Source organism: Bradyrhizobium sp. CCGB01 (genome assembly GCF_024199795.1).
GTDB lineage: Bacteria > Pseudomonadota > Alphaproteobacteria > Rhizobiales > Xanthobacteraceae > Bradyrhizobium.
The window spans coordinates 4,998,592-5,055,924 of the sequence record NZ_JANADK010000001.1 but is presented as its reverse complement, the minus strand read 5'-3'; the positions used below and the strand labels follow the sequence as shown (position 1 = coordinate 5,055,924).

The window sequence follows — 57,333 nt, the reverse complement described above, 5'->3', positions numbered from 1 at the left end:
GCCGAAGTAGCAGACAGAAATTGTCGAACCAGGTCACGATGCCCTGGAGCTTCACTCCGTTGACCAGAAAGATCGTCAGTGGCGTTTTGGTTTTGCGAACGTGATTAAGGAAGGTGTCCTGTAGGTTTTGTGCGCGGTCTGCCGCCATTGTTTTTTTCTCGCTTTGAGTTTCTTTTTATTGCGCCGGTTGTGCCCCGCTTTTGAGAATATGGGGTCTCACCCGGTTGCCGTTCCTCATGAGATCCCCCTCGGAGGAACAGCGGGTCGATTAGAGGGCAGGACGGGTTATTAGGCAAGCCGCTTCACGCGGCAGGCCAAGCCCAATTGCCCCGAAAAACTACGGAAATCGATGATTTTCCTCGCTTATCCCTGACGTCCCGGCCGCAACGTCGCGGCGCTCAAGTCATTTCCGTTCCCATTGAAGCGGCGCCCGAGATTCTTGTGCTAATGGGCCTTCTGTATGCGAGCCGGTATGCCATTCACGCGAAAACGCTCTAGCCGACGCCGAGCGCTTTCAACTTCCGATGCAGCGCCGAGCGTTCCATGCCAACAAACTCAGCCGTGCGAGAAATATTTCCTGAAAAACGGCTGATCTGTGCAATCAAATAGTCGCGCTCGAACACTTCGCGCGCTTCGCGCAGCGGCAGGCCCATGATGTGCTCGCCGTTGTTGCTGGTCGGCATGGCCGGCACCATGGAGCCGACGTCCTGCGGCAGCATGTCGGCGGTGATGATCACCTCCGGTCCACCCGCGGCCAGAATCATGACTCTCTCAACGTTGTTGCGGAGCTGGCGTACATTGCCTGGCCAGACATGCGATTGCAGCACCGCCATCGCGTCCTGCCCGATCTGCCGCTTGGGCAGGCCGCTGCCGGCCGAGATCTGCTCCATGAAATAGTCGATCAATTCCGGAATGTCCTCGCGCCGCTCCGACAGCGCGGGCACGCGGATCGGCACCACCGAGAGCCGGTGATAGAGGTCCTCGCGGAAATGACCGGCCGCGATCTCCTCTTCGAGATTGCGCGCGGTCGAGGAGATGATGCGGACGTCGACCTGCACCTTGGAGGTGCCGCCGACGCGCTGGAACGACTGCTCGACCAGCACGCGCAAAATCTTGTTCTGGGTCTCGCGCGGCATGTCCGCGATCTCGTCGATGAACAGCGTGCCGCCATGGGCTTCCTCGAGCGCGCCGGGCTTGCGCGGCTGCTCGCCGTTGGACTGCTCGACGCCGAACAGCTCGTGCTCCATGCGCTCGGGCGTGATCGCGGCTGCGTTGATGACGACGAAGGGACCGTCGGCGCGACCCGAGGCCGTATGCAGGGTGCGCGCGGTCAGCTCCTTGCCGGCGCCGGCAGGGCCGACGATCAGGATGCGGCTGTTGGCCTTGGCCGCGCGCTCGATGGTCTGGCGCAGCTGGTTCATGCTCGGCGAGCGGCCGACGAGCGAGCTTGCGCTCGGCGCGAGCTGCTTCAGCTCCTTGACCTCGCGCTTGAGCCGCGAATTCTCCAGCGCCCTGGTCGCGACCAGGATCAGCCGGTCGGCCTTGAACGGCTTCTCGATGAAGTCGTAGGCGCCGCGCTTGATCGCGGCGACCGCGGTCTCGATGTTGCCGTGGCCGGAGATCATCACGACCGGCAGGTCGGCATTGTCCTTCTTGACCTGCTCCAGTAGCTGCAAGCCGTCGAGCTTGGAGCCCTGCAGCCAGATGTCGAGAAACACCAGATGCGGCCTGCGGTTGGCGATCTCGGCGAGCGCGGAGTCGCTATCGCGCGCGGTCCGCGTGACAAAACCCTCGTCTTCGAGAATGCCCGCGACGAGATCCCGAATATCGGCCTCATCATCGACAATCAGAATTTCACTTGCCATGGGTCGCGCCTGTCTTGTCAGCTGCCTGTTGAGGCTTCGATTTTCGGTGAATCATTGGTCTTTTCAGCCGGCTCATTGGTTTCGGCGGCCGGCTGTTTTGTTTCAGGGGTCTTGTCTGTTTCAGGGGGCCTGGCGGTTTCCGTGACCGCGTTTGCGGCCGTCGGTGCCTGCCCGGTCTCCTCGCTCTTCGGGGGAGCCCCGGAGATCGCAAAGCGCATCCGCATCCACGCGCCGCGCTGGCCCTCCCGGAAGTCGGAGGCATCCTTCAGCTCGATACGACCGCCATGGTCTTCAAGCACGCGGCCGACGATCGCGAGGCCGAGGCCGGTGCCCTTGGCGCGTGTCGTCACATAAGGCTCGAGGAGCCGCGAACGCGCGACCTTGGGCAGGCCGATGCCGTTGTCGATGACGTCGATCAGCACGTCCTCGCCCTCGCGCGAGACCACGACGTCGATGCGGCCCTTGCCGAGCTCCTCCGGCGGGACCTGCTCGATCGCCTCGGTCGCGTTCTTGACGATGTTCGTGACCGCCTGCGAGATCAGCCGCCGGTCGAACTGGGCCCGCAGCGGATCGTCCCTGAACTCGGCCTCGATATCGATCTCGGGATGGGCGACCTTCATCAGGAACACCGCCTGCCGCACGGTGTCGGCGACGTCCTCGCCCTCCATCACCGGCTTCGGCATCCGCGCGAAGCGCGAGAACTCGTCGACCATGCGGCGGATATCGTCGACCTGGCGCACAATGGTGTCGGTGCACTGCTCGAAGATCTGCTTGTCCTTGGTCTCGGTGATGTCCTTGCCGAACTTGCGGCGGATGCGTTCGGCCGAGAGCTGGATCGGCGTCAGCGGGTTCTTGATCTCGTGGGCGATGCGGCGCGCGACGTCGCCCCAGGCCGAGGTGCGCTGCGCCGAGACCAGCTCGGTGATGTCGTCGAGCGTGATGATGTAGCTGTCGTGCGGCTGGTTCTTCTCGGCGCTGACGCGGACCGACAGGTTGCGCTCGGTGCCGTCGCGCGTGATCGTGATCTGGCCCTGCACCAGGCGCTGGGTCCCTTCCCGCGCCGTCTTCATCATCTCGTCGAGCTCGGGCAGCACGTCGGACAGCGGATGGCCGAGCGTCTCCGCTTCGGAGTGCCCGATCAGCTTCTCGGCGGAGCGGTTGAGGATGCCGACGCTGCCTGACGTGTCGACGCCGATGATGCCGGCGCTCGCCGAGGACAGCACGGCCTCGATGAAGCGGCGACGGCTGTCGATGAGATCGCTGGCGTTGACGAGCTCGTCGCGCTGGCTGCGCAATTCCTGCGTCATCTTGTTGAAGGTCTCGCCCAGCTGGGCGAGATCGCCTTCGGACTGGTGCACGGGCACCTGCACGTGGAGGTCGCCGGTCGAGACCGTGTGGGCCGCGTTCATCAGCCGCCGGATCGGCGAGACCAGCGAGTTGGCGAAGTTGAGGCCGATCAGGACCGAGGCCATCAGGATGGTCAGCGCGATCACCGCGAACATCAAGGCGAAGGCGACCTGGATGCCGAGCCGGCGCGACTCGATCTGGGCGTATTCGGCGACGCTGACCTCGGTCTGCTTGAGCTGTTGAACCACATTCGGATCCAGCGGCCGCGCGACATAGAGGAAGGTGTCGCTGAAGGCGCGCAGGCGGATCACCGCGGCAACGAAGCTCGCATCGGGCAGCACCGCGATCTCGGGCTCGGATTCGTTGACGTTGCTGAGGAAGTCCGGCGCCGGCGGCGAATAGGCCAGCCGCATGCCGGTGTCGGCGGATTCCAGGATGTTGGTGTTCTTGTCGATGATCATCGCGCCCGGCAGATTGCGCGAGCCGGCGCTGGCGGTCAGCAGCTCGCGGAACGAGCGGCGGTCCTGGTCGTAGAGCGGCCGGGCGTGGGCAATGTCATTGGCCATGCCGAGAATGTCGCCGCGGATCAGCTGCGCGTGGTCCTGCATGTAGGCACGCGCGATCGTCAGCGAATTCTGGATCACCTCCTTGGTCGGGCCGGAGAACAGCCGGTCGAGGCCGCGCTCGATGGTGACGTTGGCAACCACGGCGACCAGCACCGCCGGCAGCACCGCCACGATCGAGAACAGGCTGACGATCTGGACATGGAGGCGGGCCGCCGCCCGGCCCCGCCGACGCGCCAGGATCAGCTGCCAGAGCTCGCGGACGATGATGCCGACCAGCAGCAGGATCGTGGCCGCATTGATCAGGTAGAACGAGCGCACCACCTCCGGCGTCGGCTCGATCTTCGTCAGGCCAGTCAGGACCAGAAAGGTCAGGAGCGCCGACAGCAACGCCATTGCGACGGCAAGCGGCGCCAGCCAGCGCCGTACCGACCAACGCCGGGGCTCTTCCGCTGGGGCCGTGTCAAAGTGTGCGGCCGAGGTATCTGCGCTGGTCATTCCGGCAATGGTGCTGAAAACGGGGTCCGCGGCGGGCGGATACTGATGTATTCGTACCACATTGTTGCCGAATTGCGACAATTCCGCGGCGCCCCCGCCGCGGCGGACCGGCGCATCCACAGGCCGCTGTTTTGGCAGCCCTCGCTTGCGGGAACGGATTCCGCCCCATGCGGCTTGACCGGCATGGACAGGTTCTTTCTCGCGATAATGGTGTCGGCCGTGCTGCTGCTGATCGTGGCCGCCGATCTCCTCGTCAACGGCATCGGGGTGCAAGAGCCGCCGGCGAGCGTCGCCAGCGCCGTGCCCGTCTCTGGCCGGCTGGTCAGATGAGCGCGACGCAGCGCGCCGCGGTTAAATGACAATTCATACGTTCCAACGGAACGTTTCGGCCCGATTCGGACTTTTCCTCACCGCGTCAGCCACAACGGCCAACGCGATCCGGACAGGCTCAGCTCCGCTTTGGTAGGGGGAGCTGAGCCACCGTCCGTTCGGGAAGACTAGCCCCCGCTCCGATAGACCTGGATATCGAGATCCCGGATCTTCTTCCGCAGCGTGTTGCGGTTGAGGCCGAGCAGGTCGGCGGCGCGGATCTGGTTGCCGCGGGTGGCGGCAAGCGCAGCCGTGAGCAGCGGCACCTCGATCTCCTTGAGGATGCGGTGATAAAGGCCCGGCGGCGGCACGCCGTTCGGGAAACCCTGGAAGTGCGAGGACAGATAAGCCTCCACGGCACCACCGAGATTGTCGACGCCCTGCGGGACTGTGGCGCCGGGGCTGACCGTGGGCGGCGCGAGCTCGCCGTCGATGACCGAGCCCGTGATCACGTCCTGCGGATAGAGCGCGGCGAGGCGCCGCGCGAGGTTCTCGAGCTCGCGCACGTTGCCGGGCCAGCGGTGCTGCTTCATCCGCTCCAGCGCCAGCGCGTCCAGCTTCTTCGGCGGCAGGCCGTCCTTCTCGGCCAGCGTGAAGAAGTGCCGCACGAGGTCCGGCAGGTCCTCGATGCGCTCGCGCAAGGGCGGCAGCCGCAGCGGCACGACGTTGAGGCGGAAGAACAGGTCTTCGCGGAACAGGCCCTGCTGGATCAGGACGCGCAGGTCCTTGTTGGAGGCCGCGACGATCCGCACGTCGGTCTTGATCGGGGTGCGGCCGCCAACGGTGGTGTATTCGCCCTGCTGGAGCACGCGCAGCAGGCGGGTCTGCGCCTCCATCGGCATGTCGCCGATCTCGTCGAGGAACAGCGTGCCGCCCTCGGCCTGCTCGAACCGGCCGGAGGCGCGGGTGTTGGCGCCGGTGAAGGCACCGCGCTCATGGCCGAACAGCTCGGACTCGATGAGGTCACGCGGGATCGCCGCCATGTTGACCGCGACGAACGGGCCGTTGCGGCGCTTGCCGTAATCGTGCAGCGCGCGCGCCACCAGTTCCTTGCCGGTGCCGGACTCGCCCGTGATCATCACGGTGAGGTCGGTCTGCATCAGGCGCGCCAGCACGCGGTAGATTTCCTGCATCGCCGGCGAGCGGCCGACCAGCGGGATCGCCTCCATCTCGGCGTCCTCGTCCGGCGTCGAGACCCGCTCCTTCGGCTCGGCCAGCGCACGGCCGACGATGGCGATAAGTTCCTTCAGATCGAAGGGTTTTGGCAGATATTCATACGCGCCCCGTTCAGACGCGCGGATCGCGGTCATGAAGGTGTTTTGGGCACTCATGACGATGACGGGCAAATTGGGCCGCATCTTCTTGATCCGCGGCAGCAGGTCGAAGGCGTTCTCGTCGGGCATCACCACGTCGGTGATGACAAGATCGCCCTCCCCCTGGCTGACCCAGCGCCACAGCGTTGCGGCATTGCCGGTAAGCCTGACCTCGTAGCCGGCGCGGGATAGTGCCTGATTGAGAACCGTGCGGATGGCGGTGTCGTCATCAGCAACGAGAATGCTACCTGCGGGCATCGTTAATCCTCATTTCGCCCCCTGTGACGCAGACGACGACTTCCCGGCAGAGCCGTCGCGGCTGCTTTGATCGGCATGTTTGACCGATGTGGAATACATCGGCATCAGCACGCGGAAGGTGGTCTTGCGCGGCTGAGACTCGCATTCGATGATGCCCCCGTGATCCCCGATGATCTTTGCGACCAGCGCGAGGCCCAGACCCGAGCCGGTCTGCTTGGTGGTCACGAAGGGATCGAACAGGTTGGGCAGAAGATCGTCCGGCACGCCTGGTCCGTTGTCCTTCACGCAGAATTCGAGCGGCAGGGATACACGGGATTTTTGACCGGGGACTGACAGGCGCACGCCGGGACGGAACGCGGTGGTGAGCTGGATCTCGGCGTCGGGAACGTCGATCAGCGCTTCGGCGGCGTTCTTCACGAGGTTGAGGAACACCTGGACGAGCTGATCCTGGTTCGCGAGTACCGGGGGGAGCGAGGGATCGTAATCCTCGATGAAGCGGATGTTGCGGGCAAAGCCCGACTGCGCCAGCCGCTTCACGTGATCGAGCACGGAATGGATGTTGACCGGGCCGCGCACCACGGGGCGTTCGTCGCCGAACACCTCCATGCGGTCGACCAGCGTCACGATGCGATCGGCCTCGTCGCAGATCAGCCGCGTCAGCATGCGGTCCTCGGACGAGGCCTGTTGCTCGAGCAGCTGCGCCGCGCCGCGGATGCCGGACAGCGGATTCTTGATCTCATGGGCCAGCATCGCGGCCAGCGCGATCACCGAGCGCGCGGCGCTGCGATGGGTGAGCTGGCGGTCCATCTTGTCGGCGATGGAGCGCTCCTGCAGCATCACGACGATATGGCCGGGCCGCTCCGTCAGCGGGGCGACATGCAGATCGACCTGACGGTCGCCGCCCATGCGCGGCGTGCCGAGATCGACCTTGTATTCGTTGACCGGCGAGTTCGACGAACGCACCTGGTCGATCAGCGCCAGCAAGGGGCTGCCGAACGGCACCAGCTCTTTCAGCGACTGTCGCTTCAGGAACTGGGTCGAGATATCGAAGAAGGCTTCGGTTGCGATGTTGGCGGCGACGATCTTGCCGTCCGGTCCGATCATGAGCACGGGATTGGGCAGCGCATCCAGGATCGCATCGCTGTCGGCCGGCCGGCGGTGTTCAGCGGCTGAGCTCATGCAGCAGCGCTCCATGCGAAGTCGTCGAATGCGTCTTGCAGCGACTGGTGGACCAGGCCCGGATCCTCGGAGGTGAGGATCTTCTGGCGCCACCCCTTCAGCTTCTCGAATGGCGCGCCGCTCGCATCGGCCGCGACGTCGAGCGCCCAGCCCAGATGTTTGCGCGCATGCCTGAGGCCGATACGCAGGCCGTACAGCGCGCAGACGCCCTCATAGAGCGTGCGGACATAGTGCAGCTGCGTCGCGAGCGATGGCGTGGCTTCAGCCGCTCCGCCCTTGAGGCGCCGGCCGATCTCGCCGGGCAGCCAGGGCTGGCCCTGCGCGCCGCGGCCGATCATCACGGCGTCGGCGCCGGAGGCCTCCAGCGCGGCGAGCGCCTTCTCGTAAGTGGTGATGTCGCCGTTGACGACGAGGGGAATGGAGATCGCTTCGCGCACGGCGCGGATCGCATCCCAGTCGGCCTCGCCCTTGTAGAACTGGCAGCGGGTGCGGCCATGGACCGTGACGAGCTTGATGCCGGCAGCTTCCGCGCGGCGCGCCAGCTCCGGCGCGTTGCGGCTACGGTCGTCCCAGCCGAGCCGCATCTTCAGCGTCACCGGAACCTTCACCGCCGCGATGGTCGCGTCGATCAGGCTGACGGCATGGTCGAGGTCGCGCATCAGGGCCGAGCCGGACTGGCCGCCGGTGACGTGGCGAGCCGGACAGCCCATGTTGATGTCGATGATGTCGGCGCCCTCCGCCTCGGCGATCCGGGCGCCCTCCGCCATCCAGTGTGTCTCGCAGCCGGCGAGCTGGACCACGTGCGGACCGATCCCGGTCGCTTCGCAGCGCAACCGCGACATCCTGTGGCCATTCGCGAGCTCATCGCTGGCGGTCATTTCGGACACGACCAGACCGGCGCCGAGCTCGGCGGCAAGCCGGCGGACGGGCGAGTCGGTTACCCCCGACATCGGCGCCAGGAAGACCGGGGCGGCGACTTCGATATCGCCTATTTTCAACGGCTTAGAGCCTGATACTGCCGAGCCGGTCACAGGGGTCTCGTTGCGTAGGCAGGGCCTCATCGCGCCTGCCATGACCTATCTTGCGCACAATTCTTGTGCAGTCAAGCGTCATGCCTACAGTTTAGACAGTTCTGCAAATCTTTCAAGTGCAGTGCAGCAAAATGCTGTTTCCCACAATCCGGGGAAACCCCCTTTTTTTGCGGGCCTGCCGTGCTAGAGGCATGCGGCAATCACCCCTCTCCCCGACTCTCTTCATCACCAACTGAGTATTTGAGTCCTATGGCGAAATCACAGCGCACGGCAGTCGTCCTTGTCGCGGCCGGACGCGGCCTGCGGGCAGGCGCCGGTGGTCCCAAGCAATATCGCGAGATCGGCGGCGTGCCCGTGATCTATCGCGCAATGGAAGCCTTCAGCCGCCACCCAGACGTGTTTGCCGTACAGCCCGTGGTGAACCCCGACGACAGCGCCATGTTCACGGAAGCGGTCGCAGGCCTGAAGCACGAGGCGCCGACCAACGGCGGCGCGACCCGGCAGGCCTCGGTGCTCGCCGGATTGGAAGCTCTCGCCAGGCACCAGCCGGACATCGTGCTGATCCACGACGCCGCGCGCCCCTTCGTCTCGGAAGGCGTGATCTCCCGCGCGATCGACGCGGCGAGCCGCACCGGTGCGGCGCTCCCCGTCGTCCCCGTCACCGACACGATCAAGGTCACCGGCGAGGGCGGCAATGTCGAGGACACGCCGGACCGGGCCTCCTTGCGAATCGCGCAGACGCCGCAATCCTTTCGTTTCGACGTCATCCTCGAGGCGCATCGTCGCGCGGCAAAGGACGGGCGCAGCGATTTCACCGACGATGCCGCGATTGCCGAATGGGCGGGATTGACGGTTGCAACCTTTGAAGGCGATGTTGCCAATATGAAGCTCACCACTCCCGAAGACTTCGTGCGCGAGGAAGCGCGCCTCGCCAGCCTGCTCGGCGACATCAGGACCGGCACGGGCTATGACGTGCACGCCTTCGGCGAAGGCGACCACCTCATGATCTGCGGCGTGCGCGTGCCGCACACGAAGGGTTTCCTCGCGCATTCCGACGGCGATGTCGGCCTGCATGCGCTGGTCGACGCGATCCTCGGCGCGCTCGCCGATGGCGACATCGGTTCGCACTTCCCGCCGAGCGACGCGAAATGGAAGGGCGCCTCCTCCGACCAGTTCCTGAAATACGCCATCGAGCGCGTCACCCAGCGCGGCGGCCGTATCGCCAATCTCGAGGTGACGATGATCTGCGAGCGGCCGAAGATCGGCCCGCTGCGCGACACCATGCGCGCCCGCATCGCCGAGATCTCCGGGGTCGACATCTCCCGCATCGCAGTGAAGGCGACGACCAGCGAGCGGCTCGGCTTCACCGGCCGCGAGGAAGGCATCGCGGCCACCGCGAGCGCCACCATCCGCCTGCCCTGGAGCGTGTAGGATCATGGGCGGCAGCGACGCACGCGCCCTCTCCCGCTCGCTGCTCGATCTGTGCCGGGGGCGCAAGCTGACGATCGCGACCGCGGAGTCCTGCACCGGCGGGCTCGTGGCCGGCGCGCTGACCGACATCCCCGGCTCCTCTGATGTCATCGACCGCGGCTTCGTCACCTATTCCAACGACGCCAAGCGCGCGATGCTGGGGGTCGAGGCTGGAACGCTGACCAATTTCGGTGCCGTCAGCAAGGAGACCGCGACCGCGATGGCAGTCGGTGCGCTGGAGCGCGCCGGCGTCGATCTCGCGGTTGCCATCACCGGCATCGCCGGCCCCGGCGGCGCCACGCCCGGCAAGCCCGTCGGCCTCGTGCACTTCGCCGCTGCCGCGCGCGACGGCCGCATCATCCACCGTGAGCATCGCTTCGGCGCGATCGGCCGCACCGCCGTGCGCCAGCGCTCGGTGGTCGAGGCGCTGCGCATGCTGATGGATCTTGCTCGCGGCCCGCAGGCCCAGACCAAGCCGCGCCGCGCCACCGCAGCAACACGCCTGCGTCCCCGCGTGACCCGCTCGCCGCGCCGGCACGCGGTGAAGCGCAGATCGCCGCGCTCGCCGCGAGGGTGAAGTCCCTCCGGGCTGCGAAGCTGCGCTTGCCGATGGGACGTCTCACGCCGCCAGCAGCGCGCTGGCGTGATCGAGCACGCGCTGCTTGACCGCGTCGGCGTCGGACGGCTTCACCTTCGCGCTCACGGTCAATTCCACGACGGGGGCTGCGGGATCGGCTGCAATCACCTTCGACACATTGACCGACGGCGCGGCGCGATCGTCGACGCGAGGATCTTCGCGCAGCTCCCGCAGGATCTGGGCAGCCAGCGCATTGACCGATCCGGCCCTGACCGGAAACGTCACCTTGACCTCGCCGGTGCCGGGATAGGCGCTATGATTGATGATGGCCGCGCCCCACACCTGTCCGTTCGGCAACAGGATCTGGGTGTTGTCGGGCGCGACCAGCTCGGTCATGAACAACGACAACGACTTGACCTTCCCCGCCTTGCCGCCGACCTCGACGTCGTCGCCGATGTGGAAGGGGCGGAACAGCAGCAGCATGACGCCGGCGGCGAGATTGGACAGCGTGCCCTGCAATGCCAGACCAATGGCGAGTGACGTCGCGCCCAGCACGGCGACGAGGCTTGCGGTCTGGATGCCGAACAGCTGAAGCACGGCGATGCCGACCACCGCCAGCACGCCATAGCGTGTGACGCTGGACACGAACAAGGTCACGAGCGGATCGATCCGGTGCCCGACGTTCAACACGCGCGTGACGAAACGCTGCATTGCGCCGGACAGATACCAGCCGATCGCCAGCAGCAGGATCGCGTAGATCGCGTTCAGCCCATACAGGACCAGCGACGCTTTCAGCGTGTCGAAATTGACGGTCATGAGGCCTCCCACGCGGACAATCCGTTGCAAACTCGCGGCGGCGCGAAATGATCCCGGCGCAGAACGATCGGGAACCTGCATGCATTCGACGCGAACGGTGCCGCAGGGTGGATGAGCGAAGCGTAATCCATCTCTTCTGCTTCCGCGGCTGCAGACAGGGTGGATCACGCCTTCGGCTAATCCACCCTACGAACTCTTGTGTTACCCGATGGGCAAAACACCCATCTGCCGGGTCAATCACCGCCGGCAAAAATATTCCACTTTACCGAATTTCCGATTTGTCGCATTGTCGCGCCACCTCATCCCGGTCAGAGGGGCGCATCGCGATCGTCACGAAGCGCGGGATGAGTGGTGGTGGACGCAGGCAGCACCGGCGCGAAGGCTATCGCAGGGCGGGAAACCGTGAGCGAACACCGCGCGCACACGACCGGTGCAGCTTTCGCGTACGGCAAAACCGTGTCGTCCTGACGCCCGGGGTCTGTGCGTCAAGCCTTTGCGGTGATGCGGCGGCCCGACCGGGTGCGCACATCGATCATCCGCAAGGCGACGGGGGCAATAGTGCATCGCTCCCCGGGGAGAGCTCGGCATAAGCCGTAAAACCACTGCGCAGGGAAGGCCGGTTGTTGTGGCTTCACCTGTATGCCGCTGTGCAACTTCTTCCAGCGCATCTTAACGCACAGTGGACCGCGGGTGCCAGCCGGCACCCGGTCTTCCCTGCGCCCTCTGACACCTGAGGGCGGTGCCATGAAGCAAAGCTCGGGCGAGATTCGTCGCGAGACTGCACGCCCATGTTTGCTTTTCAAAAAGCACGCAAAATTTGTCGAAATTGACCATTATGCGCAGTGCGAGAGCGCGACCAAACGTCGTCATTCCCTTCTCATCTTGCGTGCGACTATACTGGCGCAATAATGCGGCTCTACGTTGTGACCGGGAATCAACCCGGTCCGCTTTCTGGAGGGCGACGGCGTGTTCGCTCGCGACGCTGCACTGGCAATCGCCATTGCTACCTTGGCCGCCATTGATGGTGCGGCCGCCCAAACGGCCAACCAGCCGCCGGATACGATGGCGGCGCGGGTGGAGGCGTGCACGCCCTGTCACGGCAACAAGGGCGAAGGCACCAGCGACGTCTATTTCCCGCGCCTTGCCGGCAAGCCGGCCGGCTATCTCTACAACCAGCTCCTCGCCTTCCGCAGCGGCCGGCGCAAATACCCGCCGATGAATTATCTGCTGGAGTTCCTGCCTGATCCGTATCTGGAGGCGATGGCCGAATATTTCGCCAGCGAGCATCCGCCGCTGCCGCCGCCCGCGCCGAGCGAGGTCAGCAAGGAGGTCCTGGCGCAGGGCGAGCTGCTCGCGACCAGCGGTGATGCCGGCCGCAACATACCGGCGTGCGTGAGCTGTCATGGCCCGGGACTCACGGGCATGCAGCCCGGCATCCCCGGCCTGCTGGGCTTGCGCGCCGCTTACGTCAGCGCGCAGCTTGGCGGCTGGCGCTACGGCACGCGCACCGCCAAATCGCCCGACTGCATGCAGCTGGTTGCAGGCCATCTGACGGAAGCCGATGTGACCGCCGTTGCGGCCTGGCTCGCGACGCGGCCCGCGCCCGCCAACCCGGCCCCCGTGCCGAAAGGCACCTATGCGCTGCCTTTCGGCTGCGGCAGCCAGCCCAACTGACGAGGCGGATGATGGGCTCGAAACTGTCGATCACGCTTCTCGCTCTCGCCGCGCTCACCACGGCAGCGCAGGCGCAGGACAAGAGCGACATCATCGCGCGCGGCGAATATCTTGCGCGTGCCGGCGATTGCACCGCTTGCCACACCGCGCCGGAAGGCCGCCTGTTCGCCGGCGGCCGCGCCATGCCGACCCCGTTCGGTACGCTCTACACCTCCAACATCACGCCGGACCCCGATACCGGGATCGGGAAATGGAGCGCCGACGACTTCTACAAGACCATGCATAGCGGCCGCTTTCCCGACGGCGGGCTGATCTATCCGGCGATGCCGTTTGCGTCCTACACCAAGGTCACGCGCGCCGACAGCGACGCGATCTTCGCCTATCTGCGCTCGATCGCACCGGTGAGCCAGAAGAACAAGCCGCACGAGCTGCGCTTCCCCTATGACAACCGTCAGCTCATCCTGGGTTGGCGCACGCTGTACTTCCGCGAGGGCGAATTCAAGCCGGATCCGGGCAAGTCGGCGGAATGGAATCGCGGCGCTTATCTGGTCGAGGGCCTCGGCCATTGCAGCATGTGCCATTCGCCGATCAACGCGCTCGGCGGCACCTCGCAATCGGACGCCTTCAAGGGCGGCCTGATCCCGATGCAGAACTGGTACGCGCCCTCGCTCACCTCCAATCGCGAGGCTGGCCTCGGCGACTGGAGCATCAAGGACATCACCGACCTGCTCCAGACCGGCGTCTCAATGCGCGGCGTCGTTTACGGTCCAATGGCCGAGGTCGTGCACAACAGCCTGCAATATCTCAACGACGAGGACACCCGGGCGATGGCGGTGTACCTCAAGGGCATAGCGGAGCCCTCGCCTTCGCCGCCGCCGAGCTCTGCGCTGCCGACGACCGAGAGCAGCCTGCTGATCAGCCTCGGCAAGACCGTCTACGACAAGAACTGCGCGAGCTGTCACGGCCTCCAGGGTGAAGGCAAGCCGCCGCACTGGCCGCCGCTCGCCAACAACCAGTCGATCGAGATGCAGTCGGCGGTCAATCCGATCCGCATGGTGCTCAACGGCGGCTATCCGCCGGGCACCAAGGGTAACCCGATGCCCTACGGCATGCCGCCCTTCGCCGGCCTCCTCTCCGACAACGAGGTCGCCGCCGTCGTCTCCTACATCCGCACCGCCTGGGGCAATCGCGGCACGCCGGTCTCGGCCCGCGAGGCCAACGAGCTGCGCTCCGCTCCGCTGAACTGAGATCCGCCAAAGGTCCATCATGTTCAATTCCGATCCGCCGACCAGCCCAGCCGCCGCCGACCAGGCCGTCGAGGAAGTCGTTGCCGCCGGACCATCAGGTGCGATCGTGGTCGCCGGCATCGCCACGGCCTGCGTCGTCGCGATGTGGCTTGCGTTCTATCTGTTCGTCTTCCTGCCGCGCGGGTCGCTGCAATGAGCGTCGAGGACACCCACGGTAGCGCCGAGGTCGCCGCCCGCGTCGAGCGGCGCTGGGCCACCATCGCCGTGATCATCATCGTGATGATGGCGCTGCTCGCGGCCTTCGCCGGGATTCATCGCGCGACCATGCCGCAGCCGCGCGTCGAGACCACAGACCCGTCGCGGCTGCATCTCTCAGGCGAGTTCGTCGAAAGCAATCTCGGCAGCGTGCTGGAGGCCAACGGCAATGTGACGGTGCGCGCGATCGGCCAGCAATATTCCTTCACGCCGGCCTGCATCGTGGTGCCCGCGGACACGCCGATCACGCTGCGCGCTACCAGCGCCGACGTCGTGCACGGCATCCTGGTCCAGGGCACCAATATCAACACCATGCTGGTGCCGGGCTACATCTCCGAGCAGCTCATGCGCTTCACGAAGACCGGCGACTATCTGATGCCCTGCCAGGAGTTTTGCTCCTTCGGCCACGAGGGCATGTGGGGCAAGGTGAAGGTGATCGACAAGACCGAATTCGCAAACCGTGCGAAGGGTGGCGGGAGGCTGAGCTGTGTTGGCGAATAGGAAGCTCATCCTCGCGCATTTCTGGCTGGCCTTCGCCGTATTCGGCGTCGCGCTCACGCTCGGCGCCTGGCAGATGTTCATCCGCAGCCCGATCGGAACCTGGCTGTCCAATCCCGAGCTCTATTACCGTTCGCTGACCGCGCACGGCACGGTGATGGGCTACGTCTTCCCGACGCTGGTCGCGATGGGCTTCGGCTATGCCATCAGCGAGTCCGCGCTGGAGCAGCGCCTGGTCGGCGTGCGCTGGGCCTGGGCCGGCTTCTGGCTGATCGTGGCCGGCGCAATCATGGCGATGGTCCCGGTCGCGCTCGGCCGCGCCTCGGTGCTCTACACCTTCTACCCGCCGCTGATCGGCAACGTCTTCTACTACCTCGGCGTCGTGCTGGTCGTGGTCGGCTCCTGGATCTGGGTCGCGCTGATGTCGATCAATCTGCGCGTCTGGCGCAAGGCCCATCCCGGCGCGCCGGTGCCGCTGGCGATGTTCGCCAATGTCGCGGGCTCGTATCTGTGGGCCTGGACCGCGGTTGGCGCCGCGCTCGAGCTGCTGCTGCAGATCATTCCGGTTGCGGCAGGCCTGAAGGCCACGATCGATGCCGGCCTCGCCCGCGTGTTCTTCTCCTGGACGCTGCACGCCATCGTCTATTTCTGGCTGATGCCGACCTACATCGCCTATTACACCATCGTGCCGCGCGCGATCGGCGGCCGCGTCTATTCCGACAGCATGGCGCGGATTTCCTTCATCCTGTTCCTGGTGGTGGCGATGCCGATCGGCATGCACCACACCTTTGCCGACCCGCAGGTCGGCGCCGGCTTCAAGTTCATCCACTCGGCCTTCACGGCGCTGGTCGCGCTGCCGACGCTGCTCACCGTGTTCACGATCTGCGCGTCCGTCGAGATCGCGGCGCGCCTGCGCGGCGGCCGCGGGGTGTTTGGCTGGGTCAGGGCCCTGCCCTGGGACAATCCGATGATGCTGGCGCTGGCGTTTTCGTTCGTCATGCTCGGCTTCGGCGGCGCCGGCGGGCTCATCAACATGAGCTACCAGCTCGATGCGTCGATCCACAACACGCAGTGGATCACCGGCCATTTCCACCTGATCTTCGGCGGCGCCATCGTGATCATGTATTTTGCGATCGCCTACGACCTGTGGCCGCATCTGACCGGGCGCGAGCTGATCGATGTCCGCCTGATCCGCACCCAGCTCTGGCTGTGGTTCGTCGGCATGATCGTCACGACCTTCCCGTGGCACTGGGTCGGCATTCTCGGCATGCCGCGCCGCATGGCCTATTTCGACTTCGGCGATCCCGCGATCGCGCCGCAGGCGCTCTCGGTCACTTTCTCTGCGATCGGCGGCTTCATCCTGCTGGCGTCGGGCATCATGTTCATCGTCATCCTGGCGCGCGGCATGCGCGCGCCCCAGGTTGACGCCGGCCCGTACCGCTTTGCGCTGGCCGTGCACCAGCCGGCGACCGTGCCGGTCGCGCTCAACACACACGCGCTGTGGGTCGTGCTGATGATCGCGCTGACCATCACCAACTACGGCTACCCGATCTTCACCTTGGCGACGACCGAAGGAACATCGGTGCCGGCCGTCTATGTGGGGGCGCAGTGATGAGCACGCGCGACCTCTTTACCTTTCGTAACCGCCATTTCACGAATGGCGTCGGCATCACCGCTGCGATCCTGATCGTGACCACGATTGTCGGCTTCATCGTGCTGCCCTTCGCGCAGCCCTGGGTGCAGTTTGCCAATGTCTGGGATGCGATCTGCAGCGCCGCCGGCGTGCCGCAACGCGCGGCAAGCGTCACGGCACCCGAGCAAAGCAAGCGCCTGTCCGGGGTCGTGCTCACGTCGAACACGCTGTCACGTCCGAGCCAGGAGGCGATCGGCCGTGGCGCGACGCTGGCGCAGCGTTGCGCGATCTGCCACGGGCCGACCGGCGTCAGCCGCGCGGACTCGCCCAATCTCGCCGGCCAGTATGCCGCCGTGATCTACAAGGAGCTGCACGATTTCCGCACCGGCGCGCGCAGCAACGCCGTGATGTCGCCGTTCGCCGTCAATCTGACGGATCAGGAGATCACCGATCTCTCGAACTATTACGCCTATCTGCCGCGGCTTCCGGCCTATCACCCGACGCCGCAGCTGCCGAAGCCCAACATCGTCATCTACGGCGCGCCGATGCGCGGGATCGCGCCCTGCGGCTCCTGCCATGGCAGCCTCGACAACAAGACCGGCAGTCCGTGGCTCGAAGGCCAATCCGAGGCCTACATGAAGGCCCAGCTCCAGGCCTTCGCGTCCGGCGAGCGGCGCAACGACATCAGCCAGCAGATGCGCAACATCGCGCGCGCGATGACGCCGCAGGAGATCGAGCAGGCTGCGGCGTATTATGCCTCGCAGCCGCCGGATGTGGTGAAGGCGGTGGATTGAAGTCTTCGTAGCCCGGATGGAGCGAAGCGCAATCCGGGACCGCTTTGCCCGCGTAAGAGTTGCCCCGGATTTCGCTTCGCTCCATCCGGGCTACAGGTACCCTTACGACGACGCCAGCTTCGGCCGGCCGTAGATCGCATCCGCCCGCTTCTCGAACGCAATGGAGAACCGCGCGAACGCGGCGTCGAACATCGAGCCCATCAGTATCGCCAGCATGCGGCTCCTGAACTCGTAGGCGAGGAAGAAACCGACGTCACAGACGCGCTCGCCCTCCTGTTGGCCCTTGGGCTCGAACGTCCAGCGATTTTCGAGATTACTGAAGGGACCTTGCAGATATTCGACCAGGATTTTCAGATTGGCGCGGTCGAGCGTCACGCGGCTGGTGAAGGACTCCTTGACCAGCTTGAACGAGACCGTCATGTCCGCGACCAGCACCTCGGTGCCGTCGGGTTTCGCCATGCGCTGACGGACTTTGAGCGCGCTGCACAGCGGCACGAACTCCGGGTAGCGCTCGACGTCCGCGACCAGATCAAACATCTCGGATGCGCTGTGATTGACACGGCGCTTGCTGGAAAATTTGGGCATGGCGGTTCAGCGGGCGCTAGCTGCCCGCGCGGCCTTCAGTCTCGCGAAATCCTCGCCGGCGTGATGCGACGAGCGGGTGAGCGGGCTCGCCGATACCATCAGGAAGCCCTTGGTGTAGGCGACCTTCTCGTAGGACGAAAACTCGTCCGGCGGCACGTAGCGCATCACGGCGTGGTGCTTGCGGGTCGGCTGGAGATATTGCCCGATGGTCAGGAAGTCGACCTCGGCCGAGCGCAGATCGTCCATCACCTGCTGCACCTCGTGGCGCTCCTCGCCGAGGCCGACCATGATGCCGGACTTGGTGAAGATGGTGGGATCGAGCTCCTTGACCCGCTGCAACAGCCGGATCGAGTGGAAATAGCGCGCGCCTGGCCGCACCGTGAGATAGCGCGACGGCACGGTCTCGAGATTGTGGTTGAACACGTCGGGTCTCGCCGCGACCACGACCTCGAGCGCGCCCTCCTTGCGCAGGAAGTCCGGCGTCAGGATCTCGATCGTGGTCGAGGGGCATGCGACGCGGATCGCCCGGATGGTCTGGGCGAAATGCTCGGCGCCGCCATCAGCGAGGTCGTCGCGGTCGACGGAGGTGATGACGACGTGGGCCAGCCCCAGCTTGGCGACGGCCTCGGCGACGTTCCGCGGCTCGGCCGCATCCAGCGCATTGGGCAGGCCGGTCTTGACGTTGCAGAAGGCGCAGGCACGGGTGCAGGTGTCACCCATGATCATGAAGGTCGCGTGCTTTTTGTCCCAGCACTCGCCGATGTTCGGGCAGCCCGCCTCCTCGCACACCGTGTGCAGGCCGTTGGCGCGCACGATCTTTCGGGTGTCGGCATAGCCGCGGGTATTCGGCGCGCGCACGCGAATCCAGTCCGGCTTCGGCGGCGAAGCGGAATCGGGACGATTCACCTTTTCGGGGTGACGCGGGCGCAACGGGTTCGAGATAGTGTCGACAATAACGACCATGGGCTGTCCGGTCTGTTCAGGTCCTACCTAGTCGGTCTGGCTGCCTGCCGCAACCCGGCTCGCGCCGCTTCAGGGAACATGGCAGATATGGGCAATATCCTGCTCAGTTCTCAGGCGATTCTCACCTCGAATGGCTCCAGTCTCCAAAGCCTCCACACCGCGGCTCGGCAAGGCGCTGAAGCGGTCCTTTTTCGACCGCGACGTTCGCGAGGTCGCGCCCGACCTGATCGGCGCCACCATGCTCGTGGATGGCGTCGGCGGGATCATCGTCGAGGTCGAGGCCTATCATCATACCGAGCCTGCGGCGCACTCCTACAACGGCCCGACGCCGCGGAACCAGATCATGTTCGGGCCGCCCGGCTACGCCTACGTCTACCGCTCCTACGGCATCCATTGGTGCGTGAACTTCGTCTGCGAGGAGGCAGGCTCGGCGAGCGCCGTGCTGATCCGCGCGCTGGAGCCAACACATGGCCTGGCCGCGATGCGCCGTCGCCGCCATCTCCAGGACCTTCACGCACTGTGCTCGGGCCCGGGCAAGCTGACCGAAGCGCTCGACATCACCATTGCGCACAACACCCTGCCGCTCGACCGGCCCCCGATCGCGCTGCATGCGCGGACGGAAGATGTGGAGGTGGCGGCCGGAATCCGGATCGGCATCACCAAGGCGGTCGAGCTGCCCTGGCGCTATGGCGTCAAGGGCTCGAAGTTCCTGAGCAAGCCGTTTCCGAAGTGATCGTTATTCCGGGATGGTCCGAAGGACCAGACCCGGAATCTCGAGATTCTCACGTGCGCAATTGCGCAGGTCAGTTCGATGCTGCGCATCGCTCCGGAATGACAGCGAGATCACGACGCCTGCTTCAGCCGCTCCAGCGCCTCGAGCAGCTTGGCCTTGCGAGCCAGTGCCGCCTCACGCTTTTCGCGCTCCTCCTCGACGACCTCTTCGGCCGCATTGGCGACGAACTTCTCGTTCGCGAGCTTGGACTCGGCGCGCTTGATGTCGGCATCGGCCTTGCCGATCTCCTTGTCGAGGCGAGTGCGCTCCGCTGCCACGTCGATCACGCCCTTCAGCGGTAGCGCGGCCACCTCGCCGCGCACCAGGAGCTGGACCGCACCGTCAGGCGCGCGATCGGCGAACGAGATGTCGGACAGCCGTGCCATGCGCTTGATGATTTCGGTCCAGCGCGGCGCGCGTTCCCTGGTCTCGGCCGAGGCGCCTGCGAGCACCAGCGCCGTCAGCGTCGCCGGCGCGATGTTCATCTCGGCGCGCACCGAGCGGATCTGCGTCACGAGGTCGATTACCCAGCCGATCTCGGCTTCCGCCTTGGGATCAGTGAAGTCGGCATGGTCGAAGATCGGCATGATCAATGCCGGCGAGATCAGCGGATCGGTCGGCCCGGCCGCCGCAGCGAGCATCGCGAGCTGCTCGGGCGTCGGCGCGGCCGGCTTCAGCGGCCATTGCGCCAGCGCGAGCAGGCCCTCGCGCTTGGCCGTGACCTCCCACAGCTCTTCGGTGATGAAGGGCATGAAAGGGTGCAGCAGCTTCAGGATCTCGTCGCGCGCCCAGGCGATCATAGCGCGGGTTTCGTCCTTGGCGGGGCTATCAGGACCGAGCAGCACGGGCTTTGCGAGCTCGACATACCAGTCGCAATAGACGTTCCAGACGAAGCGATAGATGGCGCCTGCCGCATCGTTGAAGCGATAGGCTTCGATTGCTTCGGTCACCTCGCGCGTGGTGTGCGCGCTCTCATGCGCGATCCAGCGGTTCAGCGTCTCCTTGGCCTTCGCCGGTTCGAAACCGTCGGGCACGGCGCAATGGTTCATCTCCGCGAAGCGCGAGGCATTCCAGAGCTTTGTCGCGAAGTTGCGGTAGCCCTCGACGCGGCTGGTGGCGAGCTTGATGTCGCGTCCCTGCGCCGCCATCGCGGCCAGCGTGAAGCGCAGCGCGTCCGCGCCGTATTCGTCGATCAGGTTGAGGGGATCGATGACGTTGCCCTTCGACTTCGACATCTTGGCACCCTTCTCGTCGCGGACGAGCGCGTGGATGTAGATCGTCGAGAACGGCACCTCCTTCATGAAGTGCATGCCCATCATCATCATCCGGGCGACCCAGAAGAAGATGATGTCGAAGCCGGTCACCAGTGCGTTGGTCGGGTAATAGCGCTGCACCTCGGGCGCGTCTTCGGGCCAGCCGAGCGTCGAGAACGGCCACAGCGCCGAGGAGAACCAGGTGTCGAGCACGTCCTCGTCGCGGGTGATGAAGCCTTCGCGCTTGTTGCGGTCGAGCGCCATCTCGCGGCCCTGCTCGGCCGTGATGACCTCCTGCTCGACGTAATAGCCGAGCGCGTGGCTGACGGCCTCCTCCTCGGTCTCGGCGACGAACACCTTGCCGTCAGGACCGTACCAGGCCGGGATCTGATGACCCCACCACAGCTGGCGCGAGATGCACCAGGGCTGGATGTTCTCCATCCACTCGAAATAGGTCTTTTCCCAGTTCTTCGGCACGAACGTCGTTTCGCCCGAACGCACCGCCGCGATCGCGGGCTTGGCCATCGTCTTGGCGTCGACGTACCACTGGTCGGTCAGATACGGCTCGATCACGGTGCCGGAGCGATCGCCATGCGGCACCATGTTGGTGTGCGGCTCGATCCGCTCGACGAAGCCGAAGGATTCTAGCCGCTCGACGAGGCGCTTGCGCGCGGCGAAGCGGTCGACCTTGTTGAACTCCTCGGCAAACTGCGAGGCGCCTTCCGGCAGGTCGCGCAGGTAATCCTCGTTGTCGAGGAGATCGAGACAGCCTTCCCTGTCGAGCACGCTGATGCGGCGCAGGCCATGGCGATTGCCGACCTCGAAATCGTTGAAGTCGTGCGCCGGCGTCACCTTCACCGCGCCCGAGCCCTTCTCCGGATCGGAATATTCGTCGGCGACGATCTTAATCTTGCGGCCGACCAGCGGCAGGATCACGTTCTTGCCGACCAGCTTCCGATAGCGCTCGTCATCGGGATGCACGGCAACGCCGGTATCGCCGAGCATGGTCTCGGGCCGCGTGGTGGCGACGACGATGAAGCTCGAGGAATCCTCGGGGCTGAAAATCTTGCCCTCGATCGGATAGCGCAGATACCAGAGGTGACCCTTGACCTCGGTCTGCTGCACTTCGAGGTCGGAGATCGCGGTCAGCAGCTTGGTGTCCCAGTTCACCAGCCGCTTGTCCTTGTAGATCAGGCCGTCGCGATGCAGCTCGACGAACACCTTGATGACGGCCTTGGACAGGCCCTCGTCCATGGTGAAGCGTTCACGCGACCAGTCGCAGGAGGCGCCGAGGCGCTTGAGCTGGTTGATGATGGTGTCGCCGCTCTCGGCCTTCCACTGCCAGACCCGCTCCAGAAACTTCTCGCGGCCCATCTCGCGGCGGCCGGGCTGCTGGCGCTCCATCAGCTGCCGCTCGACCACCATCTGGGTGGCGATGCCGGCATGGTCGGTGCCGGGCTGCCACAGCACATCGCGGCCGCGCATGCGTTCGAACCGGCACAGGATGTCCTGCAGCGTGTTGTTGAGGGCGTGGCCCATGTGCAGCGAGCCCGTCACGTTCGGCGGCGGGATCACGATGGTAAAGGGCACAGCGTCGCGGCGGTCGGGGCGGCCGGCCTTGAACGCAAGGCTGTCCTCCCACACGACGGACATGCGGGCTTCGATATCGGCGGGCTGGTAATTTTTCTCGATCATGGGCTGCTAGAAAGCCGCGCACGGGGGGCAAGTCAACGGGAAAGCCCGGCGGCGAACGGGCTTCCCGGCCCGGCCGGAGGGCCGAGCATCCCGCCCAAGCGGGGCTTAATGAGGGCTCTGGCTGGGGTTCTACCTGCCGCCGCGCGAGACCCGCTCGATTTCGGCCTTCACGATGCGTTCAACGAGGCCCGGCAAATTGTCGTCGAGCCAGGATTTCAGCATTGGACGCAGCATCTCCTTGACCAGATCCTCCAGCGTTCGCGCATTGCTGCTGAGCACCGTGTGGGCCAGGGAGTTGAAGGCGGATTCGACCGCCGAGACCGTCGATTGCGCCAGCATCGGCTGTTGGGGCGGTAGCGGCGGCGCATCGAAGTCCACCGGCGCATAGGACGGTGAGGGAGTCGGGCGCGGCGGCGGCGATTCGGCGAATTCCAGATCGTCGCGCGGCTCGACCTTGCGGAAGCTCGGCGGCGGTGGAGGCGGCGTCGGCTCCGGATCCATCGCCATCTCGTCGGTCAATTCGAGCACGTCTGGCTCGGGCTCCGGCTCCGGTTCTGGAGCCCGGACCTCGGGCGCAGGCGTGGCGGAGTCGAGCCCTGCCAGCAGCGCGTCGATATCGTCCTGGCTATTCGGTCCAGCATCCGCCGCAGGCGCGGGCGGCGGCGGCGCTGCGGGCTTTGCGGCCGGCGGTGGCGCCGGCTTTTCGGCGGCAGGTTTTGCGGGTGCGACCTTGGAAGGCGGAATGTCGTTCATCGCTTGCGGCTTCGGCGCAGCTGCGGTGGGCGCGGGCTTGGCAGCTTCTGCCGGCGGCGGCTTGCCCTCGTCGTCAGCAATGATGCGCCGGATCGAGGCCAGAATCTCCTCCATCGAGGGTTCTGTGACCTTTGCAGGCTGCGTCATCTCCGACTCCACATCATCAACGCCCTCGCATGCGTTGTTTTACACCAAGCACGACAGGATTGGCCGGTTCCGGACGAACGCCCCGACATTTTCGTCGCGGCAGCCCGACTTGTCCCCAGTTCACGGCTCAACGTGCGGCGGTGCGCCCCTGCCCTCGGCACTCAAGCTTTACGCATACGACATCAAGTGCAGGGCGAATCGACCCGCATCTTCTTGGCAAGGCTATGTCAGGGATTTTGATGATTGCAAGCAAAGCACCGGTCGGCCTCGGCTGTTTGCGATGCCGACCGGATGACTACGGGACTTTAGCGTCCGTCAGGCGTGCGCACGCCGGCCCAGCTGTCGCGGACCTGATGGTAGTGAACGCTCGCATCGTAAACCGTGGTCGCGAGGCCGAGGACCTGTGGCGACAGACGGCCGACGGCGGCCAGGACCTGATAGGACGCGACCACGCGATCGTGCTGGGCGGTGACCAGTGCGACGCGCGCATTGACCAGTGCCTGCTGTGCGTTGAGCACGTCGAGCGTGGTGCGCTGACCGGCCTTGGCTTCCTCACGCACGCCGTTCAGCGCGATCTCGGACGCCGTGACCTGTGCCTGCGCGGACTGCACCTGCGCCTTGCCGGCCTGTAACGAACCCCACCACTGCACGACCGTCGCGCGGGTCTGGTCGCGGGTCGTTTCGAGGTTGAGACGCTGCTGCGCCAGGTTTTCCTTGGACTGGCGGATCAGCGAGTATGAATTGCCACCATCGTAGAGCTGCCAGTTGGCCTGCGCGATCGCGGAAGCGTTGAAGGCCCTGTATTGGATCAAGGACTGTTCGTTCCCCTGCGTGGCGGCAACCTGCAATGAGACCGTCGGCAGCAGCGCCCCTTCGGCGACCTTGACCTGCAAGAAATTGACGTCGATGCCGAACATCGCGGCCGTGACGTTGGGATGCTCGACCAGGCCGAGCTCGACTGCCGCGGCGAGTGAGGGAGGCAGGAAGCGATCGACAGGCGAGCCCGGCGCAAGATTCGTGGGCTCGTTGCCGATGATGCGGCGGAAGTTCGCGCGCGTCGTGGTGAGGTTCGCTTCGGCCGTGAGCGCCTGGGTCTTGCCGGCAGCCAGCTGCGCTTCTGATTGCGCAACGTCGGTGCGCGTCACTTCGCCGACGTTGAAGCGATCACGCGTCTGCTTCAACGTCTGCTCGAGCACGCGCACGTTGCTGCGCTGGACTTCGAGAGTGGCGGAATCGCGCAGATAGTCCATATAGGTCGTGGCGCCCTGGAGCAGCACACTTTGATCGAGGCTGCGCAGCGCTTCGCGGGATCCGGAGACCTGGCTCTCCGCAGCGCGCGTTCTGTTGGCGGTGATGTTGCCGTTGTAGAGCGTTTGAGAAACGGTCACGCCGACGCTGCGGGGAACGGTGGGCCCGTTGATGGGTACGTTGCCCGGCCCCGGCGCGGCCAGCGTATCCTGATATTGATAGCCGCCGTTCGCCGACAGCGCGACCCGGGGGCGATAGCCCGACAAGGCCTGCGGCACGTTCTCGTCGGTCGAGCGCACCTGGGCGCGCTGCGCGTTGAGCTGCGGATTGTTCTGATAGGCGCGCACCAGCGCGGCCTCGATGGTGTCCGCCAAGGCAGGCGTCGGCCCGGCAAGCGCCAGCAGCAGGACCGAAACTGCAGCTCCGGTGAACAGCTTCACCCCATGCATCCAAAAATTCCGTTCATCTAACGCCCGGCTCGTGCCCGCGAGCTGGGTTACCGTCTACCGAGTGGAGTCGTTGCCCCTCAGCAACATAGGACGCCAATGGGCGCGACGGAACTACCCTTGGGCAGTTCCCAGCGGAAACTCTTCAGCTGCAGCATCCGGGCCACACTTCTGATTCAGAACGGGATTTTAACGGGCTTTGGGCGGTCAGAAGACGAAAGCGGCGGCCCGTTCCAGCCCGGGAAGCACCGGAGCTGCGGCATCGAACAGCGCCCGACGGCCAAATTCACCGTGGGTATGGGTCACGATCATGGCCCGGGGCGGCCTGGATTCGGCAGACACCCCCACGAGTCGCCCGCCCTCCTTGAGCTGCCCGAGCAGCGCCTCGGGCGTCACCTCGACGGCGCCGTTGAGGATAATGACGTCATAGGGAGCGGCGGAGGGATCCCCATCGGTGCAGGCCGCTGCCTTGCAAGTGACGTTGCCGAGCCCGAGGCTGGCGCAAGCATCCTTGGCCTTCGCAACCAGGGCCGAATCACAATCCGTCGCGGTGACCTGACCGGCGAGCTTGGCCGCCAGCGCAGCGAGGTAGCCCGTGGCGCAGCCGACCACCAGCACGTTGTCGCCCTCGCCGATTTCGGCGGCCTGAAGCAGCTTGCCGGTCAGCTGCGGCTTGATCAGGAAACGCTTGGCGCCGCCCTCGCTCACGTCGAGATCGAGGTCGAGATAGGCCAGTGCCTGCCTGGCAACCGGCACGAACGCCTCGCGCGGAACCGTGAGCATGGCGTCGAGAACACGGCGATCGGTGACGTCATTGGTGCGCACCTGGCCATCGACCATTTTTAGGCGCGCGGTCGAGAAACCGGACATTTGCGGACCCTGCAATGCGGACGATGCCGCGGACGAAAGTTGGCGGCATCTTTGGAACAGGCTCCGCGAAAACGCAACACGTCCGTGGGCCCGGGCGCCAGACCCGGGCTGCGCAACTCACGGCATCAAAGTGGTCGATGAGCTATTCGATCGTCACCGCGAGGCGGCCGATCAGCGCGGCGACTTCGTCGAGCCGCGCCGAATCGTGCTCCTCGACGGCGCGCGCGAGGCAAGCCAGGCATTCATCATCGCTGAGTTCGGGAACGTCTGCCGGCAGAATCGAGGGGGCCATTCGGAAGCGGTCGACCTGGATGTCTGGCATGGGAATCAGCTCCATAAAAAACCGGCTCCCGCAAGGCTCGATTTGAATTGAGTCGAATTAGCGTCGCCCTCATGACGCGACTGCGCCCACACGCACACAACTGCTTGAACGCGATTCTGCACCGGAAGCAGCCGGATCACTGTTGAGGTGTTGCCTGAAGCCGTGTCGAGAACAACGTTAGAACGTGGGGGTAAGATCTTGAAATTGGCTGAAATTATCCCCTTTCCTATTCGGGCGGGGATCGGAACGGAGCAGCCGGGCGGGCGGTACACATCCTTTGAGCACGCGGCAACAACATACCGCCTGCGGATCCGTAGAGCGATTGCCGCTGATAACGCTTAGGTTGCAAACGGTATCTGAGGATTGGATTCCTGTGGTGTGCAGCTTGCGCCAGTGCACGAGAGCAGCTGGCGAGACTAATTGCCTCATGTCACGAATTCCTCGATCCGGAGCGCTGTTTGGCGCATACTTTGCGTTAAATTCGAAGATGATTTGACCAAGGACGCGAGCTCAGATCGTCACTCCGACCTCGCGTTGTGGTAGTATTTGCTGCCGCCTGCCGCAGAATTGTCGCGCTTGAGTAACAAGGTACGGCCATGGGGCAATTCCTCCTGGTTGATTCGCGTAAGCTCGACGGCTTCGAAGGTCTTCAGCAGGCCGTCCACGGCTCGCATGTCGACGTGATGCAACTCGGCCGCGGGCGGCTGCGCGGAACGCTGTCCCATGTCGGCATCGGCGATTTCTCCCTCAGCATCGGCACGTTCAACGTCGGCATGCGCACGCAGCGCGTCTCGAGCGACGACAAGCTGATCATCGGGATGCTGCTCGCGGCCGAAGAGCGCGTCACCCACTGGTCTTTCGACATGGGCCTCAACGACGTGCTCGTGATTCCGCCGCTGCTCGAGCATGACGGCGTCTTCTTCGGCGCGTCCGCTTACGCGGCCATGCGCTTCGACCTCAACGACGTGGCCTCGCTGTTCGGCGGCGAACCGAGGTTGAGCGACCCCGAAACCTGGCGCAGCCGCGGACATTTCCGGGCAGACCTCGATAGTGGCGCCATCGCCTCACGTCGCCTGGTCCGGATCATGTCGCATCTGCGTACCTACAAGGCCGGCCTGACACCGTCGACCGCCGACTTCTGGACGCGATCGATCGTGGAGTGCATGGCGGCCAATGTCATGTCGTCTCTGCCGCCTGACGACACCGGCTGGCTGCCTTCGGCAAGGCGGCTGATCCGCCGGGTCGAGGAGTATCTCGAAGATACCGGCACGCGCCCGGTGCATGTGTCGGAGATCTGCGCCGCCCTCGGGGTGTCGCGCCGCACCCTGCATCGCGCATTTCAAGAGGTGTTCGGTTTGGGCCCGGTCAGCTTCCTCAGGCACAAGCGCCTGTGCGCCGTTCATTCCATTCTGCATGAGAGCGCGCCGGGCTCGACGACCGTGGCCGCTGTCGCCATGCAGCAGGGCTTCTACGAGCTCGGGCGATTCTCGCAGTATTACCTTGCGATGTTCGGGGAGCGTCCGTCGCAGACCCTGGCAGTAGGAGCCGGTCCTCGCCTGAGGGTCCAAGCCCCCGAGCCTGAACTATAAGCGTCTGGTGCGGCGGCGCTGGGCGCTGGCTACGGCCCGGCCGATTCCCATTCTCCAGGCGACAGAACAGCCGGGCGAACGCCCCCGAGGGGCAGCCCTGATCGCTGTTGCATCGCGCGACGCATTTAGGCCATTGAATTTATTTGGATTTTGGCTCCCCGGGCTGGATTCGAACCAGCGACCATCCGATTAACAGTCGGATGCTCTACCGCTGAGCTACCGAGGAAAAGGGCGAACCAGTCGTTCGCGCGGGCTGCGTATAACAAAGCCGCTTGCGCTTGCAAAGGACGAATTCGCTATCTTGCACAAAGCGTGAAGGAAGGGCCTACAGCGGCCCCTCCTCCGGGCCAAGTCAGTCAAGTCAGGTCGCGTTACTCGGCGACGAACGAGGTGGTCTTGGTGCCGGGGTCGTAGCGCAGCCGAAGCGCGGTCATCTTGCAGAGATTGACGTTCTTCCAGAGCACGGCCTCGTCGTAGTTCTGCCAGTCGACGCGGATGTTCCAGACGCATCCCTCGTCGTCCTCCTCGAACTCGACATAAGTGCTCGCCTGGTTCTGCAACACCTTCTCGAGCTCGTTGTCCCATTCGTCCAGCCCATCGTCCGGCGCATTGAAGCCCAGGAACTTGATGGCATAGCCGGTCTCGTTGACGACGGTGACGTTGCGGGCGTCGGCCGCGAACGACGGCGCGGCGGCGATCGCAAGTCCGATCGCGATCAGTCCAGACAGAAAATACTTCATGCAAAAATCTCCGGATCGAAACTGGCTTCAAGCGCCTGACGTCGATCGGCGCAGGCGCCGCGGCAACAAATGGCGTTGCCCCAGGAATTCATCCGGAGCGAGATCGAGATGTTCAACACGCCATCGATCCGCACTCCGGCTCGCTGCGCGACGCGAGACGCGCAACGAGCCAGTTCTTATCGATTCGAATTCTCCGCAGCAATGAACCGGCGTTCATAGATCGGCGGCGTTTGTTTTCTCCGCCACGGGCGCGGGCATCGCGGCACCGTTGCTCTTGCCCGTCACGGCGCCGACCAGCGCCTTCACGGGATCATCGCCGGGCGCAAAGCCGCTCTGGCGCAGGATCTCGTCGATCATCGGACGCAGCGCGTGCACCTTCAGCAGCTCGCCGGCAAGCCCTTCACCGAAGCCGACATTGCCTCCGCCCGCACCGTTACCGCCAAATGCGCCGCCGGTGTGCAGGATGCGGACGTCCTTGAGGTTGGCGATCGGCTTCACCATCTCGGCCAGCGCCGACGGCATCGTCTCGATCCGCTTCTTGGCGATCTCGAAATCGATGACGTTGCTGCCGAGCTTGTTCTGCGCCTCGTTCTTCATGGTGATGACGGCAGCTTCCGCTTCACCGATATTCCTGACGCCGACCGCCTTGATCTTGTTGGACTCGGCCTCCGCAGTGGCCAGCGTCTTGACGGCCTCGGCGCGATCGAGCGACGCCTTCTTCTCGGCCTCGGCCGCGACGATCAGTTCGGTCGATTTGCGCTCGGCCTCGGTACGCGCGGCGAGCACCTGGGTGAGACGGGCGCGGTCGGCGACCTCGACGGCGCGCGCCGTCACCACCTTTTCCTCAGCGGAGACGGCAAGCGCTTCGGCCGTCTTGGCCTCGGCGACGGCCTCCGAGGTCTGCTTGCTCTTGGACGCGATCTGGATCTCGTTCTCCTGCGTGGCGATCTGGATCTCGCGCTGCGCATCGGTCTTGCGCTTGTTGATCGCCAGATCCGATTCGATGACTGCCGTTTCCTTGACCTGCTTGGCACCGGCCTCCTTCTCGGCAACGGCACGATCGGTATCGATGCGTGCGTTCTCCTCGGTCAGGCGCGCGGTCTGGGTTGCGGTTGCGACCTCGGCCCGGGTGCTCGCGGTCTTGTTGGCGATGTCGCGCTCCTGGGAGAGCTCGGCCTCCTTCTTGGTCCGCTCGATCCCGAGCGTCTGCTGCCGCGCCTCGAGGTCCTTCTGCGCGATGGCCACCTCGTTGTCGCGCACGATGGCGTTGCGGTCGCGCCGGCGGGTCTCGGTGACGGTCTTCAATTGAGTGAGACCTTCGGCGTCGAAGAAGTTTTCGGGGTTGAAGAACTTGACGTCGGTCTGGTCCAGCTTGGTCAGCGACACCGATTCAAGCTCGAGCCCGTTCGACTTCACATCGGACTCGACCGTGGCCTGCACGTGCTTGACGAAGTCCGAGCGCTTCTCCTGAAGCTCGAGGATGCTCATGGTCGCCGCCACCGAGCGCAAGCCGTCGACGAACTTTGCTTCGACCTGGTTGCGCAGCGCCTCGGCATCGTTGGTCAACGCTCCCAGCGTCTGGCTCGCCAGCGCGATGCTCTCATCGTCGGGGCGGACGCGCACGTAGAATTCGGCGACGATATCGACGCGCAGGCGGTCCTTGGTGATCAGGGATTCCCGCTCCTTGCGTTCGACGGTGAGGCGTAGCGTCTTCAGATTGACGCTGGCATAGGAGTGGAAGATCGGCAGGATCATAGCGCCGCCGTCGAGCACGACTTTCTTGCCGCCGAGGCCGGTGCGCACGAAGGCCTCGTCGCGGGTCGCGCGCTTGTAGAGGATGGTAAAGACGATCCCGAGGACGACGATCAGCGCGACGCCGATCATGGCCGGGACTGCGATGTCGAACATGACTTTCTCCAATAAATGGCTTGCTAGCTGCTTAGAGGTGGTTTGGACGGCTTGAGTTCATCGTCGGCCTTCACCGCCACGAAGCGGGTGTCGGCGCGATCGACCAGCAGGACCATGGTTCCCTGCGGCAGGGGCGATGACGATGGTGCGGCGACCGCCCAGACGAAATGGCGGTTGCCGTGAATGTCGGCGACGCTGACGCGGCCGGGCGGCCCCTGATCGAGTGGACCGATGACGACCTCGCCGACGCGGCCCACGAGATCGCCGAGGCCGACGGCGTAGCTTTCATCCTTGGGGATGACCCGCGCGATCGCCCGGCTCGCGCCGCGGACCAGCGGAATCGAGGCGGCGACCGCCCCGACCGAGGCGAGCGTCGTCGGCAAGGGACCAGCCACCATCCGCGCGATGTCCTGGATCAGGAAGCCGGTGATGGAGAAGGCGCCGAGCAGCAGCAGCAGGAAGATCAACAGCGGCACGCCGCCGACATTGATCCAGGAGATGGCATTGATCACGCCATTGTCGCTGGGGTGACCAAAATCGATGTTGGTGCCGAGCATCTCGCTCAGCGAAGCGCCGACCAGCATCGAGACCACCTCGATCGAGCCGACGATGAGGATCATGGCCGCCGCGATCGCGAACGGCCTGACCTCCGGCATCATGACGTGTTCGAGCAGAGCGCTCATGACACGGCACTCAGGAGCGTGACTTCAGCCGCGCCAGCCTCGCCGCAATCTCCCTGTCGCGATGGAGCGTGCTGAGCTCGTCGATGTCGCTGGAATACGGAATGCCCGGCGGTACGCCGGTGGCGCGCGCCACCGCCCTGCCCGCCCGCAGGGCCTTCGCCGCCGCCGAGCTGCCGCCCGATTTCCGGGGCGACGTCGCGGCCTGATGGCTCGCCTGTGCTTCGCTCTTTTCGAGATCGGCGCGGCGCTGCTCGGCGTCCTGGAGCGCCGACAGCACCGCACGCAGCGATGTCACGCATTGCTCGATCTTCTCGTTGTTCTCGTCGATGGCGCGGGAGAGCACCTCGAACTGCGCCTCCAGATCCATCTGCCGCGCGATGCCGGCGCGCGCGAGATCGTCGCGGTTATCGGCGATCGCGCCCTCGATCTTGGGAGCAAGATCGGTCATCTCGCGTTCGATCTCGGTGCGACGCGCGTTGAGACGGTATTCCTCGGCACGTGCGGCCGCGAGCGCGTCGCGCGCTTCGCTTTCCGCGCGTTCGATCTCGCGGATGGCTTGGCCGACCACTTTGAGCTTGTTCTTGCCTTCCGCCTGCTCGATCGCGTCATAGGCAATCCCGGCGATCAGGCGCCCGACCCGTGACAGGAAATTGTCGGGGGCGGCAGCGATGGTATCCATAGCGTTCTCCTCCTCTGGCAGACTGTTCGGCGTGACGCCGTAGTGAACTTCGAAGCCGTCGTCGGTGCGGATGAGGTGCGCGGGCGCGCTCTGCCCCCAGCCCTCGGCATAGCCGGCGTAGTCGAAGGACACGCTGAAGCGCCCCTGCACCGTCGCAATCGAAATGGTGGCGGGGCCCTTGATCTTGGCGAGCTTGTCGTCGAGCGGCAGGCGGCGGCCTTGCGCGGCGCGATAATCGGCGCGGTCGCGCAGGCCCAGCGTCACCAGCCGCGACGGCAGCGCGGTCTGTTTGCGGATTGGGTCATAGGCATGGGCATGGAGCAGGACGACGTTGGAACCGACGTTATGGCTCCGTGCGACCTCGTCCAGGATCTCCATCATGCGGTCATAGGCCTGGAACGTCGCCTCCAGCGCGGCCTTGGCGGCCGGGTCAGGGGCAAGCCTGTAACGCAGCGCAGATGGCGCGTTTCGGGGCGACGGGCTCATGGAAAGCACTAAAGCACCATTTTGGTGCTTTAAGAAGAGGAAGCTCGATCACGTTCCACTGATCCTTGGGCACTCTGTTGGATTAGTCGCTGTCGCCCGGGGCCGCGTTCAAGGCGCGCCATCACCTCTAGATCACCGCCGATCAAGACTTCTTGCACGCGCGGGTTGCAATTTTACGGAAAGTTCGCGCCGACATGGGAACATGAGGGGCCGTAGGGCGGATTAACCGAAGGCGTAATCCGCCGCATTCACCTCCGCGGCGAGGACGTGGCGGATTACGTTCGCTAATCCGCCCTACGCTGCTCTCATGGCCGCCGGCACACCAGATCGATCTCGATCAGCGCGTCGTAGGCGAGCCCGGTGACACCGACGCAGGTGCGGGCCGGCAGGCTGTCCGGTGGAAAGAAGCTGCGGTAGGTCTCGTTCATCGCGGCGTAGTCTTCCTTGAAACGCGTGAGATAAATCCTTGTCATCACGACGTGCTCAAGGCCGAGATCGAGACCGGCCAGAACCACCTTCAAATTCGCCATCACCGCACAAGTCTGCGCGACGATGCCGTCGGGCAGCACGCCCGGCGTTTGCGGCGTATCCGGCATCTGGCCGGTGACGAAGACAAAGCCATCGGTCTCGACGGCGTGGCTGAAGGGCGCGACCGGCTTCGGTCCGCCGCTGATCATGTGGAATTTCACCTGAGCTATCCTTGTTAAGGCGCGTCCTGAAACAGGCGCTTGCTGAGGATGGCGTGCACCCCCCAATTGCCGTCGACGACCTGAGTGACGCCGAAATCGACCGCGGCCGACATCAGCGCGATGGCCTCGTCCTCGCTGAGGCCCCTCACGTTCATCAGGAAGCGCCGCATCTTGCGGAACGCATCCTTCATGGCGAGGTCGAGCGATGATTTTGCGTAGACCTCGCTCTGGCCTTGCGCGCCGAACTCGGCGAGGTAGTTGGGGTGGCTGAAGCCGGTCAGCACCCAGTCGGTCTCGGTCTCGATCAGGGGATAGGATAGATCGGCAAACGGCCGGCCGGCGAGATCGGCCTTCTTGTGCAGGATGACTTCGAACGTGCCGGTCATCGAGCATTCGATCGCGGTGCCGCTGAGTTCGCCGTCGCCCTGCGTTGCGTGGGAGTCGCCGACCGACAGCAGCGCGCCAGGCACCGAGACCGGAAGATAGACGGTGGACCCCTTCCCCAGCCGCCAATTGTCGAGATTACCGCCGAAATAGGATGGCGGCACGGAGTCGACGAAATCGACCTCGCGCGGCGCGACCGCGATGACGCCGAAATGCGGCCGCAGCGGAATACGGACGCCGTCGAGCACGGCATGCCGGCGCTTGATCGTGGCCGGTGCGACCGGGACACCTGGATAGTCGTAAGTGCTGTGCACGACGCCGAATGGATCGGTCTGCGGCTCCCAGCGATAGGAATACAGCGCACGGGCGTGCGGCTCTTCGGGGTCGTCAAAAATCTCGTAGATCGTGACGATCTCGCGCGGCTTCGGACCGCCGAGAAACTCGTTGTAGTGATAACCCCACCAAGCTGCGACCGACGAGCCGAAGACGCGGCCCGCGTGGTTCGGATGCCGGCTCGCCCGCGGCACGATGTCGAGGATGCGGACCTCCAGCACGTCCCCGGGCTGGGCATCCTTCACCGCCACGGGTCCCGTGCAGATGTGAACGCCAAACCCCTCGCCTGCACCACGGCCGAACACGCTGGCATCCATTGGCCCTGCGCCACGGCGATCAACGTTCTTCTTGTCCCTGCTCCAGCCGAACACGCTTTCCGCGCCGGCATCGCCAGCGATCATCAAGTCCGGAGCGTCGGAGGCGTGCTGTGTCAGCGTTTCGATGGTGATGGTGTCGCCCGAGGCGATCTCGATCTGCGGCGGCAATGAGCGGCTGAAATAGCCCCAATGCACGCGGCTGGCCTCGACCGGGAGGTGATGGTGCCTGCGTTCTGCTGTTGCCGGTCCTTCTGCGTCGGCGCGCATGACGGCGCCGCGTGTTTCCGTACCCGTCTGGTACGCACGAAGCTGTGCCAGCGCCTCCTGAGGCCAGCCGCGCTGGCCGGCAATGCCGTGCTGTGCGGTCGCCCGCTCTGCCTCCTGCTGGCGAAACTCGCGCGGCGGCAAGCCGAAGCGATGGCGGAAGGCACGGCTGAAATGTGCGGAATCGCCAAAGCCGTAGGCATAGGCGATTTCGGAGATCGAGCGATGCGCCTCGGTCGGATTGGACAAATCGGCCCAGGCGCGCTGAAGCCGCCGCTCGCGAACGTAGTGAGTAAAGTTGTCGCCGACCGTCTCGAACAGCTTTTGCAAGTAGCGCTCGGAGATCCCCTCAGCCTGCGCGACGCGCGCCGGCACCAGATCGGGATCGTCGAGGCGGCGCTCGATGGTCTGGCAGATCCGGTGCAGCAGCGCGGCCTGCGTCGCGCTCGATCCGGCATCGGAAGCCGAAGCTGCCAGTTGATGTGCAAGCGTCAGGAGCAGATCAACCAGCGACTGCGCGATCGAATTCCATTCGGCGTCGCTCAAGCTGTCCAGCGTGCGCGCGGTCGCATCGAGCAGGCGCGCGAACACGTCGGCAAAACCACTCGGCGAAACGACGCGGGGCTCACCGAGGCGCGGCTTGCCCGAGAGGCGTCCGTGCAGCGCTTCCGAGGTGACTGACAGCACGATTGCGCGCATGTCGCGCTGGAACACGATGCTCCAGTCGCCGCTACGCGGCAGCAGCACGAGATGGCCGACAGGAACGATGCGATGGCCGCCGGCGCTCTTGAGCACCATGCCGTCCTCTACCGGCATCAGCGCGATTGGAAGGTCTTCATTCCCGTGCGCACGAGGGCCAACGGTTTGCGCGCCTGCGGCCATGCGCGTCAGCGCAACGCCCGCGGCGTGGCGATGCGATGCCGTCGCGTGACCGTCGAAGAAGCTGTGGCCGCCAGCCGGCTGCAAGCCGACCGCAGCCAGCACGTCCCGCCAGGCTTCGGGGCGGTCGTCTTGCGCGTAGGACTCGCTCGTGAAGGGACGGAAGCTCATCGGATCAACCCAGATTGCGGTCGATCGAAGCAACCTCTGTGCCAGACGCACGCGGTCATCCGTCGCAGCGACGGGCTGCAGATGCGGGTTCTCCCTCACGCGTTCATCCCGAATATCAAATACGCATCAATGCATTAGTCGCACCGGAAAATGTTCTTGCGGATCGTGCCGTGGACGCCCCAGTTGGCGTCGACCACCTGGGTGACGCCGAAATCGGCGCCGACCGACAGAAGCGAGATCGCCTCGTCCTCGCTGAGGCCGTGCACGGTCATCAGGAACCGCCGGAGCTTTCTGAACGCATCGCGCATCGCACGGTCGAGGCTCGAGTGGTTGGCAATCTCGGTTTGTGCGTCGGCCCCGAGCGCGGCGAGATAGTTCGGATAGGTGAAGCCGTAGAACGACCAGGCCTGATCGGTCTCCAGCATCGGATGGTCGAGGCCCTCCAGATTGGTGCCGGCTAGATCAGCTTTCTTGTGCAGGATGAACTCGAAATCGCCGGTCAGCGAGGTCTCGATCGCGGTGCCGCCGAGCTCGCTGTCGCCTTGCGCGGCATGGGGATCGCCGACCGAGAAATAGGCGCCGGGAACCGCGACCGGATAGAACATCCGCGCGCCCTTGCCGATACGCCAGTCGTCGATGTTGCCGCCGGTATAGCTCGGCGGGATCGAGCTGACGAAGTCGGCCTCGGAAGGCGCGAGCCCCATGGTGCCGAAATGCAGACGCGCCGGCACCTTGACGCTTGCGAGAATGTTCTCGCGCTTCCTGATGGTGGCGTGATCGACGCGGACGCCGGGATAATCGATGGTCGGATGCACGATGCCGTCGGGGTCGGTCTGCGGCGTCCAGACGTAATTGTAGACCGCCTTCGCATAGGGCTCGCCCGAGGTGTCGAGTTCGAAGATGGTGACGACCTCGCGCGGCTTCGGCTCCTCGATCAGATCGTGATAGTGAAAGCCCCAGTTCGCCGCGACGTTGGAGCCGAAGCAGCGGCCGGCATGGCAGGCACTGCAGCTCGGCCGCGGCCGGACGTCGAGGATGCGCACTTCGAGAATGTCGCCGGGCTCGGCGCCCTCGATCGCCACGGGACCAGTGAGGAGATGCACGCCGACCCCCTCACCTGCGCCGCGGATGAAAGGACCTTCCGTCGGGCCCGAGCCGCGCCGCGCCACCGCCTTGTGTTCGCGGGTCCACTGGAACACGCTCTCGGCACCGGGATCGCCCTGGATCATGCGTTCGTAATCGTCATTGGCGTGATGGGTGAGCGTCTCGATGGTGGCGCGATCCCCGGAGCGCAGCGTCAGGGCCGGAGCCACCTTCTTGGAGAAGTAGCCCCAGTGGACGGTCTTTGGCGAAACCGGCAGCGTGAAATGCTTCATGAGATGGCCTCTTCGGGGAACGCGGTCTTGAACCTGGTGGAGACAGCGCTCATCGCACCGCCTCCGGAGTCTTGTCGGCTTCCATCACGCTGAGGAAACGTGCCGTCAGCGGATTGCGTGGATTGGAGAGCACCTCGTGCGCCGGCCCCTCCTCGATGATCGCGCCGCCGCTCAGGAATGCGACGCGGTCGGCCACTTCGTCGGCGAAGCGGATCTGATGCGTCGAGATGATCATGGTGAGGCCGTCGTCGATCGCGAGGCGACGGATCACCTCAAGGACCTCGTTGACGAGTTCGGGATCTAGCGCCGAGGTTGGCTCGTCCAGCAGCAGCACGCTCGGGTTCGGCGCGAGTGCGCGGGCAATGGCGACGCGCTGCTGCTGGCCGCCGGAGAGATGACGCGGCAACGCGTCGGCGCGATGCGACAGCCCGACACGATCTAGCAGCTCTGCAGCGCGTCGGTCCGCATCTACCCGAGTCATGCCGTGGACCCAGCGCAAGGGACCGGCGATGTTCTCCTTCGCCGACAAATGGGCGAACAGATTGAACTGCTGGAACACCATGCCGACGCCGACGCTGGCGCGCTCATTGGCGAGGTCGCGGGGCGATAGCGGCTTGCCGTTCTCGCCGAAGCCGAGGCGTCGTCCGCCGACGCGCACGGCGCCGGCCTCCCAGCTTTCGAGATGGTTGATGCAGCGGAGCAGCGTGCTCTTGCCGGAGCCGCTGGGACCGAGCAGCGCTACCACCTCGCCGACGCGCACCGTCAGGTCGAGGCCGTCGAGTACCTTTTGCGGGCCGTAGCTCTTGGCGAGGTCCTTCGTTTCGACCGCGATGTTGTTGCGCGCGATCGTCGCGGCGCGGCGGGCGCGCTCCTCACGCGTTAGCGCTAGCGGCGGCGTTGCAACGGGCTCGGCCTGCACTGGCTCCGGATCATTCGCCGTCACCTCGGCAAGTTCGAGCTTTGTGCCGAGGTCGACGCGGCGCCAGGGCAGATAATCCGCGAGCTTGCGCTGGCGGCCCTTGGCGCGATCAAGATCGAGCAGCCATTCGACGAACAGCTGAATGACGCTGATGGCGAAAGTCAGCACGAGATAGAGCAGGCCCGAGGCGAAGAAGATCGAGAAGAAGTCGAAGGTCGATGACGCCAGCTGGGTCGAGCGCAAGGTCAGCTCCTGGACCGCGACGACGGACGCGAGCGAGGAATTCTTCAGCGCGCTGACGGCCTCGTTGCCGAAGGCCGGGATCATGGTGCGGATCGCCTGCGGCGCGATCACCCGCCACATCAGGATCCGGGGCGTCATGCCGAGCGCCTGGCCGGCCGTGACCTGCCCGCGGTCGACGCCGAGCACGCCGGCGCGCAGCATCTCCGCGATGAACGGCGCCTCGTTGCAGGCGAGCGCGAGACCGGCCGCCAGCACGGCCGGCAGCTTGATGCCGATATGCGGCAGCGCGTCGTAGGCGAACACCATCTGGAGGATCAGCGGCGTGCCGCGGAAGATCACGGTATAGGCCCTGGCGATCGCCGCCAGGAGCCAGAAGCGCGAGAGCTGCATGCCGGCAAGGATCAATCCGAGGATCAATCCGCCGCCGAGCCCGAGGGCGGTCACCTCGAGGGTGAGCTCGATGCCCTCGAGCAGATACGGCATGCTCAAATAGTGGAGGAACAGCGACATCAGTCAGCCGTCAGAATGTCGGGCTCCTTGAAGTTGTTCACATCGAGCCCGTGCTTCTTCAGAAGCTCCATGTGCGTGCCGGCCTTCTGCACCTCGATCAGCGCGGCCATCACGGCGTCGCGGAATTTCGGCTTGTCCTTGGGAACGGCGATGCCGACCGAATACGGGATCGTCACCGCGATCGCCTTCTCCAGCTTGTCCGGATAGGCTTTTACGGCGCTGTCGACGGTGTTGACGTCGTTGACATAGGTGTCGGCGCGGCCGGCGAGGATCGCCTGGATGCAGTTGGCGTTGTTGTCATAGAGCTGGATGGTCGGCTCGGCCTTGCCCGCCTTCTTGCATTCCGGGATCAGCGCCTGGATCAGGGGCACTTCGACATAGCCGGTGTTCTCGGCGGCCGCCGCGCCGCACATCGACATGTTGATGCCGTTGATGCCCTTCGGATTGCCCTTGGCGACCAGCACGCCGTCGAACACCTTTGAATAGGTGATGAAGTCGGCGGCCTTGGCGCGCTCCTTGGTGGCGTAGATGTCGGAGATGACGATGTCGGCTTGTCCCGCGGCGAGCGTGGTCAGGAGAGCCGCGAACGTCACCGGCTTGTAGGTCAGCTTGAAGCCGAGGCATTCGCCGATGGCTTCGCCGAGATCGATGTCGAAGCCGATATACTTACTGGGATCCTTCGGATCGATGGTCTCATAGCCCGGCGTGTGCGGGTTGATGGCGTTGACGAGGGTCTTGCCCTTCCAGTCCGGATATTTGTCCTGGAGCGCGGCACAGGTCGCAGGCGCTGCGGCCTGTGCGCTTAGCGGTGCTGCGGCGACGAAGCCGAAGGCAACGGTGGCGCCGAGCGCGATCTTGCGCCATGGCAACGCGCGCGACATCCCCCGCGCCTGGGGCAATACCCGTCTCTCCATCGTCCCGCTCCTTTGAATTGCCATGGCATGGGCCATGTTCCAGATCTCGGGAGCGAGCCTAGGTGGAGTGCGTCGGGGAAAGCTTGTCCGCGGGCGTACAAAAAATTGGATGGAGGGGGCCCGCGATTTGGGCAAGCGGCTGCACAAAAACTGTTCGTGGCACGGAGTGCAGCCGGTGCGGGAATCCGAATTCGGGAGAACCAAATAGTCTCGTCTCTCGCGGCAATCTGCGCGATCCGAGAATCACCTGGTGTCGTTACTTGACAGAGATATGACGTTTGCTGACGGAGATACGCCGCTAGGCCGACGCATCTGCGGCCGGTATCCACAGCACTCCACAGCCTGTCCGCAGCATATCCACAGGCCGACTATGCCGGATTCGCGAGCCCGCACGAGCCACTTGCTGCGCACAAACCCACAGGTCCGGTATGTCAGCCGCCGGCCTGGTCGAACACGGTGCGGCAAGCCTCGCTCAAGCTTGGCCGGTTACGCCGCAGGCAGGCCGTGATGGCGCGGACGTTGGGAATCTCGCCGGCGCAGAGCCGGTAGACGTCGGGCGTGCAGGCCCGGCGCTGCTCCGGCGTTCCCTGCTGGGCGTTGGCGGCGGTCGCAAACAGGGCCAGGAACAGCCCGACCGTCGAGGCGCGGCGCGCCCGGCTCGTCACACCCGCAAACCGCAAGAACCTCGCCTTCATGACTAGCCTCCTGTTTGCCCTGCCCGCCCCCGGCCCTTGCTGGCCGGTGCTGGTCAAAGGGGTAGGAGAAATAAATCCCGGGGAATGTGATCTCTTTCACATTGGGGCCGGCCAGCGGGACCATAGGTTCCCGAGGGGATTTCTGGGGGGCTTTTTAGAAATCGCTAACCAAACGGGACCCGATCGCCGGATCGTTAAAATGCGAACGATCCGCTCAATCGGGTAACAAACCGGCTTTGCGACATTGCGCCATCCGCGATCTGCGAGGGTGCGATGAGCGAAGCCGAATTCAACTTGCTGCTGGATGCCGTCCGGGACGCCATGGTCAATGAAGACTTCGCGTCCTTGCCGGAGGAGGAATTCGTGCCCCGCTCGTGGTCGTACGCCGCAACGCCCAAGGCCGCCAATGACAATGAGGGCGCCTGGCCCCTCCTGCCGTTTCCGGACGGTTGGTACGCGGCCTGCTGAGGCCACTTTCACCTTGAAACCAAGCGCCCGCCTCGCGGGCGTCTTGCTATAGGGCCTTGCTATTGTCCCTGCGCCGAACCCCGGCGCACCGCGATCACGTCTTGACGCGATCCTCGCCGTCCTGCGGCGCCCGGTCGGGTGCGGCCGGCGGGAAGATGCTGTCATAGATCGCGCGGGCCTCGCGAATGAGGCGAGCCCGCTCCAGCTCGGATTTCGGGACAAATCGGACGATTTCGCTCACGTGCTCTCCAGCGCTCGATCGTTGGGGAATGCATCACTTCGCTGATGCGAACTCTATGCCAGCGGGCCTGAATCGCGGGTTGCCGCCAAGCCCCGGGCAAACCCGGTGTGGAAGGGGCGGCAGACCTCGCTGACGCGCTCTATGGAGCTCGCGCTGCAATCGAATTTATGCTGGAAATTCAGAAGCTTGTTGATGGAGGCCACGACCAGAATTGAACTGGTGTACACGGTTTTGCAGACCGTTGCGTAACCACTCCGCCACGTGGCCCCGTAAGGGCGGACCAATATAGGGGATCAATGGGTTAGGCAACCCCGCGACCGGGCGTTTACGCCTTCGCACCGCCGGGGCCTACGAGATATTTCGCAAGAATCGCGTCGGCCGCGCCAACCGCGGCGATCCGCCCCTCCTCCAGCAGGATCGCACGGTTGCAGGTGCTCTGGATCAGCTCGATGTCGTGCGAGGCCAGCACCAGGATGCCGGCGCGCGCGACGATCTCGTCGAGCCGCTGCCGCGCCTTCTTGCGGAATTGCTGGTCGCCGACGCCGATCCATTCGTCGAGCAGCACGATCTCGCCCTCGACAGCGGTTGCGACCGCAAAGATCAGGCGCAGCATCATGCCGCTGGAATAGGTGCGCAGCGGCAAATCGAGCCGGTCGCCGAGCCCGGTGAACTCGGCGATCTCGGCGCGGCGCGCGTCGATCTCGGAACGCCGCGCGCCGATCACGAGCCCGCGCCGCATGATGTTCTCGTAGCCGGTCGCCTCCTCGTCGAAGCCGGCCGACAGGTCGAACAGGGACAGGCAGCGGCCGAGCACATCCACGCTGCCCGCGGTCGGATAATAGATGCCGGCCAGAACCCGCAGCAGCGTGGTCTTGCCGGCGCCATTGGCGCCGACAATGGCGACGCGGTCGCCGGCGCGGATGTCGAGGCTGACGTCATTGAGCGCGGTGACGATGTGCGGCACCGCCGCCGTCCGGCGCAGCGTCACGGCGCTGACGAAGCGGCTGCGCAGCGAGCGGTCGCGGAACGACAGCACCGGAAAAGTCACGGAGACGTTGCGCAGGACGATGTGGGCAGCAAGGCTCATGCGTGCCTCAAAGCCAATACGCCACACGATGGCGGTATCTCGCGTAGCAGCCGAGGCCGATGACGGCCACGACGGTGGCATAGATGATCCCGAGCAGCCAATTCTCCGGATCGGTCGGCTGCGACAACAGCGGCCTGCGCACGAGATCGAGCAGCGTCGCGAATGGATTGGCGCGGATCAGCCACTGGAACGCGGTGCCGCGCACGGCGTCCTCGGTCCAGATGATCGGCGTCAGGAAGAAGACGAATTGCAGGCCGCTGACGATTGCCGAGCCGATGTCGCGAAAGCGCGCGCACAGCATGCCGAGCGCGACCGAGCCACTGATGAGAACGACGAGCAGGATCGCAAAGCCGGGCACCGCCAGCAGCATGCTCCCATGCAGCGGCCACGGCATCACGACATAGATCAGCACGACGATCACCAGATGATGCGCGAAGATGAGGACGTTGCGCGCGATCATTTGCAGGACATGCACGATCAGCGGCGCCGGCACTGCCTTGATCAAATGGCCCGACGCCACGAAGATGTTGGAGCCCTCCTGAAGCGTCGTTGCGATCAAAGTCCAGACGATCAGGCCGACGGCAAAGTGCGGCAGGAAGCCGGCGATGTCCTGCTTGAATAGTGCGGCGTAGACCGTGCCGACGCTGGCGATGGTTGCTGCGAGGGTCAGCGTGATCCAGAGCGGGCCGATCACGGTGCGCCGGTAGCGCAGCGAAATGTCCATCAGCGCGAGCGTGCCCCATCGATCGGGCCGCGCCGCCTGTGCAAGGATTTCCTTCGCCGCGAGCTGAATTCGACTGCCCCTTCCGCTTCCGGCTTTCCGATGCTGCGGCAGGATAGCAGACCACAGCTCACCGGCCGATGGTGTCTATCCGGCCGCCTTGCACGGAGCAATCAACCGTACGGATGATGTGGGCCGAAGTCAGGCTCGCTTGCCGCGCCGGAAGTCGCGCCGGCGGCCCTTCGGAGCCGGTTTCGGCGCCAATTCCGGCATCTCGGCCTGCACCTCGCGGTAGCGTGTTAACAGCCGTTCAAAGCTGGCGTTCAGCGTCTCCGCGATGTCGGGGCGCTTCTCAAGACGGGCCAGGATCGTTGCAGCCGCCTCGATGGTCGACAGCCCGTCCTTGCGCGGCTCCTTGCGCAGGCGACCGTAGCGCGAGGGGTGCGCCGGGTTGAGGATGACGCGCTGGCATTTCAGCATCCAGGGATTGCGCCACCACAGCGCCTTGGCCTGGCTCCAGGTGCCGTCGAGCAGCACCACGCCTTCGAGCTTGCCGAGGAGCGCGCGCTGGTTGTCCGCGACCTCGCCCTTGCGGTTGAGCGCCAGGATCTCGCCCTCGGCTTCGAGATCGGCGGCGCGTGCCGAGCCGAGATAGAGCACGGCCCAGTGCGAGGCGTTCTCGACCGGGTGCCCCAGCGCCTTGGACAGGCTCGGCCAGGACAGGCCGACCCGCACCGTGGCATCTTCGAAATGCTTCGCCAGCAGCCGCGCGGTGCCGAGCGCCCTGTCCTGCTCCTGCGGATGCTGCAGGATCAGGAGCGAGAGCCGGTTTTCAATCGGCGTGACGCTGTCGCAGATGCACAGCGGCATCGGCTTCTGGCAGTGCGGGCATTCGGGGATCGGTTCGGCCGGCGCGGCGGCGGTGGGGTTCGACATGGCCGCCGCTATACGCTTTGCGCAGGCGTTCAACAACCCGCCTATTCAGCCGGCGTGGCCAGCGGGCGCGGCTCGGAGCGGCGGCGCAGGCGGTCGATCAGGAGGTAGATCACCGGCGTCGTATAGAGCGTCAGGATCTGCGAGACGAACAGGCCGCCGATGATGGTGATGCCGAGCGGACGGCGCAGCTCCGTGCCGGGTCCGGTCGCGATCACCAACGGAATGCCCGCGAACAGCGCCGCCATGGTCGTCATCAGGATCGGGCGGAAGCGCGCCTGGCAAGCCTCGAAGATCGCCTCGGCCGAGGACAGGCCGCGCTGGCGCTCGGCATCGAGCGCGAAGTCCACCATCATGATGCCGTTCTTCTTGACGATGCCGATCAACAGGATGATGCCGACGAAGGCGATCACGGTCAGCGGCGTGTTGGTCAGTTGCAAGGCGAGCAGCGCGCCGAGCCCGGCCGAGGGCAGCGTGGAGATGATCGTCAGCGGATGGGCAAGGCTCTCATAGAGCACGCCGAGCACGATATACATCGCCACCAGCGCGCCGAGGATCAGCAGGGGCTGGCGGCCGCTGGTCTTGGCGAAATCACCGGCATTGCCGTCGAAGCTGCCGCGGATGCCTTCCGGCATATGCAGCTCCTCGACCGCCCGCTGGACGTTCTGGGTGGCGGTCTGCAGCGGCACGTCCGGCAACAGGTTGAACGACACAGTGGTCGAGGGAAACGCCTGCGAATGATAGACGGCCAGCGCAGCGAGCCCGCGCGTCGCATGCACCACGGCCGACAGCGGCACCTGCGCGTCGCCCGCGCCTGCGACATAGATGCGATCGAGGTTGGACGGGTCGACCTGGAATTTCGGGTCGATCTCCAGCACGGTCATGTACTGGTTGCGCTGGGTGTAGATGATCCCGATCTGCCGCTGCGAGAACGCGTTGTTGAGCGCGTTGTCGATGTCCTGGACCTTGACGCCGAGCGCCGAGGCTTTCTGGCGGTCGATCGACAAGGTCAGTTGAAGTCCGCCGGGATCGCGGTCGCTGGAAATATCGGTGATGCCCTCGACGCTCTCCATGCGCTTGGCCACGATCGGCGCCCACTTCTGGAGCAGGCCGAGATCGGTGCTCGTCAGCGTGTACTGGTAGTCGGAATCGCTTTGCCGCCCGCCAGCGCGGACATCCTGGGCGGCGAACATGAAGAGGCGGATGCCGGGTACCGGGTAGAGGGCGCGCCTGAGACGGTCGATCACGACCTGCGTCGAGACGTGGTCGCGCTCCTCCGGCGGCTTCAGGCTGATGAACATGGTGCCGCGGTTCGAGGTCGCCGCGCCCGGGCCCCCGCCTCCGCTGCCGACGGTGGAGCCGATGCCGGCCACGGCCGGATCCTGCATCACGATGTCGGCGAGCCGTTGCTGGAGGCCCAGCATGGACTGGAACGAGATGTCGGCCGAGGCGCGCGTCGCGCCGATGACGAAGCCGGAATCGTCGGTCGGGAAATAGCCCTTGGGGACCTTGATGTAGAGCGTCACCGTCAGCGCGATGGTGGCGAAGAACACCAGCAGCGTCAGCAGCGGATATTGCAGAACGTTGCGCAAGCTACGGGCGTAGAAGGCGACGATGCGCGACAGCGAACCTTCGATGATCCGGTCGAACAGTGTTGCGCTCCCGGATGTGGCCTGCCGGATGTAGTGAGCGCAGATCATCGGCGTGACCGTCAGCGACACCAGCGTCGAGACCAGGATCGCGAAGGTCAGCGTCAGCGAGAATTCGCGCAACAGACGGCCGACGATGCCGTCCATGAAGATCAGCGGCGTGAAGGCCGCGATCAGCGACAGGCTGATCGAGACCACGGTGAAGCCGATCTGCCGGGCCCCTTCCAGGGCCGCCTGGAGCGGCCGCATGCCGTGCTCGAGATTGCGGTACATGTTCTCGATCATGACGATGGCGTCGTCGACCACGAAACCAACGGAGATCGCCAGCGCCATCAGCGACAGATTGTCGATCGAGAAGCCCGCGACCCACATGCCGGCGCAAGTGCCGGCCAGCGCCAGCGGCACCGAGATGCCGGCCGCGATCGTCGGCGTCAGCCGCCGCAGGAACACGAACACCACGACCATCACGAGGACGGCGGTCGCCAGCAGCGTCCACTGCATGTCGAGCACGCTGGCGCGGATCGTGCTGGTGCGGTCAACCAGGGTGGAAATGTCGACGCCCGCCGGGATCCATTGCTTCAGCGCCGGGATCAGCGCCTTCACCCGGTCGACGGTGTCGATGACGTTGGCGTCGCCCTGCTTGGTGATCTGGATCAGCACCGCCGGCTGCTTGTTGAACCAGGCGATGGAACGGGCATTGCGGACGGAGTCCTCGATGTCGGCGACGTCGGACAGCCGGACGAAATTGCCGTTCGAGCTCTTGATGACGATGTCGCGGAACTCTTTCGCGGTGCGCATCTGCTTGTTGAGGGACAGCGTCTCGCTCTGGCGCTCTCCGTTGAAGATGCCGACGGGACCGAGCGGGTTGGCGTTGATGATCGCGGTCCTGACGTCGTCGGTGGCGATGCCGGCGTTGGACAGTGCGACGGGGTTGAGCTGCACGCGCACCGCGGGCTGATCGGCGCCGCTCACCGTCACGTCACCGACGCCCGGTACCTGCGAGATGCGCTGCGCGAGCACGGTATCGGCGACGTCGTAGATCGCGCTGGCCGACAGCGTCTTCGAGGTCAGCGCCAGCACGAAGACGGGGGCGCCGGCCGTGTTCGCCTTGCGGAACCGCGGCAGCGTCGGCAGGTCGCTCGGCAGGTCGATCAGCGCGGCGTTGATCGCCGCCTGCACGTCGCGCGCGGCCTTGTCGATATTGCGGCCGATGTCGAACTGGAGCTGGATGTTGGTCGTGCCGAGCGACGATGTCGAGGTGATCTGGTTGATGCCGGCGATCTCGCCTAACCGACGCTCCAACGGCGAGGCCACCGTCGCCGCCATCACGGACGGATCGGCACCCGGCCGGCTGGCCGAGACGAAGATCGCGGGAAAGTCGACGTTCGGCACCGAGGCGACGGGAAGGAACTCGTAGGCCACCACACCCAGCAGGAACAATCCGATCGACAGCAGCGTGGTCGCGACCGGGCGGCGGATGAAGGGCTCCGAGATCGATGCCATCACTGCATCCCCTCGGTCGCGCCTGCGACCGGCGGGCCGCCGGATTCGGCCGGCGGCAGCGCCTGCTCGAGGCGGCGGTTGATACGGTCGAGCGCGAGGTAGATCACGGGCGTGGTGTAGAGCGTCAGCAGCTGGCTCAGCAGCAGGCCGCCGATGATGGAAATACCGAGCGGAAAGCGCAGCTCGGCGCCGGTGCCGCTCTCGATCGCCAGCGGCAGCGCACCGAACAGTGCCGCCAGCGTCGTCATCATGATCGGCCGGAAGCGCAGCAGACACGCCTGCACGATGGCTTCGTTGGGCGTCATCCCCTGCCCGCGCTCGGCCTCCAGCGCGAAGTCGATCATCATGATCGCGTTCTTCTTGACGATGCCCATCAGCAGGATGATGCCGATCAGGCCGATCACCGAGAGATCCTGCCCGCACAGGACCAGCGCCAGGATCGCGCCGACACCGGCCGAGGGCAGCGTCGACAGGATGGTGATGGGGTGGATGTAGCTCTCGTAGAGCACGCCGAGCACGATGTAGATCGTGATCACGGCGGCGAGCAGCAGCCAGGGCTGTCCGGCGAGCGCCTTGGCGAATTCGGCGGCGTCGCCGGCATAGACGCCGACGATGCTGTTGGGCATCTCGATCCGGGCTTCGATCGTCTTTACCGCTTGGACGGCATCGCCGAGCGCGGCGCCCGGGGCGAGGTTGAAGCTGAGCGAGATCGCCGGGAATTGCGCCTGGTGCGAGATCGCGAGCGGCGCGGTGGTGCGCTTCAGCGTCGCCACCGCGGAGAGCGGCACCTGGGCGCTGGGTGCGCCCACGACGCTACTCGCGGCGCCCGGCAGATAGAGTTTTGACAGGATCGAGGGATCGCGCTGGTACATCGGCAAGGCCTCCAGCACCACGCGATACTGGTTGGCCTGGCCGTAAATGGTCGAGATCTGCCGCTGCGCGAACGCGTCGTTGAGGGTGTCGGTGATGCCCTGGAGGCTGACGCCGAGCTGTCCGGCCCGGGTCCGGTCCACGTCCAGTTGCGCCCGCAGGCCGCCCTCCTGCGCCTCCGAGGAGACGTCGCGGAACAGCGGATCGCGCCGCATCTCCGCGACCAGCTTGCGCGCCCATTCCGACACCAACGCGGCGTCGGTCCCGGTCAGCGTGTACTGGTATTGCGAGCGGCTCGACTGGGTCGAGATCTGCACGTCCTGCACCGGCTGGAAATAGACGGTCATGCCGGGGACGCCTGATACCCTCTCCTTCAGCCGCGTGATGACCAGGCTGACATCGTCGCGCCGCTCGCCGCGCGGCTTCAAGGTCATGACGAGACGCCCGACGTTGGTGGTCGGGTTGACCGATCCCGCGCCAATCACGGAGACGACGCCGACCACGTCAGGATCGGCCTTGATGGCGTCGGCAACCTCGGCCTGCCGCTTCTGCATCTCCGCGAACGAGACGTCGGGCCCTGCCTCCGTCACCGCCGTGATCGAGGCGGTGTCCTGAAGCGGCAGGAAGCCCTTTGGCGCGACGACGTAGAGAACGAGGGTCGCCACCAGCGTGGCGAAGGTCACAAGCAGTGTGGCGCGCTGGCGCTCCAGCACCCAAAGCAGCGTGCGATGATAGAATTCAACGGTGCGGTCGATGAAGCGGCTGATCGCGGCCAATCCCGGCACCGCGAGTTCCTCATGGGCGTGCTTGAGCAGCCGCGAGCACATCATCGGCGTCAGCGTCAGCGAGACCACGGCCGAAGTTACGACCGCGATGGTCAATGTCAGCGCGAATTCGCGGAACATGCGCCCGACGAGGCCCGACATGAACAGCAGCGGGATGAACACGGCAATCAGCGACACCGTCAGCGAGATCACGGTGAAGCCGATTTCGCTGGCGCCCTTCAGCGAGGCCTCCATCGCGTTGTCGCCGTTCTCCATGTGGCGGACGATGTTCTCGATCATCACGATGGCGTCGTCGACGACGAAACCGGTGCCGATGGTGAGTGCCATCAGCGACAGATTGTCGAGGCTGAAGCCAGCGAAATACATGATGCCGAAGCTGGTGATCAGCGACAGCGGCAGCGCCACGCCGGCAATCAGCGTGGCCCGCAGCGAGCGAAGGAACAGCAGCACCACCAGCGTCACCAGCACGACGCTGAGGATCAGCGTGAACTGCACGTCGCGGACCGAGGCGCGGATGGTGACGGTGCGGTCGGAGACGATGGTGAGGTTGACGCCGGCCGGAATGGCGCGCTGGACCTTTGGAATCTCGGCCCGGATCTGGCTGACGACGTCGATGACGTTGGCGCCGGGCTGGCGCTGGATGTCGATGATGACGGCCGGCGTGCCCTGGTACCAGCCGCCGGTACGGTCGTTCTCGAGGCCGTCGACGATCTGCGCGACGTCGGCGATCGTGACCGGCGAGCCGTTGCGGTAGGCGATGATAACAGGCTTGTAGGCGTCGGCGGCGGCGATCTGGTCGTTGGCGGCGATGATGTAGGATTGCTGGGCACCGTCGAGCGAGCCTTTCGGCCCGGACACATTGGCGTTGGCGATCGCGGTGCGCAGATCCTCCATCGCGATGCCATAGGCTGCAAGGCGCGCAAGGTCCGCCTGGATGCGAACGGCCGGCTTCAGCCCGCCGAGCACCGAGACGCGCCCGACGCCGGAGATCTGGCTTAGCCGCTGCGCCAGCAGCGTGTCGGCGATGTCGCTCATCGCCCGCAGCGAGATGGTGTCGGAGCGCAGCGCCAGCGTCATCACCGGTGCGTCCGCCGGGTTCACCTTGGCGTAGGTCGGCGGATAAGGCAGCGTCTTGGGCAGCACGCCGGCCGCCGCGTTGATCGCGGCCTGAACGTCCTGGGTCGCACCGTCGATGTCGCGATTGAGATCGAACTGCAGCGAGATCTGGCTGACGCCGAACGAGCTCGTCGAGTTCATCGCCGACAGCGACGGGATCTGGCCGAGCTGCCGCTCCAGCGGCGCGGTGATCAGCGAGGCGATCACGTCGGGGCTGGCGCCCGGAAGCTGCGTCGTCACCTGCACCGTCGGGAAATCGACCTGCGGCAGCGCCGAGACCGGCAGCGCGAAATAGCCCAGCAGCCCGCCGATCAGCAGCGCGATGCCAAGCAGCGAGGTCGCGATCGGACGGCGGATGAAGGGTTCGGAGACACCCATGGGATCTGCCTGCCGCTCAGGCGGCTGTTGTCGGGATCATGGCTGCTTGGCTCCACTTCCCGATGCGCCCGGCCCCGGCGCCGGCCCGGTCTGTCCCTTCTGGTCGCCTTCGCTGCTGCTTCGCCTGGCGCGGTGCTCGCCGTCCTTGCCCGGCCCGTCCTTCTGGCCTTCCTTCTTTTGAGCGTCCGGGCCGCGCGAGCGCTTGCGCGGGGCGAGATCTGCCGACGGTGTCTGGTCATCGCGGCCGACGACCACCTTGGAGCCGTCGGACAGATTGGCAAAGCCCGTCGTGACGACCTTGTCGGTCGGCGACAGGCCGTTGGCTATGACGGCGTCATGCTCGTTCTGCTGGGTGACGGTCACGGGCTTGGCCGAGACGACATTGTCCTCGCCGATGACATAGCTGAAGGTGCCGATCGGTCCGCGCTGCACGGCAGATGTCGGCACCACCAGCGCCTGCATCAAGGTCTCGACCTTGAGGCGGACATTGACGAACTGGCCCGGCCAGAGCTGGTAATTGGCATTGGGGAATTCGGCCTTGAGCTTGAGCGTGCCGGTGGTCTGGTCGACCTGGTTGTCAATGCCGGTGAGTTTTCCCGTGTCGATCACGGTGATGCCGTCATTGCCGAACACGTCGACCGCGAGCGTGCCCTTCGACGCAGCCGCGTTGACGCGCATGATCTGCTGCTGCGGCAGGCTGAACCACACCGCGATCGGCTGCAATTGCGTGATGACGACGAGGCCCGTGGTGTCGGCGGCGTGGATGATGTTGCCCTGGTCGACCTGGCGCAGGCCGGCGCGGCCCGAGAGCGGTGCCACGATCTTGGTGTAGCTCAGCGTCGCCGCCGCATTGTCGATCGCGGCCTGGTCGGCTTTGACCAGCGCCTCGGTCTGCGCGACCAGCGCACGCTGGGTGTCGGCCTGCTGCTTGGAGCCGGCATTGGAGGCAGCGAGCTGCTCGTAGCGCGTGAGGTCGATGCGCTGGTTGGCGAGCTGCGCCTCGTCCTGCGCCTTCTTGGCGACGGCCTGGTCATAGGCGGCCTGGTAGATCGCCGGGTCGATCTCGCCGAGCACGTCGCCCTTCTTGACGTCCTGGCCTTCGATGAACTTCACGGCGATCAGCTTGCCGTCGACCTGCGAGCGCACGGTCACGGTGTTGAGCGCGCGGATCGCGCCGACGCCGTCGAGATAGACAGGCACGTCCTGGATGCGCGGGGTCGCCGCCAGCACCGGCACCGGCAGATCGGGCCGCTGGTTGCGGCCGTTCGCCTGCTGCGGTTGCTGATGCCAGACGGTCCATCCGAAATAGCCAAGGCCGCCGAGGATCGCGAGCGTGATCAGGGTCATGACGAAGCCGCGGCCGCGCGATGTCTTCGCCGTCCCTTCCTTCGCGCCTTCCTTCGTATCCGGCTTAAAGAGCATTGACCGGTTTCTCCATGCGCGGCTCCCAGCCGCCGCCGAGCGCCTGATACAGGCTGACGATGGCTAGAAGCCGTGCGAGTTGGGCCTGGGACAGCGCGTCTACCGCCTGGAACAGGGTCTGTTGCACGTTGAGCACGGTCACGATATCGGCGGTGCCGGCCCGCAATTGCTGCTCGGCGAGTTCGAAGGCGCGGCGTGAAGAGCTGACCACATCGCGCTGCAATTGCAGCTTGATCGTGGTCTGCTTGATCGAGAACAGCGCGTTGTCGACGTCCGCAAACGACTGGATGATGGTCTTGCGGTAGGTCTGGAGGAGCTCGTCCTGCCGCGCCTTGGCGAATTCGAAATTGCCGAGGATCTTGCCGCCGTCGAAGATCGGCTGCGTCGCGCTGCCGACCAGCTGGAAGAAGGCCGCATGCGGCTGGAACAGCGATACCAGCGCCGAGCTCTGATAGCCGCCATTGCCGGTGAGCTGGATGGACGGAAAGAACTGCGCGCGGGCATTGCCGATGTTGGCGGTGGCGGAGGCAAGCTGCGCCTCCTGCCGGCGGATGTCCGGCCGCTGCGTCAGAATCTCCGACGGCAGGCCGGGCGTCACCTTGGGGATCGCGATGCTATTCAGGGAGCCGCCGAGCACGCGCACGCTTTCCGGCGGCCGCGACACCAGCACGGCGAGCGCGTTGACGTTCTGGTCGAGGGTCTGGCGCAGCGGCGGCACCAGCGCCTTCTGGTTGGCGAGCAGGCTCTCCTGCTGGGCGACGTCGAGATCGGTGCCGGTGCCGGCTTTGCGGCGCTCGCGGATGGCATCGAGAACGCGCTGTGCGCTCGCGATGTTCTGCTGCGCCGTCTTCAGACGATCCTGCGAGGCCAGCACCTGGAAATAGGCGTTGGCGACGCCGGCCAGCGTCGTCAGCGCGACGACGTCGCGATCGAAGCGGTTGGCATTCGCGGTCTCTTCCGCCGTTTGCAGCGCATCGCGGTTCTGGCCCCAGAAATCGAGCTGGTAGCTCGCGCTCAGGGACGCCGAATAGTTGACGACCTCACGGCCGCCATTGGTCAGGCCTGACGAGCTCGAGCCCGAGGTGCGCGAATAGGTTTCCGAGCCGCCGCCCGACAGGCTCGGCAGCAGCGCCGCGCCCGCCTGCCGCGCCTGGGCATCGGCCTGGACGATGCGCGCGACGGCAGCGGCGATGTCGAGGTTGACGGTGTGCGCCTCCTCCATCAACTGCGTCAGCTCCGCCGAGCGGAAACCGCGCCACCAATCCAGCGTCGGGGGCGCATCCGCCTTGCCGGCGTATTTGTAACTCGCGGGTACATCGAGCGCGGGATCGGGCAAATCCTGCGTCAGTACGCAGGCGCCTGAACTGGCGGCAAGGCACGCCACGGCGACCCAGCGCGCCGCACGCAGCGTCCGGGACGTAAGGCCAGGAGATCGCCGCATGGCGACCGCAGGACCATCCTGTGTCACATCCACCCCCCGCCGGGCAGATCGAACCGCCACCGCGCAGCCGGATTAACCGATTCGCGGGCTAACGGCCGGGGGCGTTTATGTAACTCGTTCACAGCCGTGATGCTTTCTGCGGAACCTGAAATCCATACTAGCGGGGCGCGGAACGGGGGGACAGTCCCGCACCTGCGAAATGCGGCTCCGAATGCACCGAGGGCGCGTCCGCGAAAATTCAAAATATGCCTGTGTCACAAGGCTTTTTGGCATTTCGGCGCAGCTCCGAGTCGCATTCAAGCTTACCAAGATTTCATGTGATATTGCCGCCACGCCGACGCCAGGACCACCAGTCCCTACAGGCACTCCACTGAAAGCTGCGCCGCAGCGCACCGCTGCTTGACCGGCCCTGGGTGAGCGCTCGGCGCGCAATGATCGGGGGGATGGTCTGCCATTGCGCTGTGCACGCGACGGCGGATTGCTGGAGGTACCCCACCAGCACCTTGGCGGCCGCCGCAACGCGCACCTATATGATTGGAGCTGACCGTTTGCGGGGCGCGCTCGGATCCAGGGGTATGAGGCGTATGGCGCGCCCGGCTTGCGGCCGGACAGTATCCGTTCAAGTGATGGATCCGCCGATGTCGAATGCCATCTGTGTGAGTTCGGACACGATCGACACAGTGCTTGCCGATCTGCCGCGCATGGTTCGCCTTGCGCTCAGCTTCGGCGCGCGGCTGCGGCGCGGAACGCTTGACGTCACCCTGCCCGACGGACGCGTGATCCGTCTCGGCGGCCAGGAGCCGGGCCCGAATGCGGCGATGCGGCTGCACAATTACGGCTTCGCCTCGCGTCTCATCAACGCCGGCGACATCGGCGTTGCCGAAGCTTATCTGGCCGGCGACTGGGACACGCCGGACCTGACGCAATTCCTCTACCTGTTCTGCGTCAACCACGATCTGATCCAGGCCATGCTGAGCGACAAGCCGCTGATGCGGTTCGTCCAGATGGTGCAGCACTGGTTCAACCGCAACACCCGCCGTCAGGCGCGGCGCAACATCCACGCCCATTACGATATCGGCAACGCGTTCTATTCGGCCTGGCTCGATCCGAGCATGACCTATTCTTCGGCGCTCTTCGAGGAGACCACGTCCGACCTCGCGGCAGCCCAGGCCAACAAATACCGCCGGCTCGCCGAGGCGCTCGACCTGAAGCCCGGCCAGACGCTGCTCGAGATCGGCTGCGGCTGGGGCGGCTTCGCCGAGTTCGCCGCAAAGACTTTTGGCACGCACGTCGTCGGCCTCACGATCTCGACCGAGCAGCGCGACTTTGCGCAGAAGCGCATTCACGAGGCGGGCCTTGCCGACAAGGTCGAGATCCGTCTTCAGGATTATCGCGACGAGCGCGACCGCTACGATCGGATCGCCTCGATCGAGATGATCGAGGCCGTCGGAGAGCAGTTCTGGCCAAGATATTTCGCGCAGCTTCGGGACCGGCTGCTGCCCGGCGGACTTGCCGGCATCCAGGCGATCACCATCCAGGACAAATTGTTCCAAGGCTACCGGCGCGAGGTGGACTTCATCCAGCACTACGTCTTCCCCGGCGGCATGCTGCCCTCGCCCGCCGTGCTCAAATCGCTCGGCGACAGGTTCGGCGTACCCGTCATCCGCGAGCGCATCTTCGGGGAAGATTATGCCAAGACGCTGGCCACCTGGCGGAATAACTTCCGCGCCGCCTGGCCGGGCCTCGTGCCGCTCGGCTTCGACGACCGGTTCCGGCGTCTCTGGGAGTATTATCTGTCCTATTGCGAGGCTGGATTCCTGTCCGGCAATATCGACGTCCGGCAAGTCATCTTCGCAAAGCAGCAATAAGAGTTTGCAGGGGTCGGCTTGCAAGGGGTCGCTTGTAAGGCCCGCGACCCTACTTTAGGGTCGCGCCCACCTTATGAACCAGCCGGTAATTGCCTGACATGACCATCAAAAATGACGTTGTCGAAGCCATCGGCAACACCCCGCTCATCAAGCTCAAGCGCGCCTCCGAATTGACCGGCTGCACCATTCTGGGCAAGGCCGAGTTCATGAATCCGGGCCAGTCGGTGAAGGACCGGGCCGGCAAATGGATGATTTTGGAGGCGGAGAAGCGCGGCGAGCTCAAGCCGGGCGGTCTGGTGGTGGAAGCGACCGCCGGCAATACCGGCATCGGCCTTGCGGTCGTTGCGGCCGCGCGGGGCTATCGCACGCTGATCGTGATCCCGGAGACGCAGAGCCAGGAGAAGAAGGATTTTCTCAAGCTGTGCGGCGCCGAGCTCCTGGAATCGCCGGCACTGCCCTACTCCAATCCGAACAACTACCAGCATGTCGGCCGCCGGCTCGCGGACGAGCTGCGCAAGACCGAGCCGAATGGCGTGCTGTTCGCCGACCAGTGGAATAACCTGGACAATGCCAAGGCGCATTACGACTCGACCGGCCCCGAGATCTGGGAGCAGACCGGCGGCAAGGTCGATGGCTTCGTCTGCTCGGTCGGCAGCGGCGGTACGCTCGCCGGTGTCAGCCGCTACCTGAAGGAGAAGAACAAGGACATCCGGATCGCCTGCGCCGATCCGCATGGCGCCGGCATGTATGAGTACTTCAGGACGGGCGCCGCCAAGGCGACGTCCGGCGACTCCATTACGGAAGGCATTGGGCTCGGCCGCGCGACCGCGATCGTGGAGAGCGCGAAGGTCGATGACGCCTATCTCATTCCCGATGCCGAAGCGGTCACGGTGATCTACGAGCTGCTCCAGCACGAAGGCCTGTGCCTCGGCGGCTCCACCGGCATCAACATCGTGGGTGCGATGCGCCTCGCCAAGCAGCTCGGGCCCGGCAAGACGATCGTCACCGTGCTCTGCGATTCCGGCAGCCGCTACCAGTCGAAGCTGTTCAACGCCGACTTCATGCGCGCCAAGAACCTGCCGGTGCCGGAATGGCTGGAGAAGCGCAGCAACATCAAGCTGCCGTTCGTCTAGGCCGGAATGGTCGCGGCCGCTCGTGCTAGACGTAGCGGTCGCGGCCCGGCCAGAAAAGCAGTGCCAGCGTCAGCACGAGATTGACGATGCCGCCGGCGATCGTGCCGGTGTGGTCGTGGCCCATGGCGCGCAAGGGCGCCTTTCCTTACGCTACGAGATCACCGCAGGATCTGGCTCAGGAACAGCTTCGTCCGCGCGTGCTGGGGAGCGGCGAAGAACTCGTTGGGCGCGTTGGCCTCGATGATCTGGCCGGCATCCATGAACACGACGCGGTTGGCGACCTCGCGGGCAAAGCCCATCTCGTGGGTGACAACCAGCATGGTCATGCCCTCCTCGGCGAGGTCGACCATGGTGTCGAGCACTTCCTTGACCATTTCGGGATCGAGCGCCGAGGTCGGCTCGTCGAACAGCATCACCTTCGGGTTCATCGTCAGCGCGCGGGCGATCGCGACGCGCTGCTGCTGGCCGCCCGACATCTGTCCCGGAAACTTGTTGGCCTGGTGCGGGATCTTGACCCGTTCCAGGAATTTCATCGCGTTGAGCTCGGCGTCCTTCTTCGGGATGTTGCGCACCCAGATCGGCGCCAGCGTGCAGTTCTCCAGCACGGTCAGATGCGGGAACAGGTTGAAACTCTGGAACACCATGCCGACCTCGCGGCGGACCGCATCGACGTGCTTCAGGTTCGGCCCGAGCTCGATGCCGTCGACGACGATCTCGCCCTCCTGGAATTCCTCGAGCGCGTTGATGCAGCGGATCAACGTCGACTTGCCGGAGCCCGAGGGGCCGCAGATGACGATGCGTTCGCCCTTCTCGACCTCGAGGTCGATGTCGCGCAGCACGTGAAACTCGCCGTACCATTTGTTGAGGCCGGAAATCTTGACGATGGGGTCTGACATGGTGACCTCGATCAGTTGCGACGGTGAGCGTTGAGGCGATGCTCGACGAAGAGCGAGTAGCGCGACATTCCAAAGCAGAAGATGAAGTAGATGATACCGGCGAACGCAAATCCGGTGAACGCGGTCGACGGCGTCGACCATTTCGGATCCGAGAACGACGCCCGGAGCGAGCCCAGCAAGTCGAACAGCGCCACGATCGAGACCAGCGACGTATCCTTGAACAGCGAGATGAAGCTGTTGACGAGGTTCGGAATGACGTGGCGCAGCGCCTGCGGCAGCACGATCAGCGAGGTTGTCTTCCACCAGGACAGCCCGAGGGCTGCGGCGGCCTCGCCCTGCCCGCGCGGGATCGCGGCGAGCCCGCCGCGGACGTTCTCGGCTTGATAGGCGCCCGTGAACAGCGCGATGCCGATCAGCGCGCGCACCAGACCGTCGACCGTGAAATTGCCCGGCAGGAACAAGGGCAGCATGTAGGTCGCGAAGAACAGCACGGTGATCAGCGGCACGCCGCGCCAGAACTCGATGAAGGCGATCGAGAAGATCCGGATCAGCGGAATGGTCGAGCGGCGGCCGAGCGCCAGCGCGATGCCGATCGGCAGCGA

At 65.2% G+C, this 57,333-nt stretch carries 49 protein-coding genes and 2 tRNA genes (2 of these 51 cut by a window edge); 14 read left to right on the top strand and 37 right to left on the bottom strand.

Annotated elements, in window-relative coordinates; genetic code table 11:
• From hfq to NLM25_RS23300, 3 genes are all read right to left on the bottom strand, one after another.
• Positions 1-148 carry the 5' portion of an RNA chaperone Hfq gene (gene hfq / locus NLM25_RS23310; protein WP_007591126.1) on the bottom strand. It extends 101 nt beyond the left edge of the window, so only the first 148 of its 249 coding nucleotides appear in the window; it begins with the start codon at positions 146-148; its stop codon lies off the left edge, out of view.
• Positions 149-494: 346 nt separating this feature from the next.
• Entirely contained in the window at positions 495-1,865 is a 1,371-nt protein-coding gene (locus NLM25_RS23305; protein WP_254119386.1) for a sigma-54 dependent transcriptional regulator, read from the bottom strand.
• Positions 1,866-1,882: 17 nt separating this feature from the next.
• On the bottom strand, positions 1,883-4,273 hold the full coding sequence (locus NLM25_RS23300) for a PAS domain-containing sensor histidine kinase (protein WP_254138544.1): 2,391 nt from the start codon (positions 4,271-4,273) through the stop codon (positions 1,883-1,885).
• A gap of 183 nt (positions 4,274-4,456) precedes the next feature.
• Here NLM25_RS23300 and NLM25_RS23295 point away from each other — a divergent pair, with 183 nt between their 5' ends.
• Positions 4,457-4,603 carry a hypothetical protein gene (locus NLM25_RS23295; protein ID WP_254138543.1) on the top strand — a complete coding sequence of 49 codons (147 nt, stop codon included), beginning with the start codon at positions 4,457-4,459 and terminating at the stop codon, positions 4,601-4,603.
• A 167-nt stretch (positions 4,604-4,770) separates the two neighbouring features.
• Here the strand turns inward: NLM25_RS23295 and ntrC are convergent, their stop codons facing one another.
• From ntrC to dusB, 3 genes are read right to left on the bottom strand one after another with little or no spacing between them, the layout of a single operon-like run.
• Entirely contained in the window at positions 4,771-6,213 is a 1,443-nt protein-coding gene (gene ntrC / locus NLM25_RS23290) for a nitrogen regulation protein NR(I) (protein WP_254138542.1), read from the bottom strand.
• A gap of 9 nt (positions 6,214-6,222) precedes the next feature.
• Positions 6,223-7,392 (bottom strand): nitrogen regulation protein NR(II), encoded by a 1,170-nt coding sequence (locus tag NLM25_RS23285; RefSeq protein WP_254119379.1) that lies wholly within the window; start codon positions 7,390-7,392, stop codon positions 6,223-6,225.
• Entirely contained in the window at positions 7,389-8,390 is a 1,002-nt protein-coding gene (gene dusB / locus NLM25_RS23280; protein WP_254141244.1) for a tRNA dihydrouridine synthase DusB, read from the bottom strand. The genes NLM25_RS23285 and dusB overlap by 4 nt, the downstream gene beginning before the upstream one ends.
• A gap of 282 nt (positions 8,391-8,672) precedes the next feature.
• Here dusB and NLM25_RS23275 point away from each other — a divergent pair, with 282 nt between their 5' ends.
• Both NLM25_RS23275 and NLM25_RS23270 read left to right on the top strand, forming a co-directional pair.
• On the top strand, positions 8,673-9,854 hold the full coding sequence (locus NLM25_RS23275; RefSeq protein ID WP_254138541.1) for a bifunctional 2-C-methyl-D-erythritol 4-phosphate cytidylyltransferase/2-C-methyl-D-erythritol 2,4-cyclodiphosphate synthase: 1,182 nt from the start codon (positions 8,673-8,675) through the stop codon (positions 9,852-9,854).
• 4 nt (positions 9,855-9,858) lie between these two features.
• The gene (locus tag NLM25_RS23270) at positions 9,859-10,470 is read left to right on the top strand and encodes a CinA family protein (protein ID WP_254119375.1); all 612 of its coding nucleotides are present in this window, start codon (positions 9,859-9,861) and stop codon (positions 10,468-10,470) included.
• Between the two features lie 42 nt (positions 10,471-10,512).
• On the opposite strand, the gene NLM25_RS23265 is transcribed toward NLM25_RS23270, so the two are convergent.
• Complete coding sequence (locus NLM25_RS23265; protein WP_254138540.1) at positions 10,513-11,286, bottom strand: mechanosensitive ion channel family protein; 774 nt, start codon at positions 11,284-11,286, stop codon at positions 10,513-10,515.
• 966 nt (positions 11,287-12,252) lie between these two features.
• On the opposite strand from NLM25_RS23265, the gene NLM25_RS23260 reads away from it, so the two are divergent.
• Genes NLM25_RS23260 through NLM25_RS23235 form a run of 6 tightly spaced genes read left to right on the top strand, consistent with a single transcriptional unit; the run spans position 12,253 to position 17,387 of the window.
• On the top strand, positions 12,253-12,960 hold the full coding sequence (locus NLM25_RS23260; protein WP_254138539.1) for a c-type cytochrome: 708 nt from the start codon (positions 12,253-12,255) through the stop codon (positions 12,958-12,960).
• Positions 12,961-12,971: 11 nt separating this feature from the next.
• Entirely contained in the window at positions 12,972-14,207 is a 1,236-nt protein-coding gene (locus NLM25_RS23255) for a cytochrome c (protein WP_254141243.1), read from the top strand.
• Positions 14,208-14,226: 19 nt separating this feature from the next.
• Positions 14,227-14,403: a hypothetical protein gene (locus tag NLM25_RS23250; protein ID WP_254138538.1), complete on the top strand. Its 177-nt coding sequence runs from the start codon at positions 14,227-14,229 to the stop codon at positions 14,401-14,403.
• Entirely contained in the window at positions 14,400-14,963 is a 564-nt protein-coding gene (locus tag NLM25_RS23245) for a cytochrome C oxidase subunit II (protein ID WP_254138537.1), read from the top strand. The genes NLM25_RS23250 and NLM25_RS23245 overlap by 4 nt, the downstream gene beginning before the upstream one ends.
• A complete protein-coding gene (locus NLM25_RS23240) occupies positions 14,950-16,572 on the top strand; it encodes a b(o/a)3-type cytochrome-c oxidase subunit 1 (RefSeq protein WP_254138536.1) in 1,623 nt (540 codons plus the stop codon). The genes NLM25_RS23245 and NLM25_RS23240 overlap by 14 nt, the downstream gene beginning before the upstream one ends.
• Positions 16,572-17,387: a cytochrome c gene (locus tag NLM25_RS23235; protein ID WP_254138535.1), complete on the top strand. Its 816-nt coding sequence runs from the start codon at positions 16,572-16,574 to the stop codon at positions 17,385-17,387. Before NLM25_RS23240 ends, NLM25_RS23235 begins: the two co-directional genes overlap by 1 nt.
• A gap of 102 nt (positions 17,388-17,489) precedes the next feature.
• On the opposite strand, the gene NLM25_RS23230 is transcribed toward NLM25_RS23235, so the two are convergent.
• Together NLM25_RS23230 and lipA are read right to left on the bottom strand one after the other, a co-directional pair.
• Complete coding sequence (locus tag NLM25_RS23230; protein ID WP_254138534.1) at positions 17,490-17,972, bottom strand: type II toxin-antitoxin system RatA family toxin; 483 nt, start codon at positions 17,970-17,972, stop codon at positions 17,490-17,492.
• A 6-nt stretch (positions 17,973-17,978) separates the two neighbouring features.
• The gene (gene lipA / locus NLM25_RS23225; protein ID WP_254138533.1) at positions 17,979-18,935 is read right to left on the bottom strand and encodes a lipoyl synthase; all 957 of its coding nucleotides are present in this window, start codon (positions 18,933-18,935) and stop codon (positions 17,979-17,981) included.
• A gap of 130 nt (positions 18,936-19,065) precedes the next feature.
• Here lipA and NLM25_RS23220 point away from each other — a divergent pair, with 130 nt between their 5' ends.
• Complete coding sequence (locus NLM25_RS23220) at positions 19,066-19,668, top strand: DNA-3-methyladenine glycosylase (protein WP_254138532.1); 603 nt, start codon at positions 19,066-19,068, stop codon at positions 19,666-19,668.
• Between the two features lie 110 nt (positions 19,669-19,778).
• Here NLM25_RS23220 and NLM25_RS23215 read toward each other — a convergent pair whose 3' ends face one another.
• The 5 genes from NLM25_RS23215 to NLM25_RS23195 form a co-directional block, all read right to left on the bottom strand.
• Complete coding sequence (locus NLM25_RS23215; RefSeq protein ID WP_254138531.1) at positions 19,779-22,655, bottom strand: valine--tRNA ligase; 2,877 nt, start codon at positions 22,653-22,655, stop codon at positions 19,779-19,781.
• 129 nt (positions 22,656-22,784) lie between these two features.
• The gene (locus NLM25_RS23210; RefSeq protein WP_254138530.1) at positions 22,785-23,555 is read right to left on the bottom strand and encodes a PopZ family protein; all 771 of its coding nucleotides are present in this window, start codon (positions 23,553-23,555) and stop codon (positions 22,785-22,787) included.
• Between the two features lie 305 nt (positions 23,556-23,860).
• The gene (locus NLM25_RS23205) at positions 23,861-25,252 is read right to left on the bottom strand and encodes a TolC family outer membrane protein (RefSeq protein ID WP_254138529.1); all 1,392 of its coding nucleotides are present in this window, start codon (positions 25,250-25,252) and stop codon (positions 23,861-23,863) included.
• A gap of 204 nt (positions 25,253-25,456) precedes the next feature.
• Positions 25,457-26,119 carry a protein-L-isoaspartate O-methyltransferase gene (locus NLM25_RS23200; RefSeq protein WP_254138528.1) on the bottom strand — a complete coding sequence of 221 codons (663 nt, stop codon included), beginning with the start codon at positions 26,117-26,119 and terminating at the stop codon, positions 25,457-25,459.
• A gap of 142 nt (positions 26,120-26,261) precedes the next feature.
• The gene (locus NLM25_RS23195) at positions 26,262-26,441 is read right to left on the bottom strand and encodes a hypothetical protein (protein WP_254124317.1); all 180 of its coding nucleotides are present in this window, start codon (positions 26,439-26,441) and stop codon (positions 26,262-26,264) included.
• Positions 26,442-27,037: 596 nt separating this feature from the next.
• Between NLM25_RS23195 and NLM25_RS23190 the strand changes: the two genes are divergently transcribed.
• The gene (locus tag NLM25_RS23190; protein WP_254138527.1) at positions 27,038-28,030 is read left to right on the top strand and encodes a helix-turn-helix domain-containing protein; all 993 of its coding nucleotides are present in this window, start codon (positions 27,038-27,040) and stop codon (positions 28,028-28,030) included.
• A 151-nt stretch (positions 28,031-28,181) separates the two neighbouring features.
• Here NLM25_RS23190 and NLM25_RS23185 read toward each other — a convergent pair.
• The 12 genes from NLM25_RS23185 to NLM25_RS23135 form a co-directional block, all read right to left on the bottom strand.
• A tRNA-Asn gene (locus NLM25_RS23185) sits at positions 28,182-28,256 on the bottom strand.
• 145 nt (positions 28,257-28,401) lie between these two features.
• Complete coding sequence (locus NLM25_RS23180) at positions 28,402-28,770, bottom strand: hypothetical protein (protein ID WP_254119343.1); 369 nt, start codon at positions 28,768-28,770, stop codon at positions 28,402-28,404.
• The gene (locus tag NLM25_RS43925; RefSeq protein ID WP_256570730.1) at positions 28,767-28,889 is read right to left on the bottom strand and encodes a hypothetical protein; all 123 of its coding nucleotides are present in this window, start codon (positions 28,887-28,889) and stop codon (positions 28,767-28,769) included. Before NLM25_RS43925 ends, NLM25_RS23180 begins: the two co-directional genes overlap by 4 nt.
• Positions 28,890-28,983: 94 nt before the next feature.
• Complete coding sequence (locus tag NLM25_RS23175) at positions 28,984-30,678, bottom strand: flotillin family protein (RefSeq protein WP_254138526.1); 1,695 nt, start codon at positions 30,676-30,678, stop codon at positions 28,984-28,986.
• Positions 30,679-30,701: 23 nt separating this feature from the next.
• A complete protein-coding gene (locus NLM25_RS23170) occupies positions 30,702-31,361 on the bottom strand; it encodes an OB-fold-containig protein (RefSeq protein WP_254119339.1) in 660 nt (219 codons plus the stop codon).
• A 10-nt stretch (positions 31,362-31,371) separates the two neighbouring features.
• The gene (locus NLM25_RS23165; protein WP_254138525.1) at positions 31,372-32,535 is read right to left on the bottom strand and encodes a PspA/IM30 family protein; all 1,164 of its coding nucleotides are present in this window, start codon (positions 32,533-32,535) and stop codon (positions 31,372-31,374) included.
• A gap of 296 nt (positions 32,536-32,831) precedes the next feature.
• Entirely contained in the window at positions 32,832-33,215 is a 384-nt protein-coding gene (locus NLM25_RS23160) for a RidA family protein (protein WP_254138524.1), read from the bottom strand.
• 14 nt (positions 33,216-33,229) lie between these two features.
• Positions 33,230-35,563, bottom strand: a complete 2,334-nt coding sequence (locus tag NLM25_RS23155; protein ID WP_254138523.1) for an acetamidase/formamidase family protein — start codon at positions 35,561-35,563, stop codon at positions 33,230-33,232.
• A 134-nt stretch (positions 35,564-35,697) separates the two neighbouring features.
• Positions 35,698-36,939: an acetamidase/formamidase family protein gene (locus NLM25_RS23150; RefSeq protein ID WP_254138522.1), complete on the bottom strand. Its 1,242-nt coding sequence runs from the start codon at positions 36,937-36,939 to the stop codon at positions 35,698-35,700.
• Between the two features lie 49 nt (positions 36,940-36,988).
• The gene (locus NLM25_RS23145) at positions 36,989-38,611 is read right to left on the bottom strand and encodes an amino acid ABC transporter permease/ATP-binding protein (RefSeq protein WP_254138521.1); all 1,623 of its coding nucleotides are present in this window, start codon (positions 38,609-38,611) and stop codon (positions 36,989-36,991) included.
• Positions 38,611-39,492, bottom strand: coding sequence for an ABC transporter substrate-binding protein (locus NLM25_RS23140; protein WP_375167887.1), 882 nt, complete (start codon positions 39,490-39,492; stop codon positions 38,611-38,613). The genes NLM25_RS23145 and NLM25_RS23140 overlap by 1 nt, the downstream gene beginning before the upstream one ends.
• A 464-nt stretch (positions 39,493-39,956) precedes the next feature.
• Positions 39,957-40,220, bottom strand: a complete 264-nt coding sequence (locus NLM25_RS23135) for a hypothetical protein (RefSeq protein ID WP_254119326.1) — start codon at positions 40,218-40,220, stop codon at positions 39,957-39,959.
• Positions 40,221-40,493: 273 nt separating this feature from the next.
• Here NLM25_RS23135 and NLM25_RS23130 point away from each other — a divergent pair, with 273 nt between their 5' ends.
• Positions 40,494-40,688: a hypothetical protein gene (locus NLM25_RS23130; RefSeq protein ID WP_254138519.1), complete on the top strand. Its 195-nt coding sequence runs from the start codon at positions 40,494-40,496 to the stop codon at positions 40,686-40,688.
• A gap of 94 nt (positions 40,689-40,782) precedes the next feature.
• Here NLM25_RS23130 and NLM25_RS23125 read toward each other — a convergent pair whose 3' ends face one another.
• From NLM25_RS23125 to NLM25_RS23085, 9 genes are all read right to left on the bottom strand, one after another.
• Positions 40,783-40,929: a hypothetical protein gene (locus tag NLM25_RS23125; protein ID WP_254119323.1), complete on the bottom strand. Its 147-nt coding sequence runs from the start codon at positions 40,927-40,929 to the stop codon at positions 40,783-40,785.
• 193 nt (positions 40,930-41,122) lie between these two features.
• Positions 41,123-41,196, bottom strand: a tRNA-Cys gene (locus NLM25_RS23120).
• A 58-nt stretch (positions 41,197-41,254) separates the two neighbouring features.
• On the bottom strand, positions 41,255-42,016 hold the full coding sequence (locus tag NLM25_RS23115) for an ABC transporter ATP-binding protein (RefSeq protein ID WP_254138518.1): 762 nt from the start codon (positions 42,014-42,016) through the stop codon (positions 41,255-41,257).
• 7 nt (positions 42,017-42,023) lie between these two features.
• Positions 42,024-42,740, bottom strand: coding sequence for an ABC transporter permease (locus NLM25_RS23110; RefSeq protein WP_254138517.1), 717 nt, complete (start codon positions 42,738-42,740; stop codon positions 42,024-42,026).
• A 198-nt stretch (positions 42,741-42,938) separates the two neighbouring features.
• Positions 42,939-43,673 carry a tRNA-uridine aminocarboxypropyltransferase gene (locus NLM25_RS23105; RefSeq protein WP_254138516.1) on the bottom strand — a complete coding sequence of 245 codons (735 nt, stop codon included), beginning with the start codon at positions 43,671-43,673 and terminating at the stop codon, positions 42,939-42,941.
• Positions 43,674-43,714: 41 nt separating this feature from the next.
• Entirely contained in the window at positions 43,715-46,822 is a 3,108-nt protein-coding gene (locus NLM25_RS23100; RefSeq protein ID WP_254138515.1) for an efflux RND transporter permease subunit, read from the bottom strand.
• Positions 46,822-49,971, bottom strand: a complete 3,150-nt coding sequence (locus tag NLM25_RS23095) for an efflux RND transporter permease subunit (RefSeq protein ID WP_254138514.1) — start codon at positions 49,969-49,971, stop codon at positions 46,822-46,824. The genes NLM25_RS23100 and NLM25_RS23095 overlap by 1 nt, the downstream gene beginning before the upstream one ends.
• 36 nt (positions 49,972-50,007) lie before the next feature.
• Positions 50,008-51,393 (bottom strand): efflux RND transporter periplasmic adaptor subunit, encoded by a 1,386-nt coding sequence (locus tag NLM25_RS23090; protein ID WP_254138513.1) that lies wholly within the window; start codon positions 51,391-51,393, stop codon positions 50,008-50,010.
• Positions 51,383-52,834 (bottom strand): efflux transporter outer membrane subunit, encoded by a 1,452-nt coding sequence (locus NLM25_RS23085; RefSeq protein WP_254138512.1) that lies wholly within the window; start codon positions 52,832-52,834, stop codon positions 51,383-51,385. The genes NLM25_RS23090 and NLM25_RS23085 overlap by 11 nt, the downstream gene beginning before the upstream one ends.
• A 638-nt stretch (positions 52,835-53,472) precedes the next feature.
• Here NLM25_RS23085 and NLM25_RS23080 point away from each other — a divergent pair.
• Positions 53,473-54,702 (top strand): cyclopropane-fatty-acyl-phospholipid synthase family protein, encoded by a 1,230-nt coding sequence (locus NLM25_RS23080; RefSeq protein ID WP_254138511.1) that lies wholly within the window; start codon positions 53,473-53,475, stop codon positions 54,700-54,702.
• A gap of 98 nt (positions 54,703-54,800) precedes the next feature.
• Positions 54,801-55,835, top strand: a complete 1,035-nt coding sequence (locus NLM25_RS23075) for a cysteine synthase A (RefSeq protein ID WP_254138510.1) — start codon at positions 54,801-54,803, stop codon at positions 55,833-55,835.
• A 158-nt stretch (positions 55,836-55,993) separates the two neighbouring features.
• Here NLM25_RS23075 and NLM25_RS23070 read toward each other — a convergent pair whose 3' ends face one another.
• Together NLM25_RS23070 and NLM25_RS23065 are read right to left on the bottom strand one after the other, a co-directional pair.
• Positions 55,994-56,731, bottom strand: coding sequence for an amino acid ABC transporter ATP-binding protein (locus NLM25_RS23070; RefSeq protein ID WP_256570728.1), 738 nt, complete (start codon positions 56,729-56,731; stop codon positions 55,994-55,996).
• A gap of 11 nt (positions 56,732-56,742) precedes the next feature.
• Positions 56,743-57,333 carry the end of an amino acid ABC transporter permease gene (locus tag NLM25_RS23065; RefSeq protein WP_254138509.1) on the bottom strand. Its footprint extends 930 nt past the window's final position, so the window shows 591 of its 1,521 coding nt (coding positions 931-1,521); the start codon falls outside the window, past its right edge; it ends in the stop codon at positions 56,743-56,745.

What these genes read in the sequence shown, in the direction of transcription:
- NLM25_RS23275 (WP_254138541.1), top strand. Translation starts at nt 8,673, where the DNA reads ATGGCGAAATCACAGCGCACGGCAGTCGTCCTTGTCGCGGCCGGACGC.
- NLM25_RS23095 (WP_254138514.1), bottom strand. Translation starts at nt 49,971, where the DNA reads ATGGGTGTCTCCGAACCCTTCATCCGCCGTCCGATCGCGACCTCGCTG.
- ntrC (WP_254138542.1), bottom strand. Translation starts at nt 6,213, where the DNA reads ATGCCCGCAGGTAGCATTCTCGTTGCTGATGACGACACCGCCATCCGC.
- NLM25_RS23145 (WP_254138521.1), bottom strand. Translation starts at nt 38,611, where the DNA reads ATGTCGCTGTTCCTCCACTATTTGAGCATGCCGTATCTGCTCGAGGGC.
- NLM25_RS23085 (WP_254138512.1), bottom strand. Translation starts at nt 52,834, where the DNA reads ATGCGGCGATCTCCTGGCCTTACGTCCCGGACGCTGCGTGCGGCGCGC.
- NLM25_RS23175 (WP_254138526.1), bottom strand. Translation starts at nt 30,678, where the DNA reads ATGTTCGACATCGCAGTCCCGGCCATGATCGGCGTCGCGCTGATCGTC.
- NLM25_RS23270 (WP_254119375.1), top strand. Translation starts at nt 9,859, where the DNA reads ATGGGCGGCAGCGACGCACGCGCCCTCTCCCGCTCGCTGCTCGATCTG.
- NLM25_RS23070 (WP_256570728.1), bottom strand. Translation starts at nt 56,731, where the DNA reads ATGTCAGACCCCATCGTCAAGATTTCCGGCCTCAACAAATGGTACGGC.
- NLM25_RS23105 (WP_254138516.1), bottom strand. Translation starts at nt 43,673, where the DNA reads ATGTCGAACCCCACCGCCGCCGCGCCGGCCGAACCGATCCCCGAATGC.
- NLM25_RS23100 (WP_254138515.1), bottom strand. Translation starts at nt 46,822, where the DNA reads ATGGCATCGATCTCGGAGCCCTTCATCCGCCGCCCGGTCGCGACCACG.
- NLM25_RS23230 (WP_254138534.1), bottom strand. Translation starts at nt 17,972, where the DNA reads ATGCCCAAATTTTCCAGCAAGCGCCGTGTCAATCACAGCGCATCCGAG.
- NLM25_RS23250 (WP_254138538.1), top strand. Translation starts at nt 14,227, where the DNA reads ATGTTCAATTCCGATCCGCCGACCAGCCCAGCCGCCGCCGACCAGGCC.
- NLM25_RS23300 (WP_254138544.1), bottom strand. Translation starts at nt 4,273, where the DNA reads ATGACCAGCGCAGATACCTCGGCCGCACACTTTGACACGGCCCCAGCG.
- NLM25_RS23130 (WP_254138519.1), top strand. Translation starts at nt 40,494, where the DNA reads ATGAGCGAAGCCGAATTCAACTTGCTGCTGGATGCCGTCCGGGACGCC.
- NLM25_RS23255 (WP_254141243.1), top strand. Translation starts at nt 12,972, where the DNA reads ATGGGCTCGAAACTGTCGATCACGCTTCTCGCTCTCGCCGCGCTCACC.
- NLM25_RS23080 (WP_254138511.1), top strand. Translation starts at nt 53,473, where the DNA reads ATGTCGAATGCCATCTGTGTGAGTTCGGACACGATCGACACAGTGCTT.
- NLM25_RS23195 (WP_254124317.1), bottom strand. Translation starts at nt 26,441, where the DNA reads ATGCCAGACATCCAGGTCGACCGCTTCCGAATGGCCCCCTCGATTCTG.
- NLM25_RS23135 (WP_254119326.1), bottom strand. Translation starts at nt 40,220, where the DNA reads ATGAAGGCGAGGTTCTTGCGGTTTGCGGGTGTGACGAGCCGGGCGCGC.
- NLM25_RS23190 (WP_254138527.1), top strand. Translation starts at nt 27,038, where the DNA reads ATGGGGCAATTCCTCCTGGTTGATTCGCGTAAGCTCGACGGCTTCGAA.
- lipA (WP_254138533.1), bottom strand. Translation starts at nt 18,935, where the DNA reads ATGGTCGTTATTGTCGACACTATCTCGAACCCGTTGCGCCCGCGTCAC.
- NLM25_RS23245 (WP_254138537.1), top strand. Translation starts at nt 14,400, where the DNA reads ATGAGCGTCGAGGACACCCACGGTAGCGCCGAGGTCGCCGCCCGCGTC.
- NLM25_RS23295 (WP_254138543.1), top strand. Translation starts at nt 4,457, where the DNA reads ATGGACAGGTTCTTTCTCGCGATAATGGTGTCGGCCGTGCTGCTGCTG.
- NLM25_RS23215 (WP_254138531.1), bottom strand. Translation starts at nt 22,655, where the DNA reads ATGATCGAGAAAAATTACCAGCCCGCCGATATCGAAGCCCGCATGTCC.
- NLM25_RS23075 (WP_254138510.1), top strand. Translation starts at nt 54,801, where the DNA reads ATGACCATCAAAAATGACGTTGTCGAAGCCATCGGCAACACCCCGCTC.
- NLM25_RS23170 (WP_254119339.1), bottom strand. Translation starts at nt 31,361, where the DNA reads ATGAGCGCTCTGCTCGAACACGTCATGATGCCGGAGGTCAGGCCGTTC.
- NLM25_RS23150 (WP_254138522.1), bottom strand. Translation starts at nt 36,939, where the DNA reads ATGAAGCATTTCACGCTGCCGGTTTCGCCAAAGACCGTCCACTGGGGC.
- NLM25_RS23155 (WP_254138523.1), bottom strand. Translation starts at nt 35,563, where the DNA reads ATGAGCTTCCGTCCCTTCACGAGCGAGTCCTACGCGCAAGACGACCGC.
- NLM25_RS23205 (WP_254138529.1), bottom strand. Translation starts at nt 25,252, where the DNA reads ATGCATGGGGTGAAGCTGTTCACCGGAGCTGCAGTTTCGGTCCTGCTG.
- NLM25_RS23115 (WP_254138518.1), bottom strand. Translation starts at nt 42,016, where the DNA reads ATGAGCCTTGCTGCCCACATCGTCCTGCGCAACGTCTCCGTGACTTTT.
- NLM25_RS23090 (WP_254138513.1), bottom strand. Translation starts at nt 51,393, where the DNA reads ATGCTCTTTAAGCCGGATACGAAGGAAGGCGCGAAGGAAGGGACGGCG.
- NLM25_RS23110 (WP_254138517.1), bottom strand. Translation starts at nt 42,740, where the DNA reads ATGGACATTTCGCTGCGCTACCGGCGCACCGTGATCGGCCCGCTCTGG.
- NLM25_RS23220 (WP_254138532.1), top strand. Translation starts at nt 19,066, where the DNA reads ATGGCTCCAGTCTCCAAAGCCTCCACACCGCGGCTCGGCAAGGCGCTG.
- NLM25_RS23210 (WP_254138530.1), bottom strand. Translation starts at nt 23,555, where the DNA reads ATGACGCAGCCTGCAAAGGTCACAGAACCCTCGATGGAGGAGATTCTG.
- NLM25_RS23235 (WP_254138535.1), top strand. Translation starts at nt 16,572, where the DNA reads ATGAGCACGCGCGACCTCTTTACCTTTCGTAACCGCCATTTCACGAAT.
- NLM25_RS23285 (WP_254119379.1), bottom strand. Translation starts at nt 7,392, where the DNA reads ATGAGCTCAGCCGCTGAACACCGCCGGCCGGCCGACAGCGATGCGATC.
- NLM25_RS23200 (WP_254138528.1), bottom strand. Translation starts at nt 26,119, where the DNA reads ATGTCCGGTTTCTCGACCGCGCGCCTAAAAATGGTCGATGGCCAGGTG.
- NLM25_RS23265 (WP_254138540.1), bottom strand. Translation starts at nt 11,286, where the DNA reads ATGACCGTCAATTTCGACACGCTGAAAGCGTCGCTGGTCCTGTATGGG.
- NLM25_RS23180 (WP_254119343.1), bottom strand. Translation starts at nt 28,770, where the DNA reads ATGAAGTATTTTCTGTCTGGACTGATCGCGATCGGACTTGCGATCGCC.
- NLM25_RS23140 (WP_375167887.1), bottom strand. Translation starts at nt 39,492, where the DNA reads ATGTCGCGCGCGTTGCCATGGCGCAAGATCGCGCTCGGCGCCACCGTT.
- NLM25_RS23305 (WP_254119386.1), bottom strand. Translation starts at nt 1,865, where the DNA reads ATGGCAAGTGAAATTCTGATTGTCGATGATGAGGCCGATATTCGGGAT.